Origin of the sequence: Hydrogenophaga sp., assembly GCF_026125785.1 — a bacterium.
Lineage (GTDB): Bacteria > Pseudomonadota > Gammaproteobacteria > Burkholderiales > Burkholderiaceae_C > Hydrogenophaga.
In genome coordinates this window covers 57672-112698 of record NZ_JAHCKL010000001.1, presented here as the reverse complement: position 1 = coordinate 112698, position 55027 = coordinate 57672, and the positions used below count along the sequence as shown (strand labels likewise).

The 55027-nt window shown below is 67.6% G+C and carries 56 protein-coding genes and 1 pseudogene (2 of these 57 only partly in view); 16 read left to right on the top strand and 41 right to left on the bottom strand.

Annotation, left to right across the window (positions count from 1 at the left end):
* From KIT53_RS00530 to KIT53_RS00520, 3 genes are all read left to right on the top strand, one after another.
* Nucleotides 1-772 carry the 3' end of an AAA family ATPase gene (locus tag KIT53_RS00530; protein WP_297745953.1) on the top strand. The gene continues 947 nt to the left of window position 1, outside the view, so the window shows 772 of its 1719 coding nt (coding positions 948-1719); the start codon falls outside the window, past its left edge; its stop codon occupies nucleotides 770-772.
* Between the two features lie 17 nt (nucleotides 773-789).
* A complete protein-coding gene (locus KIT53_RS00525; protein WP_297745950.1) occupies nucleotides 790-1560 on the top strand; it encodes a general secretion pathway protein GspB in 771 nt (256 codons plus the stop codon).
* A 174-nt stretch (nucleotides 1561-1734) separates the two neighbouring features.
* Nucleotides 1735-2364 (top strand): ATP-binding cassette domain-containing protein, encoded by a 630-nt coding sequence (locus tag KIT53_RS00520; RefSeq protein ID WP_297745947.1) that lies wholly within the window; start codon nucleotides 1735-1737, stop codon nucleotides 2362-2364.
* A gap of 33 nt (nucleotides 2365-2397) precedes the next feature.
* Here KIT53_RS00520 and KIT53_RS00515 read toward each other — a convergent pair whose 3' ends face one another.
* The gene (locus KIT53_RS00515) at nucleotides 2398-3561 is read right to left on the bottom strand and encodes an acyl-CoA dehydrogenase family protein (protein WP_297745944.1); all 1164 of its coding nucleotides are present in this window, start codon (nucleotides 3559-3561) and stop codon (nucleotides 2398-2400) included.
* 102 nt (nucleotides 3562-3663) lie between these two features.
* On the opposite strand from KIT53_RS00515, the gene KIT53_RS00510 reads away from it, so the two are divergent.
* From KIT53_RS00510 to KIT53_RS00485, 6 genes are all read left to right on the top strand, one after another.
* On the top strand, nucleotides 3664-4869 hold the full coding sequence (locus KIT53_RS00510) for an acetyl-CoA C-acetyltransferase (protein WP_297745941.1): 1206 nt from the start codon (nucleotides 3664-3666) through the stop codon (nucleotides 4867-4869).
* 112 nt (nucleotides 4870-4981) lie between these two features.
* Nucleotides 4982-7135, top strand: a complete 2154-nt coding sequence (locus tag KIT53_RS00505) for a 3-hydroxyacyl-CoA dehydrogenase NAD-binding domain-containing protein (RefSeq protein WP_297745938.1) — start codon at nucleotides 4982-4984, stop codon at nucleotides 7133-7135.
* A 100-nt stretch (nucleotides 7136-7235) separates the two neighbouring features.
* Complete coding sequence (gene fabG, locus KIT53_RS00500; RefSeq protein ID WP_297745934.1) at nucleotides 7236-7979, top strand: 3-oxoacyl-ACP reductase FabG; 744 nt, start codon at nucleotides 7236-7238, stop codon at nucleotides 7977-7979.
* A gap of 70 nt (nucleotides 7980-8049) precedes the next feature.
* The gene (locus KIT53_RS00495) at nucleotides 8050-8994 is read left to right on the top strand and encodes a bifunctional helix-turn-helix transcriptional regulator/GNAT family N-acetyltransferase (RefSeq protein ID WP_297745931.1); all 945 of its coding nucleotides are present in this window, start codon (nucleotides 8050-8052) and stop codon (nucleotides 8992-8994) included.
* A gap of 22 nt (nucleotides 8995-9016) precedes the next feature.
* Nucleotides 9017-9619, top strand: a complete 603-nt coding sequence (locus KIT53_RS00490) for a chromate transporter (RefSeq protein WP_297745926.1) — start codon at nucleotides 9017-9019, stop codon at nucleotides 9617-9619.
* Between the two features lie 6 nt (nucleotides 9620-9625).
* Nucleotides 9626-10216: a chromate transporter gene (locus tag KIT53_RS00485; protein ID WP_297746905.1), complete on the top strand. Its 591-nt coding sequence runs from the start codon at nucleotides 9626-9628 to the stop codon at nucleotides 10214-10216.
* Between the two features lie 67 nt (nucleotides 10217-10283).
* On the opposite strand, the gene KIT53_RS00480 is transcribed toward KIT53_RS00485, so the two are convergent.
* The 7 genes and pseudogenes from KIT53_RS00480 to KIT53_RS00450 form a co-directional block, all read right to left on the bottom strand.
* Complete coding sequence (locus tag KIT53_RS00480) at nucleotides 10284-11006, bottom strand: NAD-dependent deacylase (protein WP_297745923.1); 723 nt, start codon at nucleotides 11004-11006, stop codon at nucleotides 10284-10286.
* 5 nt (nucleotides 11007-11011) lie between these two features.
* A complete protein-coding gene (rlmB, locus tag KIT53_RS00475; RefSeq protein ID WP_297745920.1) occupies nucleotides 11012-11758 on the bottom strand; it encodes a 23S rRNA (guanosine(2251)-2'-O)-methyltransferase RlmB in 747 nt (248 codons plus the stop codon).
* Between the two features lie 221 nt (nucleotides 11759-11979).
* Nucleotides 11980-12271, bottom strand: a pseudogene (locus KIT53_RS00470) (transposase); the annotation flags it as partial.
* Nucleotides 12272-12290: 19 nt separating this feature from the next.
* Entirely contained in the window at nucleotides 12291-12449 is a 159-nt protein-coding gene (locus tag KIT53_RS00465; RefSeq protein WP_297745917.1) for a hypothetical protein, read from the bottom strand.
* Between the two features lie 27 nt (nucleotides 12450-12476).
* Complete coding sequence (locus KIT53_RS00460) at nucleotides 12477-12926, bottom strand: carboxymuconolactone decarboxylase family protein (protein WP_297745914.1); 450 nt, start codon at nucleotides 12924-12926, stop codon at nucleotides 12477-12479.
* 103 nt (nucleotides 12927-13029) lie between these two features.
* Nucleotides 13030-13929, bottom strand: a complete 900-nt coding sequence (gene sigJ / locus KIT53_RS00455; protein WP_297745910.1) for an RNA polymerase sigma factor SigJ — start codon at nucleotides 13927-13929, stop codon at nucleotides 13030-13032.
* Nucleotides 13930-14095: 166 nt separating this feature from the next.
* A complete protein-coding gene (locus KIT53_RS00450; RefSeq protein WP_297745907.1) occupies nucleotides 14096-15520 on the bottom strand; it encodes a PLP-dependent aminotransferase family protein in 1425 nt (474 codons plus the stop codon).
* A gap of 83 nt (nucleotides 15521-15603) precedes the next feature.
* On the opposite strand from KIT53_RS00450, the gene KIT53_RS00445 reads away from it, so the two are divergent.
* Genes KIT53_RS00445 through KIT53_RS00435 form a run of 3 tightly spaced genes read left to right on the top strand, consistent with a single transcriptional unit; the run spans nucleotide 15604 to nucleotide 17958 of the window.
* A complete protein-coding gene (locus KIT53_RS00445) occupies nucleotides 15604-16338 on the top strand; it encodes a c-type cytochrome (protein ID WP_297745902.1) in 735 nt (244 codons plus the stop codon).
* The gene (locus tag KIT53_RS00440) at nucleotides 16335-17630 is read left to right on the top strand and encodes a cytochrome c (RefSeq protein WP_297745899.1); all 1296 of its coding nucleotides are present in this window, start codon (nucleotides 16335-16337) and stop codon (nucleotides 17628-17630) included. The genes KIT53_RS00445 and KIT53_RS00440 overlap by 4 nt, the downstream gene beginning before the upstream one ends.
* The gene (locus KIT53_RS00435; protein WP_297745896.1) at nucleotides 17617-17958 is read left to right on the top strand and encodes a thioredoxin family protein; all 342 of its coding nucleotides are present in this window, start codon (nucleotides 17617-17619) and stop codon (nucleotides 17956-17958) included. The genes KIT53_RS00440 and KIT53_RS00435 overlap by 14 nt, the downstream gene beginning before the upstream one ends.
* On the opposite strand, the gene KIT53_RS00430 is transcribed toward KIT53_RS00435, so the two are convergent.
* Nucleotides 17955-18623 (bottom strand): ATP-binding cassette domain-containing protein, encoded by a 669-nt coding sequence (locus tag KIT53_RS00430; RefSeq protein ID WP_297745893.1) that lies wholly within the window; start codon nucleotides 18621-18623, stop codon nucleotides 17955-17957. The two genes, KIT53_RS00435 and KIT53_RS00430, sit on opposite strands and share 4 nt — an antisense overlap.
* Here KIT53_RS00430 and KIT53_RS00425 point away from each other — a divergent pair.
* Together KIT53_RS00425 and mnmH are read left to right on the top strand one after the other, a co-directional pair.
* On the top strand, nucleotides 18622-19281 hold the full coding sequence (locus tag KIT53_RS00425) for an arylesterase (RefSeq protein ID WP_297745891.1): 660 nt from the start codon (nucleotides 18622-18624) through the stop codon (nucleotides 19279-19281). The two genes, KIT53_RS00430 and KIT53_RS00425, sit on opposite strands and share 2 nt — an antisense overlap.
* A 2-nt stretch (nucleotides 19282-19283) precedes the next feature.
* Entirely contained in the window at nucleotides 19284-20342 is a 1059-nt protein-coding gene (gene mnmH / locus KIT53_RS00420) for a tRNA 2-selenouridine(34) synthase MnmH (protein WP_297745888.1), read from the top strand.
* 21 nt (nucleotides 20343-20363) lie between these two features.
* Here the strand turns inward: mnmH and KIT53_RS00415 are convergent, their stop codons facing one another.
* The 9 genes from KIT53_RS00415 to KIT53_RS00375 are packed head-to-tail and all read right to left on the bottom strand — an operon-like array spanning nucleotide 20364 to nucleotide 30703.
* Nucleotides 20364-21344: a tripartite tricarboxylate transporter substrate binding protein gene (locus KIT53_RS00415; protein WP_297745885.1), complete on the bottom strand. Its 981-nt coding sequence runs from the start codon at nucleotides 21342-21344 to the stop codon at nucleotides 20364-20366.
* 60 nt (nucleotides 21345-21404) lie between these two features.
* The gene (locus KIT53_RS00410) at nucleotides 21405-22877 is read right to left on the bottom strand and encodes an NAD-dependent succinate-semialdehyde dehydrogenase (protein WP_297745882.1); all 1473 of its coding nucleotides are present in this window, start codon (nucleotides 22875-22877) and stop codon (nucleotides 21405-21407) included.
* A gap of 9 nt (nucleotides 22878-22886) precedes the next feature.
* The gene (locus KIT53_RS00405) at nucleotides 22887-24140 is read right to left on the bottom strand and encodes a cytochrome P450 (RefSeq protein ID WP_297745879.1); all 1254 of its coding nucleotides are present in this window, start codon (nucleotides 24138-24140) and stop codon (nucleotides 22887-22889) included.
* Nucleotides 24141-24166: 26 nt separating this feature from the next.
* Entirely contained in the window at nucleotides 24167-25129 is a 963-nt protein-coding gene (locus KIT53_RS00400) for a PDR/VanB family oxidoreductase (protein ID WP_297745876.1), read from the bottom strand.
* Nucleotides 25126-26247: an NAD(P)-dependent alcohol dehydrogenase gene (locus tag KIT53_RS00395; protein ID WP_297745873.1), complete on the bottom strand. Its 1122-nt coding sequence runs from the start codon at nucleotides 26245-26247 to the stop codon at nucleotides 25126-25128. The genes KIT53_RS00400 and KIT53_RS00395 overlap by 4 nt, the downstream gene beginning before the upstream one ends.
* A 10-nt stretch (nucleotides 26248-26257) precedes the next feature.
* Nucleotides 26258-27397, bottom strand: coding sequence for an acyl-CoA dehydrogenase family protein (locus tag KIT53_RS00390; protein ID WP_297745869.1), 1140 nt, complete (start codon nucleotides 27395-27397; stop codon nucleotides 26258-26260).
* Between the two features lie 14 nt (nucleotides 27398-27411).
* Nucleotides 27412-28596: an acyl-CoA dehydrogenase family protein gene (locus KIT53_RS00385; RefSeq protein ID WP_297745866.1), complete on the bottom strand. Its 1185-nt coding sequence runs from the start codon at nucleotides 28594-28596 to the stop codon at nucleotides 27412-27414.
* The gene (locus tag KIT53_RS00380) at nucleotides 28593-29801 is read right to left on the bottom strand and encodes a CoA transferase (protein WP_297745863.1); all 1209 of its coding nucleotides are present in this window, start codon (nucleotides 29799-29801) and stop codon (nucleotides 28593-28595) included. The genes KIT53_RS00385 and KIT53_RS00380 overlap by 4 nt, the downstream gene beginning before the upstream one ends.
* Before the next feature lie 20 nt (nucleotides 29802-29821).
* Nucleotides 29822-30703 (bottom strand): crotonase/enoyl-CoA hydratase family protein, encoded by an 882-nt coding sequence (locus KIT53_RS00375; protein WP_297745860.1) that lies wholly within the window; start codon nucleotides 30701-30703, stop codon nucleotides 29822-29824.
* A 121-nt stretch (nucleotides 30704-30824) separates the two neighbouring features.
* On the opposite strand from KIT53_RS00375, the gene KIT53_RS00370 reads away from it, so the two are divergent.
* Nucleotides 30825-31739, top strand: a complete 915-nt coding sequence (locus KIT53_RS00370) for a LysR family transcriptional regulator (protein WP_297745857.1) — start codon at nucleotides 30825-30827, stop codon at nucleotides 31737-31739.
* A 6-nt stretch (nucleotides 31740-31745) separates the two neighbouring features.
* Here the strand turns inward: KIT53_RS00370 and KIT53_RS00365 are convergent, their stop codons facing one another.
* The 22 genes from KIT53_RS00365 to KIT53_RS00260 all read right to left on the bottom strand — a co-directional run bounded on the left by KIT53_RS00365 (nucleotide 31746) and on the right by KIT53_RS00260 (nucleotide 53016).
* On the bottom strand, nucleotides 31746-31937 hold the full coding sequence (locus tag KIT53_RS00365) for a hypothetical protein (RefSeq protein WP_297745854.1): 192 nt from the start codon (nucleotides 31935-31937) through the stop codon (nucleotides 31746-31748).
* A gap of 31 nt (nucleotides 31938-31968) precedes the next feature.
* Nucleotides 31969-33165, bottom strand: a complete 1197-nt coding sequence (locus tag KIT53_RS00360; RefSeq protein ID WP_297745852.1) for a PLP-dependent transferase — start codon at nucleotides 33163-33165, stop codon at nucleotides 31969-31971.
* A gap of 6 nt (nucleotides 33166-33171) precedes the next feature.
* Nucleotides 33172-33696 (bottom strand): phosphoribosyltransferase, encoded by a 525-nt coding sequence (locus KIT53_RS00355; RefSeq protein ID WP_297745849.1) that lies wholly within the window; start codon nucleotides 33694-33696, stop codon nucleotides 33172-33174.
* 63 nt (nucleotides 33697-33759) lie between these two features.
* A complete protein-coding gene (locus KIT53_RS00350) occupies nucleotides 33760-35148 on the bottom strand; it encodes an adenylosuccinate synthase (protein WP_297745846.1) in 1389 nt (462 codons plus the stop codon).
* A complete protein-coding gene (locus KIT53_RS00345; RefSeq protein ID WP_297745843.1) occupies nucleotides 35145-36341 on the bottom strand; it encodes an ATP phosphoribosyltransferase regulatory subunit in 1197 nt (398 codons plus the stop codon). Before KIT53_RS00345 ends, KIT53_RS00350 begins: the two co-directional genes overlap by 4 nt.
* A gap of 59 nt (nucleotides 36342-36400) precedes the next feature.
* On the bottom strand, nucleotides 36401-36586 hold the full coding sequence (locus tag KIT53_RS00340; RefSeq protein ID WP_297745840.1) for a DUF2065 family protein: 186 nt from the start codon (nucleotides 36584-36586) through the stop codon (nucleotides 36401-36403).
* Between the two features lie 45 nt (nucleotides 36587-36631).
* On the bottom strand, nucleotides 36632-37528 hold the full coding sequence (gene hflC / locus KIT53_RS00335; protein ID WP_297745837.1) for a protease modulator HflC: 897 nt from the start codon (nucleotides 37526-37528) through the stop codon (nucleotides 36632-36634).
* A 30-nt stretch (nucleotides 37529-37558) separates the two neighbouring features.
* Nucleotides 37559-38971 carry an FtsH protease activity modulator HflK gene (hflK, locus tag KIT53_RS00330; protein WP_297745834.1) on the bottom strand — a complete coding sequence of 471 codons (1413 nt, stop codon included), beginning with the start codon at nucleotides 38969-38971 and terminating at the stop codon, nucleotides 37559-37561.
* Nucleotides 38972-39017: 46 nt separating this feature from the next.
* On the bottom strand, nucleotides 39018-40202 hold the full coding sequence (gene hflX / locus KIT53_RS00325; protein WP_297745831.1) for a GTPase HflX: 1185 nt from the start codon (nucleotides 40200-40202) through the stop codon (nucleotides 39018-39020).
* A gap of 78 nt (nucleotides 40203-40280) precedes the next feature.
* The gene (hfq, locus tag KIT53_RS00320) at nucleotides 40281-40547 is read right to left on the bottom strand and encodes an RNA chaperone Hfq (protein WP_297745828.1); all 267 of its coding nucleotides are present in this window, start codon (nucleotides 40545-40547) and stop codon (nucleotides 40281-40283) included.
* Nucleotides 40548-40612: 65 nt separating this feature from the next.
* Nucleotides 40613-41947, bottom strand: a complete 1335-nt coding sequence (gene der / locus KIT53_RS00315) for a ribosome biogenesis GTPase Der (protein ID WP_297745825.1) — start codon at nucleotides 41945-41947, stop codon at nucleotides 40613-40615.
* A complete protein-coding gene (bamB, locus tag KIT53_RS00310) occupies nucleotides 41944-43104 on the bottom strand; it encodes an outer membrane protein assembly factor BamB (protein ID WP_297745822.1) in 1161 nt (386 codons plus the stop codon). Before bamB ends, der begins: the two co-directional genes overlap by 4 nt.
* A gap of 5 nt (nucleotides 43105-43109) precedes the next feature.
* On the bottom strand, nucleotides 43110-43775 hold the full coding sequence (locus KIT53_RS00305; protein ID WP_297745819.1) for a tetratricopeptide repeat protein: 666 nt from the start codon (nucleotides 43773-43775) through the stop codon (nucleotides 43110-43112).
* An 82-nt stretch (nucleotides 43776-43857) separates the two neighbouring features.
* Complete coding sequence (gene hisS / locus KIT53_RS00300) at nucleotides 43858-45150, bottom strand: histidine--tRNA ligase (protein WP_297745816.1); 1293 nt, start codon at nucleotides 45148-45150, stop codon at nucleotides 43858-43860.
* 57 nt (nucleotides 45151-45207) lie between these two features.
* A complete protein-coding gene (ispG, locus tag KIT53_RS00295) occupies nucleotides 45208-46482 on the bottom strand; it encodes a flavodoxin-dependent (E)-4-hydroxy-3-methylbut-2-enyl-diphosphate synthase (protein WP_297745813.1) in 1275 nt (424 codons plus the stop codon).
* 15 nt (nucleotides 46483-46497) lie between these two features.
* The gene (locus KIT53_RS00290) at nucleotides 46498-47424 is read right to left on the bottom strand and encodes a helix-turn-helix domain-containing protein (protein WP_297745810.1); all 927 of its coding nucleotides are present in this window, start codon (nucleotides 47422-47424) and stop codon (nucleotides 46498-46500) included.
* A complete protein-coding gene (pilW, locus tag KIT53_RS00285) occupies nucleotides 47417-48274 on the bottom strand; it encodes a type IV pilus biogenesis/stability protein PilW (RefSeq protein WP_297745808.1) in 858 nt (285 codons plus the stop codon). Before pilW ends, KIT53_RS00290 begins: the two co-directional genes overlap by 8 nt.
* Nucleotides 48271-49419: a 23S rRNA (adenine(2503)-C(2))-methyltransferase RlmN gene (gene rlmN / locus KIT53_RS00280; RefSeq protein ID WP_297745805.1), complete on the bottom strand. Its 1149-nt coding sequence runs from the start codon at nucleotides 49417-49419 to the stop codon at nucleotides 48271-48273. The genes pilW and rlmN overlap by 4 nt, the downstream gene beginning before the upstream one ends.
* 20 nt (nucleotides 49420-49439) lie before the next feature.
* On the bottom strand, nucleotides 49440-49865 hold the full coding sequence (gene ndk / locus KIT53_RS00275; RefSeq protein ID WP_297745802.1) for a nucleoside-diphosphate kinase: 426 nt from the start codon (nucleotides 49863-49865) through the stop codon (nucleotides 49440-49442).
* A gap of 103 nt (nucleotides 49866-49968) precedes the next feature.
* A complete protein-coding gene (gene rluB, locus KIT53_RS00270) occupies nucleotides 49969-51261 on the bottom strand; it encodes a 23S rRNA pseudouridine(2605) synthase RluB (RefSeq protein WP_297745799.1) in 1293 nt (430 codons plus the stop codon).
* Complete coding sequence (scpB, locus tag KIT53_RS00265) at nucleotides 51224-51928, bottom strand: SMC-Scp complex subunit ScpB (RefSeq protein WP_297745796.1); 705 nt, start codon at nucleotides 51926-51928, stop codon at nucleotides 51224-51226. Before scpB ends, rluB begins: the two co-directional genes overlap by 38 nt.
* 143 nt (nucleotides 51929-52071) lie before the next feature.
* Nucleotides 52072-53016, bottom strand: coding sequence for an RluA family pseudouridine synthase (locus KIT53_RS00260; RefSeq protein WP_297746902.1), 945 nt, complete (start codon nucleotides 53014-53016; stop codon nucleotides 52072-52074).
* A gap of 125 nt (nucleotides 53017-53141) precedes the next feature.
* On the opposite strand from KIT53_RS00260, the gene KIT53_RS00255 reads away from it, so the two are divergent.
* On the top strand, nucleotides 53142-53945 hold the full coding sequence (locus tag KIT53_RS00255; RefSeq protein WP_297745794.1) for an outer membrane protein assembly factor BamD: 804 nt from the start codon (nucleotides 53142-53144) through the stop codon (nucleotides 53943-53945).
* On the opposite strand, the gene KIT53_RS00250 is transcribed toward KIT53_RS00255, so the two are convergent.
* Nucleotides 53908-55027, bottom strand: the 3' portion of a protein-coding gene (locus KIT53_RS00250) for an ATP-dependent DNA helicase (RefSeq protein WP_297745792.1). 815 nt of this gene lie beyond the right edge of the window; the window shows 1120 of its 1935 coding nt (coding positions 816-1935); its start codon lies off the right edge, out of view; it ends in the stop codon at nucleotides 53908-53910. The two genes, KIT53_RS00255 and KIT53_RS00250, sit on opposite strands and share 38 nt — an antisense overlap.

Genomic DNA, 55027 nt, shown 5'->3' with positions numbered 1-55027 from the left:
CTGGCAGCGCAACACGCCACGCCCGGTCGCCGCGCAACCCGCGGCCGAACGCCCGACCGCGGCTGTGCCTGCGGCCGTGACGCCTGCCGCGCCCGCCAGTGCCCCCGTGGCCACGGCCTCGTCGACCGAGGCACCGCCTCCCGTCGATGGCGCGGCCGCAAGTCCTCCGCCACCCGGCCCGCCACCGTTGGGCGCACTGCACGCAAACGAAAACGCCGCCTGGCGCGAGCTGGGCCCGCTGTGGGGACAGGCACTGGAAGGTGAATCGCCCTGCGCCAGCGCGCAGCGCGAGGGCCTGCAGTGCTACCGCACCGACCGCATGACCTTGCACGGCATGCGCCAGCTTGATCGCCCCGGCATCCTCACGCTGCGCCTGCCCGGCCAGGGCAGCGGCCTGGTGCTGGTGACCGCGCTCAACGGCGAGACAGCCACCCTGCAGTCGCGTGGCGAGCGCTGGCTGATGCCGCTCAGCGCACTGGCCGACATCTGGCGCGGCGACTTCGCCACCCTCTGGCGCACGCCGCCCGGCCAGACCGGCCGGCTGGTGGATGGCCGCAGCGGCGCGGCCGGCGATTGGCTGGGCAGCCGCATCGCCGGCCTGCAGGCCATCGGCAAGGTGCCCGCCACCGCCAACAACCTCACCGCCCGCATCCAGGCCTTCCAGCGCGCCAACGGCATCGATGCCGCCGGGCTGGCCGGCCCCATCACCTTCATGCAGGTGAACCTGGCCAGCGGGGTGGACGAGCCTCGCCTGTCCCATCCCGGCTCTTGAGTTACCGACCCGCGACCATGTCCTACATCCTCGACGCCCTGCAGCGAGCCGACGCCGAACGTGAACGCGGCCACGTACCGGGTCTGCACAGCCAGGTCGCACCTCCACCGGTCGACGAAGCCCCCGCGCCCCGGCGTGCGCGAAGCCATCCCAAGGTACCTGCCCGGCTCGCAGCCGGCCTTCTGCTCTTGTTGCTGCTGGCGCTCGTGCTGGTGCTGCTGACCTCGGGATGGTGGCAGCAGCCACCGCCGCCCGCCTCGCCCCAGGCCGCGCCACCTGTCGCCACAGCGCCCGCCCCCAAGCCAGCCCCAGCCGCGCCCATCGCGACGGCCCCGGCCACCACACCCTCGGAGCCGGTGCAACCCATCCTTGCACCACCCGCATCCCCGCCCGCGGCAGCGCCCCCACCCAAAGCCGCGGCGAAAACGCCCGCACCTGCCAGCACCTCGACCACGGCAACGGCAGCAGCGACTGCGGCCGCGCCAGCGCCAGCGGCCTCGGCACCGATGTCGACGGCAGCCAAACAGCCACCGTCCGCCACCGCACCAGGTGACGCCGCGCCGGTACCCGGCTTCGGACAACTCTCTGCCGAAGCGCGCGCCCAGTTGCCCGCGGTCAACGTCAGCGGCGTCACCTACTCCAAGGACGCGGCCATCCGCATGCTCATCGTCAACGGCAAAGTCGTACAGGAAGGCCAGGAGATCGCACCCGGCCTCAGCCTGGAGACCATCGGCCCGCGCAGCGCGGTGTTGAACCACCGGGGCATGCGGTATTCCATCGGGTACTGAAGGTGGCTCCCCCCGCGCGCCTTCGGCGCTCCCCCCTCTCTGGCGCGCCTTCGGCGCTGGGAGGGGGGCGGCGGCTCGGGCCGGCGGAGCCGGACCCTTGTCGCCTCTGGGGCGTGAGCTTCGGTCGGGGCTTGGCCTTTGCCTCGCCCGTTCCCTTTCGTTTTGGAGGACCCAGTGAACGTTGATCCGGTGGATCCTGTCCTGCATGTGCGTGGCCTGCGGTTCGGTTGGCCGGGGCGGGCTTTGTTCGAGGGGCTGTCTTTCGATGTGCCGCCCGGGGTCAGCCTGGTGCAGGGTGACGAGGGCAGTGGCAAAAGCACTTTGCTGGCGTTGATCGCGGGTGCGCTTCAGCCGTCTGCGGGCGTGCTGGAGGTGGAGGGGATTCGCCAGGATGGGCGGCATGCCGACTACCGGCAACGCGTGTTCTGGATCGACCCACAGACCGAGGCGCACGATGCGCTCGCGGCGCGGGCGTATCTGGACAGCCTGGGCCATCACTACCCCGCGTTCAACGCCGATACCTTGCACGAACTGGTCGAGGGCTTTGGCCTGCAGCCTCATCTGGCCAAGCCCATGTACATGTTGTCCACGGGCAGCCGGCGCAAGGTCTGGTTGACGGCGGCCTTTGCGGCGGGTACGCCGCTGACGCTGATCGACCAGCCTTTCGCGGCATTGGACGCGCCCTCCATCCGCTTCCTGCGCGAGTTGCTGCAGGACGCCGCCAGCGACCCCGCGCGGGCCTGGCTGCTGGCGGACTACGAGGCGCCCGAAGGGGTGCCGCTGGCTTTGCGCCTGGCGCTCTGACTCACGCGGCAGCGGCAGGCGTTGCCTGGCTGCTCAACGCCCGCCCAGGCCCATGCCGCGTGAGATCACCTCTTTCATGATCTCGTTGGTGCCGCCGTAGATGCGCTGCACGCGCGCGTCGGCGTAAGCACGCGTGATCGGGTATTCCCACATGTAGCCGTAGCCGCCGTGCAGTTGCAGGCATTCGTCCATCACCTTGCACTGCAGGTCCGAGCACCAGTACTTGGCCATGCTGGCGGTGGCGGTATCGAGCCGGTCTTCGGCAATGAGCTCACAGCACTTGTCCACGAACACCCGCGCGATCTGCACCTCGGTCTGCAGCTCGGCCAACGTGTAGCGCGTGTTCTGAAAGGCCGCCACAGCCTGTCCGAACACCTGGCGCTCCCGGGTGTATTGCACCGTCCAGTCGATCGCCGCCTGCGCGGAGGCCACCGCGCCTACCGCGATCTGCAGGCGCTCCCAGGGCAGTTGCTCCATGAGGCAGATGAAGCCTCGGCCTTCCATGGCAGCGCCCCCCAGCAGGTTCTCCGCTGGCACCATCACGTTGTTGAAAAACAGCTCCGAGGTGTCCTGCGCCTTCATGCCCAGCTTCTTGAGGCGCTTGCCCTTGTCGAAGCCGGGCATGCCGCGCTCCACCAGCAGCAGGCTGGTGCCCTTGGCCCCGGCCGCGGGGTCGGTCTTGGCCACCACGATCACGAGGTCGGCGTGCCAGCCGTTGGTGATGAAGGTCTTGCTGCCGTTGAGCAGGTAGCTGCCGTCGGCCTGGCGGATGGCCGTGCTCTTCACGCCTTGCAGATCGCTGCCCGCACCGGGCTCGCTCATCGCGATCGCGCCCACCATCTCGCCGCTGGCCATCATCGGCAGGTACTTCCGCTTCTGGGCCTCGGTGCCGTAGTGCAGGATGTAGGGCGCCACGATCTCGCTGTGCAAGCCAAAGCCAATGCCGCTGACGCCCGCCCGCGCGATCTCTTCCATCTGCGCCACCGAATAGCGCTTGTCCGCTCCGGCGCCGCCCAGGTCCTCGGGCATGGTCATGCACAGGAAACCATTGCGCCCGGCCTTGCGCCAGACTTCACGGTCCACATAGCCCTGCTCTTCCCATGCCTCATGGTGAGGCGCGATCTCTTTGTCGACGAACCGCCGGAAGCTGTCCCGGAAAGTCTCGTGGTCCTGATTGAAAAGCGTGCGTTCGATCATGGAGGTGTCACCTTTCAGACTGGCTCAGCGGAATTTGACAAAGCATCTGCTTGGCAAAAGTCTATACTGGCCCGCGCCAAACGCATTCTCCCTGGAGACACCATGAGCGAAGCCTTCATCTACGACGCCGTGCGCACGCCACGCGGCAAGGGCAAGAAAGACGGCAGCCTGCACGAGGTCAAGCCGGTCGACCTGCTCGCCGGGGTGCTCACCCATCTGCAGCAGCGCAATGGTTTCGACACCGCAGCGGTGGACGATGTGGTCATGGGCGTGGTCTCTCCGGTCGGCGAGCAGGGTTCGGTGATCGCCAAGGTGGCGGCGCTCAAGGCAGGCTGGGATTGGCGCTGCGCGGGCGTGCAGCTCAACCGCTTCTGCGCCTCCGGCCTGGAAGCGGTGAACATGGCGGCCATGAAGGTGCGCAGCGGCTGGGAGGACCTCGTGGTGGCCGGCGGCGTGGAGAGCATGAGCCGCGTGCCCATCGGCTCGGACGGCGGCGCCTGGGCGCAGGACCCGCAGACCAACAGCCAGACGCTGTTCGTGCCGCAGGGCATTGGCGCAGACCTGATAGCCACCCTCGAAGGCTTTGGCCGCGAGGACGTCGACCGCTATGCGCTGGAGTCCCAGAAGCGCGCGGCCGCGGCGCGGGCGGCGGGGTACTTCAAAGGCTCGGTGGTCCCCGTCACCGACTGGCTGGGCCAGACCATCCTGGAGGAAGACGAGTTCATCAAGCCGCAGACCACGCTGGAAGGCCTGGGTTCGCTCAAACCCGCCTTCGAGCAGCTCGGCGGCATGGGCTTTGACGCCGTCGCGATGCAGCGCTACCCGCAGGTCGAGACCATCCACCATGTGCACCACGCGGGCAATTCCTCGGGCATCGTGGACGGTGCCGCCGCGATGCTGATCGGCAGCGAGGCCGCGGGCCACGCGCACGGCCTCACGCCGCGTGCGCGCATCGTCTCGGCTGCCCTCAGCGGCGCCGACCCCACCATCATGCTCACCGGCCCGATGCCGGCCACGCGCAAGGCCCTGGAGAAGGCCGGTCTCGCCATCCACCAGATCGATCTGTTCGAGGTCAACGAAGCCTTCGCCGCCGTGCCCATGAAGTTCATGCGCGAGATGGGCGTGCCGCACGAGAAGGTCAACGTCAATGGCGGTGCCATTGCCATGGGCCATCCGCTGGGCGCCACCGGCGCAATGATCCTCGGCACGCTGGTGGACGAACTGCACCGCAGGCAGTTGCGCTATGGCCTGGCCACGCTCTGCGTGGGTGGCGGCATGGGCATCGCGACGATCGTTGAACGCGTCTGAGCCGGTCGAAGCCCACGCGCGATGCACTGCCCTACCCTTCGATCCTTCGGCAGGCCCAGGGCGGGCCGCGCTCGGGGCACACGGTGACCTCCAGGACAGGAATCCAAGCCACATGAAAACCATCCGCTACGAACTCGCCGACGGCATCGCCACCCTCACCTTCGACGAGCCCGACTCCCCCGTCAACACCATGTGCGCGGACTGGCAGTCCGACCTCACCGAAGCCACCGCCCAGGTGATGCGGGACTGCGCCGACATCAAAGGCATCGTTCTGGCATCGGCCAAGTCCACCTTCTTCGCGGGCGCGGACCTCAAGGGCACCATGCGCCTGAAGGCCACCGACGTGCACCGCGTGTTCGCCGAGATCGAACAGACCAAGAAGAACTTCCGCACCCTGGAGACCCTGGGCGTGCCGGTGGTGAGCTGCATCAACGGCGCGGCCCTGGGGGGCGGCTGGGAGGTGGCGCTGGTGGGCCACTACCGCGTCTCGGTGGACAACCCCAAGATCCAGCTTGGCTTGCCGGAAATCACGCTCGGGCTCATTCCGGGCGCCACCGGCATCACCAAGATGACGCGCCTGCTCGGCATCATGGGCGCGCAGCCCTACCTGCTGGAAGGCAAGCTGTTCCATCCGCGCGAGGCCCTGGAGCTGGGCCTGGTGCATGAGCTGGTGTCGGCGGAGGGCGACGTGCAAGGCGCGCTGCGCGCCGCCGCGCTGGCCTGGATCGCGGCCAACCCCAGACCACGCCACCCCTGGGACCAGAAAGACTACCGCATGCCCGGCGGCACGCCGTCCAGCCCCAAGATCGCCGGCATGCTGGCCGTCGCACCCGCGATGCTCAAGCAGAAGACACGCGGTCTCTATCCTGCGCCGGAGGCGGCCCTGGCGGCCATGGTCGAAGGCGCGCTGGTGGACTACGACACCGCGCTGCGCATCGAAAGCCGGTACCTGGCGGGTCTCATCGTCAGTCCCGTGGCGAAGAACATGATCAACACGTTCTTCTTCAACATGAACGCCATCCGCAGCGGCCACTCCCGACCCAAGGGCATACAGCGCTATGTGCCCAAGCGCGTGGGCGTGCTGGGCGCCGGCATGATGGGCGCGGGCATCGCCTATGTGCAAGCCAGCCGCGGCATCAGCACCGTGCTGGAGGACGTGAGCCTGGAGAACGCGCAGCGCGGCAAGGCGTACAGCCTGAAGATCACCGACCCGCGCGTCGAAAAGGGCCAGATGACTCCGGTCGAGCAGAAGGTCCTGCTCGACCGCATCACCGCCACCGAGTTTGCCGCCGACCTCAAGGGCTGCGACCTGATCATCGAGGCCGTGTTCGAGAACCGCGAACTCAAGGCCACCGTCACCCGGGAAGCGGAACCCATGCTGGCGCCCGGCGGCTTCTTCGCCAGCAACACCTCCACCCTGCCCATCTCGGGCCTCGCCCAAGCCAGCGCCCGTCCGCAGCGCTTCGTCGGCATCCATTTCTTCAGCCCTGTGGAGAAGATGAAGCTGGTGGAGATCATCCGCGGCAAGCAGACCGACGACGAGACCATCGCCCGCGCCTACGACTACGTGATGGCACTGGGCAAGCTGCCGATCGTGGTGAACGACTCGCGCGGCTTCTACACCAGCCGCACCTTCGGCACCTACGTCATGGAGGGCGCGGCCATGCTGTGGGAGGGCATCCCCGCGCCGGTGATCGAAAACGCCGCGCTGCAGATCGGCATGCCCGTGGGGCCTCTGGCGGTGCTCGACGAGACCGCGCTCTCGCTCTCGGTGCACGTGCTGGAGCAGACCCGCGCGGACTTCCTGCGCGAGGGCAAGACCTACGAAGCCTCGCCCGGAGAAATCCTGGTCGAACGCATGGTCAAGGAGTTCCGCCGTCCCGGACGCGCTGGGGGTGGCGGCTTCTACGACTACCCCGCCGGCGGCCGCAAACGCCTGTGGCCCGAACTCAAGGCGCGCTTCGAGAAACCCAGGCTGGCCTGGGACCTTCAGGACGTCAAGGACCGACTGCTCTACCGCCAGTCGGTGGAGACGGCGCGCTGCTTCGCCGAGGGCGTGCTCACGAGCGTGCACGACGCCAACGTGGGCTCCATCTTCGGCATCGGCTTCCCGGCCTGGACAGGGGGGGCCATGCAGTTCATCTATGGCACCGGCATCGACGCCTTCGAGCAGCGCTGCGCCAGCCTTGCGGCCACCTATGGCAAGGGTTTCGTGCTGAGCCAGGCCGACAAGGACGCCATCCGCATGCACCAGCCGGTGTGGTGAGGCCGGCCCCCGCGCTGCCGCGCGGTTCTCCCCTCTGGCGTGCCCGTAGCGCTGGGATAGGAGCGCCATTCTCTTTTTGCAATCACATCTTCAACTCACCATGAAACGACTCGACGGAAAGGTCTCTCTCATCACCGGCGCCGCGCAGGGCATCGGGCTGGCCACGGCACTGAAGTTCGCGCAGGAAGGGGCCACCGTGGTGGTCTGCGACGTGAAGCAGGCCGGGGTGGATGCGGCGGTGGCGCAGTGCCAGGCGCTGGGTGCGCAGGCGCTGGGCTTCGTGATGGACGTGACGCAGCGGCCCATGGTGGACGCGGTGGTGGCACAGGTGCTGGAACGTCTGGGGCGCATCGACGTGCTGGTGAACAACGCCGGCATCACGCAGGACGCGCGGCTGCAGAAGATGACGCTGGAGCAGTTCGACCGCGTGATCGACGTCAACCTGCGCGGCGTCTTCCATTGCGCGCAAGCCGTGGCCGACCACATGACGTCGCGCGGCAGCGGCGTGATTCTCAACGCTTCTTCGGTGGTCGGCATCTACGGCAACTTCGGCCAGACCAACTACGCCGCCAGCAAGTTCGGCGTGATCGGTTTCACCAAGACCTGGAGCCGCGAGCTCGGGCCCAAAGGCGTGCGGGTCAATGCGGTGGCGCCGGGCTTCATCACCACCCCCATCCTCTCCACCATCCCGGACAAGGTGATCGCCGAAATGGAACACCGCGTGCCCTTGCGCCGCCTGGGCCGGCCCGAGGAGATCGCCAACGTCTATGCCTTTCTGGCGAGCGACGAGGCCAGCTACGTCAACGGTGCGGTCATCGAGGTGTCGGGTGGGATGAGCGTCTGAAGCCCGCATCCATATGACTTGGTCCTGATTTTTAGTTGCCAAAGTCAAATATATAGGCACAATCCGGGGCATGACGCCCCCCACCCCGCTGCCCGAAGTGAACCCTCTGCAGGTGCGCGCCCTGCGTGCCTTCAACCGCTTCTACACCCAGCGCACCGGCCTGCTGGACCCGTACCTGGGCAGCGACTTCTCACTGACCGACGTGCGGGTGTTGTACGAACTGGCCCACCACGCGCCCTGCACGGCCAGCGAACTCACGCGCCGCCTCTCTCTGGACGCCGGCTACCTCAGCCGCATCCTGCGCCGCTTCGGCACGGCCGGCTGGGTGTCGCGCGAGCGTTCGCAGGCCGATGCGCGCCAGATCGCCCTGGCGCTCACGCCGGCCGGGCGGGCGGTGTTCGAACCGCTGCAGCAGCGCTCGCGGGAGGAAGCCGCCCGCCTGCTGCAGCCGCTGGCAGAGCACGAGCGGCATGCCCTCGTGGCGGCGCTGGAACGCGCACAGGCGCTGCTGGACCCCGGCGCGCGCGGCATCTCCCGCACAGCCGTGCTGCGCGACCCGCGCCCGGGCGACATGGGTTGGGTGGTGCAGCAGCACGGCGAGATCTATGCCCGCGAATACGGCTGGAACAGCGAGTTCGAGGCCCTGGTGGCAGAAATCGTGGCCGGCATGATCCGGGCGCACGACCCGGCCTGGGAGCGCGGCTGGATCGCCGAACTCGACGGCGAGCGCGTGGGCTCGGTCTTCGTGGTGCGCAAGAGCGAGACCGAGGCGCAACTGCGCCTGCTCATACTGAGCCCCGCCGCGCGTGGCCTGGGCCTGGGCGCGCGCCTGACGGACGAATGCCTGGCCTTCGCCCGCGCCAAGGGCTACCGCAAGATGGTGCTCTGGACCAACGCCAACCTGCTGGCCGCGCGCGCCATCTACGCCCGGCGCGGCTTCCAGCTCGTGCACAGCGAGGCCTACCACGGCTACGGCCACGACCTCGTCGGCGAGAACTGGGAGCTGACCCTGTGAACGGCGGCGGATAATCGCGGCCATGCCCGCCACCGAACCCGAAGAACCACTCCAGCACCCCCGGTCCAAGACCGACCTCTTTCTCTCTTTCACCTGGCTGGCCCTGCAAGGCTTTGGTGGCGTGCTCGCGGTGGTGCAGCGCGAACTGGTGGAGAAAAAACGCTGGATGACGCGCGAACAGTTCGTGGAAGACTGGGCCGTCGCGCAGATCATGCCCGGCCCCAACGTGGTCAACCTCTCCATGATGATCGGCGGCCGCTACTTCGGCCTGCCCGGCGCGCTGGCCGCTCTGGGCGGCATGCTCGCCGCGCCGATGGCGGTGGTCTTGCTGATGGCGGTGCTCTACGGCAGCGTGGCCGACAGCGCGGTGGCGCAGAACGCGCTGCGCGGCATGGGTGCCGTGGCCGCGGGGCTGATCACCGCCACCGGCATCAAGCTCATCGCCGCACTGGACCGCAACGCCATGGGCCTGCCGGTGTGCGTAGGCCTGGCCGTACTCACCTTCATCGCCATCGCCCTGCTGCGCTGGCCGCTGCTTTGGGTGCTGCTGGGCATAGGTGGCGGCGCCTGCCTCTGGGCCTACCGCGTACTGGGCCAGTTGGACGCGCGGCGCGCAAGCGAGTGACCCATGATGGCACCCACTGCTGCAAACTGGCTCGAACTCTTCACCCACTTCGCCTCGCTTTCCCTGCTGGCGGTGGGCGGCGCCATCACCACCGCGCCGGACATGCACCGCTACCTCGTCTACCAGAACGGCTGGCTCAGCGAATCGCAGTTCACCTCATCGATCGCGCTTTCGCAGGCCGCCCCAGGGCCCAACGTCCTGTTCGTGGCCCTGCTGGGCTGGAACGTGGGCCTCAACGCGGGCGGAGGGCCTGCGGCCGGCTGGAGTGCCTGGGCACTGGCCCTGTTCGGCGTGCTGGTCACCATGGTGGCCATCCTGCTGCCCTCTTCGGTGCTGACCTACACCGCCACACGCTGGGCGCACCGCAACCGCGAGCTGCGCGCGGTGCGCGCCTTCAAGACGGGCATGGCACCCATCGTGATCGCCCTGTTGATCGCCACCGGCTGGCTGCTCACCGGTTCGCACGAACACCCTGCGCGCGACTGGCCCTTGTGGATGGTCACGGTCTGCGCCACGCTGCTGGTGTGGCGCACGCGCATCCACCTGCTGTGGATGATCGGCGCGGGCGCGCTGCTGGGGGCGCTGGGCTGGGTCTGAGGTCGCCTGAGCACAGGTTCACCACCACCACCCCCTGCGCCACACCGGTGGGCAGGGTACGCAGCGCTCAGGCCAGCAGCCACGGCAGGCACACTGCAGCGGGTTCCCGCAGGCAGGCCTGGGCCACCGCGTCCAGGGGTGTCGCGGCGGGGTTGACGATGACCACGCGCGCGCCTTGCTGATGCGCCGTGAACGCCAGCCCTGCGGCCGGATAGACCTCGCCCGAGGTGCCCACCACCAGCATCAGGTCGCAGCGTCGCGCCGCCTGTTCGGCCGCATCGAGCTCGGCCTGAGGCAGGTGCTCACCGAACCACACCACCGCCGGCCGGCGCAGGTTGCCACAGGTGCCGCAGTGTGGTGGATGCCCCGCGACAGCGGTTTCGGGACGGCAGCAGGCCCGCGGCGCATCGAGCCAGCGGTCCTCTGTGAGGCTGCCATGCAAGGCCAGCGTCCCGCTGAGGCCGGCACGCTGGTGCAGGCCGTCAACGTTCTGGGTGATGAGCGTCAGGCGCCCGGGATGGCGCGCTGCGAAGCCGGCCAGCGCATGGTGGCCGGCGTTTGGCTCCACTGCGGCGACCATCTCGCGCCGGTGCTGGTACCAGTCCCACACCCGCTGCGGGTGGGCACGGAAGGCGGCCTCCGTGGCCAGTTGCTGCGGATCGAAACGCGCCCACAGGCCGGTCTGCGCGTCCCGGAAGGTGGGCACACCCGACTCGGCGCTCATGCCCGCGCCGGTGAGCACCGCAATATGGCGCGCCTCAAGAACCCACTGGCGCACCAACTCGCGCATGGGTTTCAGGCGCGCTGGCGCAACGCCTCGTACAGGCAGACGCCGCTGGCCACCGAGACGTTGAGGCTCTCCACCGCACCCCGCATGGGAATGCTCACGAGCTCGTCGCAGGTCTTGCGGGTGAGCTGGCGCATACCCGCGCCCTCAGCGCCCAGCACCAGCGCCACCGGGCCCTTGAGGTCGACCTGGTACAGCGTCCTGGGCGCGTCGTCGCTGGTGCCGATGACCCAGATATGGCGCTCCTTGAGCTCGCCCAGCGTGCGCGCGAGGTTGGTCACCATGAAATACGGCATGGTCTCGGCCGCGCCGCTGGCCACCTTGGCCACCGTGGCGTTGATGCCGGCGGCATGGTCCTTGGGCGCGATCACGGCGTGTGCGCCCGCGCCATCGGCCACGCGCAGGCAGGCGCCCAGGTTGTGCGGGTCGGTGATGCCGTCCAGCACCAGCAACAAGGGCGCCTGGCCTGCCGCCTCCAGTTGCTCCAGCAGGTCGTCAAGCGAGCGCGCCTGTTCGATGGCCTGCACGCGCGCGGCCACGCCCTGGTGCCCATGGCTGCCCGCCAGCTTGGTGATGCGCAGGCTGTCGGCCTCGATCAGCCTGGCGTTGGCCTCGCGCGCGCGGTCCAGGAACTGCCGCATGCGCGCATCGCGCCGCGAAGGGTCGTGGTAGATCTCGATGATGGATTGCGGCGCGGTCTTCAGACGCACGCCCACGGCATGGAAGCCGAACAGCACTTTGGGGGAAGACGACATGTGGCGATTATCGGCCTAGCAGGCTGTTGAAAACCGGCCCTGGAGGCCGCCTGCGATGTGCAGATTAGGCGGCAGGGGGTCTGGATTTGGTGACGGCCGCGCTGAGAACCTGATGCAATGTGGCTTGGTAGAGCGCGGCGCTGCGCTTGAGTGGCCTTTGCGGCCCTCATCGCGACCCTTCCTGCAGCGCCAAGCCCGGCATTCGGGCCATTCGAACGAGATTGCTGGCGACAACCTTGCACGAAGTCGCGCGTGTCATACGCCTTGTCGGCGGCCACTGTCTTGGGATGCTTCCCAGGCACCGTCTCCACCATCGCCAACGCCGCCGCGCGCTCGCCCATGCCATTGGCATGCGTGACCACGGCCACCACCACCAGGCCCGAGCGGTTCTCCATCAGCACGTGCCCTTGAAACGCCAGCATGGCTGGCCGTGTTGTGACTCTTCCTGAACAAACGTGCATCAGGGTCCGGCGTGCTGGCATGGGTGTCATTGCTGCGCGGCTGGCCCGTCCAATGGCGTCCGTAAGGGCCATCAGATGGCCCGGCGTTTTGGAGCCCTCGGGGCCAGCATGATCATCGGTGCCAGGCCCGAGGGAAACACGTCGGTCGACGGATCGTCCTGACCACGTTCGACCCCGAAGAAGGTCAGAAGGCGATCCGCAGCAGTTACCGCGCGGTAGTTGGAGCACATCCTCCCATGCTACGGCAGCAGTCCGTCTCAGGCTCGGGCCTTTGGCTTCAACCGGAAGCTGACACCGAGGCGGTTAATGGCGTTCATTGCCGCGATGGTGAGCGTCAGATCGACCAAGTCCTTCTCGTTGAAAGCGGCCGCTGCCGCTGCGTAGGCGGCGTCCGAAGCGTGTGTCTCACTTACCAGGGTGACTTCCTCCGACCAAGCCAACGCCGCTCGCTCCTGGTCTGAGAACAAATACTCCGCCTCGTGCCAGACGGGTACCAGAACCGCCTTATCGACCGAAACGCCTTCTTTGATGAGGTCTCGGGTGTGAATGTCGATGCAATGGGCGCAGCCGTTGATCTGCGAGACGCGGAGGAAGACAAGGTGAATCAGGGTGCTCGGCAGGTTGGTGTTGTTAAGCACGTAGTGATGCAGACCTCCGACGGCTTTAGCCCCATCCGGGGACACTGCAAACCAGTTTGCGCGGTTCATGACGGTTTCCTTTCGAGTTGAAGATGCGACGACCGGCGGCAACCGGCACATCACCTTCAAGACGATTCAGGCACCCGCGTTGTGACAAGCTGCTACGACAGCCTTAAATTCGCTCGGGTAGTTGCGTCAGCTTGTGCGGGTTGCGCTGAACATGAACCCGATGGATGCGTCCGTCCTCAACCTCGAATGACTGAGCCGACTCAAGGCGTCCATCGATGTATCTCAGCAGCGCCCATTGGTGGTTGAGCCGCGCAAGCTCCACCCTCATCGCGCTCCCATACTTGCGATGCCAAGCGAAGTAGAAGGCCGCCAGCCGATGGGCACCCAAGATCACTTGACCGAAGCTGGGAACTATCCCGCCGCCATCGCTCAGCAACTCGGCTTTCTCATGGAAGAGCGCCTGCAACGCCGTGAAGTCGCCACGGGACAGTGCTTCCGCGAAACTGCGCAGCACCTGTTGTTGCTCCTCGTGCCGCGCGGTATGCCCGTAGGTAGCGCTCGATGTTTCTCGGCCCTTTTCAAGTTCACGTCGAGCACGATGCACCACTTGACGGGCTGCGGCTTCAGACTTGCCGAGCACCTCCGCCACCTGCTCGAAGTCCGCATCGAATACCTCGCGCAGCAAGAACGCAGCACGGGCATCCGGGGAGAGGCGGTCAAGCAGTACAAGAAAGGCTACTGACACGTCGTCAGCAAGTTCACTGACCTCTTGGGGCGTTGCGGGGCTGTTCTCGGGTAACGGTTCCGGCAACCAGAAGCCGGGGTAAGACTCGCGTCGTACGCGGGCAGCGCGAAGGCGATCAATAGCCATTCGGGTCGTCATGGTGACCAACCATGCTTCGATGTTGCGCACATTCGACTGCGATTGCCCACCGTGCTCGTACCACCGCAGCCACGCGTCCTGAACTAAGTCCTCTGCCTCCTGCACCGAAGAGAGCATGCGGTAGCCAATGGCAAACAAGCGCGGTCGGAGGCGCTCGAACTCATCCACAGTGTTGTGCATGGCCTTGAAGTCTAAAGGGCTGACTTCAAACCCGCGCTACCGGCACATCCTCCAGCCGCGTTGTGTACTCACCGCTCTCAAAGAAGCGTGTTTACGAGGAGAATTTCAACAGCCTGTTAGGGCCTGTTCACCCTATTTCTCCAAGAGCGAATGGGGTGGACAGTCCCTAGCCCGCGTGCGCCAGCTCACCCAGGCGGCGCAGCGCCGCATCGAAGCGGCGGTCGCCGGGGTGGCCGACGTTGAGGCGCAGGTGGTGGGTGAAACGGCGGTCGGCGGAAAACAGCGCCCCGGGCGCGGTGCTGATGCCTTCGGCCATCGCACGCTGATGCAGGGCGAGTGCGTCCACGCCCTTCGGCAACTCCAGCCAGAGGAAGTAACCGCCCTGTGGCCGCGTGACGCGCGTACCGGGGGGAAAGCAGCGCTCCACCAGCCGCAGGGCGCGCTGGCGCTGCGCCGCGAGCGCCTCGCGCAGGCGGCGCAGATGGCGGTCGTAGCCCCCGTGGTCCAGGTAGTCCGCCAACGCCAGTTGGGGCGGCAGCGCGGTGGCCAACGAACTCATCATCTTCAGCCGCGTCACCGCGGGAGCGTACCGTCCCGCCGCCGCCCAGCCCACGCGGTAACCGGGCGCCAGGCATTTGGAGAACGACGAACAGTGCAGAACGCCGCCTTCCCGGTCGAAGGCCTTGGCCGGTGGCGGGCGGCGCGCGCCATCGTGCAGCTCGCCGTAGACGTCGTCCTCGATCAGCGGTACACGGTGCCGCGCCAGCAGCTCCACCAGCGCTTGCTTGCGCAGCGGCGGCATCAGGGCACCCAGCGGGTTCTGGAAACTGGGCATGAACCAGCACGCCGCCACGCGTTGGCGGCTGAGCAGCCCGGCCAGCGCATCAAGGTCCACGCCATCGCGGGGATCCGTGGCCACCTCCACCGCCCGCAGGTGCAGGCGCTCCAACGCATGCAGCGCGGCGTAGAAGGTGGGCGACTCCACCACCACGAGATCGCCCGGCTGGGTGACCGCCTGCAGGCACAGGTTCAGCGCCTCCATCGCGCCGTGGGTGACGATCAGTTCGTTCTCGGCCAGCGCAATGCCTTGCAGCGCGTAACGCCGGCGCAGGCCATGGCGCAGCCCTTCGTCCCCGGCCGTCAGCGCGCCGGTGATGCGGGCGGGCGCCAACCGGCGCATCGCGCGCGCACCGCAGCGCGCCAGGGTGTCGAACGGAAACAGGTGGGCGGCGGGAAAAGCCGATCCCAGCGGCACCACGTCCCCATCGCGCGTGGACTCCAGCAAATCGAACACCAGTTCGCTCACCGCCACCGGCGTGGCCTCGTCGCGAGGCGGTGCGGCCTGGGGCTCCGCCCTGGGCGCGCGCCGGGTCGCACGCACGTAGTAGCCGGAGCGTGGGCGCGCCTCCACCAGCCCCTGGGACTCCAGCCGTGCGTAGGCCTGGAACACCGTGGACGGGCTCACCCCACGCTGCGCACAGGTCTGGCGCACCGAGGGCAGGCGCTCTCCCGGACGCAGCGCGCCGGCCCGGATGCCGTCGGCGATGTCCTCGGCCAGTTGCTGGTAGCGGTTCAGTGTGGTCTCGCTCATGGTTTTCCATCATCTGATACGGTTGTTTTTCAATATATCTGAACATTGCGCATCAGATGCATCCTTGCGATCATCGGGACACCATGAACACCCACGTCCGTTCCCCGGGCTGGCGCGCGCTCTTCCTCGCCCTGGCCTGTACCCTTGCGGCGGGTGCCGGCAGCGCCGCCCCGCCCTTTGAAGACTCCATGGCGCAGCGCATGCTCGCCTGCACCGCCTGCCATGGTCCGCAGGGGCGCGCCGCACCCGATGGCTACTACCCCCGCATCGCGGGCAAACCCGCCGGGTACCTCTACAACCAGTTGCTCAACTTCCGCGACGGCCAGCGCAGCTACCGCCTGATGACGCAGATGGTCGACCCCTTGAGCGATACCTATCTGCTGGAGATTGCCGAACACTTCGCCGCACTGAACGTGCCCTACCCGCCGCCGGCCCCGGTCAAGCTGACGGCTGCCGAGCGCCAGCGTGGCGAACAGCTGGTTCTGCGCGGCGACCCCGGGCGGCAGGTGCCGGCCTGCGCAAGCTGCCACGGTGCGGCGCTCACCGGCGTGCTGCCGGCCACGCCCGGCCTGCTGGGGCTTCCGCGCGACTACCTCAACGCCCAGCTCGGCGCCTGGCGCACCGGGCTGCGCAAGGCCCACGCGCCCGATTGCATGGCCGACGTGGCGCAGCGCCTGGCACCAGAAGACGTGGCCGCCGTGAGCGGCTGGCTCGCCAGCCAGCCCCTGCCGGCACAGGTCAAGGCCGTGCCCGCCGCGGGACGGGACCCGCTGCCCATGCGTTGCGGCAGCGCGCTGCCACCGGGAGGCCGGCCATGAGCCGGGCCTTGCGTTGGGGGCTGGGCGCGCTCGGCCTTCTGATCATGGCTCTGGCGCTCGCACTGGTGGTGCTGGCCAGGCCCGCGGCACCCATTGCGATCGTCTCCACCGCCACCCAGGCGCCGCCCGATGCCCACACGCTGCAACGCGGACGCTACCTGGCGCTGCAAGGCAATTGCCAGGGCTGTCATACGGCCCGCGGCGGCACACCCTACGCGGGTGGCCGCGCCATCACCACGCCCTATGGCCTCGTCTACGGGAGCAACCTCACTCCCGGTGCCGGCGGCCTGGCCGGCTGGAAGGCCGACGACTTCTGGCGCGCGCTCCACCACGGGCAGTCGCGCGACGGTCGCTGGCTCAACCCGGTGTTCCCGATCAACAACACCACGCAGATCGCTCGCGAGGACAGCGACGCCCTCTTTGCCTACTTGCAAAGCCTGCCGCCAGTGGACGCCGCGGCACCGCCGCACGCACTGCGCTGGCCCTACGGCACGCAACTGGCGCTGCGCGCCTGGCGGCTGTTGTACTTCCAGCCCGCAGACGAGCAGGCCAGTGCCCGGGATGCCAGGGCGGACGACGAGATCCGGCGCGGTGCCTACCTGGTCAACGGCCTGGGGCATTGCAGCGCCTGCCATGTGCCACGCAACGCCCTGAGCGGCCACCGCGACATGCTCAGCCTGGCCGGTGGACCGATTCCGGCCCAGAACTGGTACGCCCCTTCGCTGCTCGACCCGGCGCAGGCCGGCGTACAGACCTGGTCTGCCGAAGACGTCGTGGCGCTGTTCCGGACCGGCCGCACCGGCCAGGCCATCGCCACCGGCCCGATGGCCGAAGTGGTACAACACAGCACGCAACACTGGTCCGAGCAGGACCTGCGCGCCATGGCCTCCTACCTGCGGCAACTGCCCATCACCCCAGCCCCGCCGCGCCCGGCCTCCGAGGCGCCCCAGGAGCGCTCACTGCGCGCGGGCGGCCAGCGCTACGAGCAGTACTGCGCACAGTGCCATGGCCAACAGGGCGAAGGCGTGGCGGTGTATCCGCCCCTGGCGGGCAACCGTGCGGTGCTGCAGGACTCGCCCACGAACGCCCTGCAGACCGTGCTCAACGGCGGCTTCGGTCCGGCCACGGCCGGCCACCCGCGGCCCTTCGGCATGCCGCCCTTCGTGCTGGAACTCAACGACCAGGACCTGGCCGACGTGCTGACCTTCGTGCGCACGCAATGGGGCAACCAGGCGGCGCCGGTGAGCGCGCTTGACGTGCAGCAACTGCGGGGCTCGCTTGGGCGACGCTGAGCTCACCATCGTCTGCCTGTGCGCACAGTGGTGCGGTACCTGCCGCGACTGGCGTCCGGTGATGGACACCCTGGCCGCCGCCAACCCGGCCTGGCGCTGGCGCTGGCTCGACATCGAGGACGAGGCCGCACTGCTGGGCGAACTGGATGTGGAGACCTTGCCCTCGCTGCTGGTGGCGCGCGGTGCGCAGGTGCTGTTCTTCGGCCCGGTCCTGCCGCGCGCCGAACTGCTGGGCCGGCTGCTGGACACGCTGTCGCGCCAGCCGCAGGCCAGCAGCGGCCTGCCCGAGGGGGTGGATGAACTCTGGGAGCGCCTGCGCCGACCTTAGGCCACCTGGCCTGCGACGATGGTGATGCGCCGCTCACAACGCTCGGCGATGCCGAGGTCGTGCGTGACCAGCACCAGGGTGGTTCCTTGCTCGCGATTGAGCTCGAACATCAGCTCCATGATCTTGGCGCCGGTGGCAAAGTCCAGGCTGCCGGTGGGTTCGTCGGCCAGCAGCACCGCCGGCTGCACCACGAAGGCCCGCGCCAGCGCCACGCGCTGCTGCTCGCCGCCGGAGAGCACCTTGGGATAGCTGGATAGGCGCTCGCCCAGGCCCACGCGCTGCAGCATGTGCGTGGCGGCGGCGCGCGCATCGCGCCGGCCGGCCAGCTCCAGCGGCAGCATCACGTTCTCCAGCGCCGTCAGATTGCCCAGCAACTGGAAGCTCTGGAACACGAAGCCCACCTTTTTTGCCCGCAAGGCCGCGCGCTGGTCCTCGTCCATCGCGAACAGGTCCACCCCGTCGATGTGAACCGTTCCGCTGCTGGGCGTGTCCAAACCCGCGACGATGGACAGCAGCGTGCTCTTGCCCGAACCCGAAGCCCCCACGATGGCGGCGGTTTCCCCTTTGGCCAGGGTGAAATCGATATCGCGCAAAATGGTCAACGAACCGGTGGAGTCGGTCACCGTCTTGAACACATGCTGGACCGCAATCATCACATCGGACATGGAAGGACTTCTCGAGTTGAAACGACGTCACTTTAACGTGCTGGGCCTGGGCGCCCTGCTGGCCGGCACGGCATTCGCCCAGGCACCCGCCAAGGCGGCTCCGCTGGTGCTGGTGGTCGGCGACTCGCTGAGCGCGGAGTACGGCCTCAAACGCGGCACCGGCTGGGTGGCCCTGCTGGAAGAGCGCCTGAAGAAGGAAAAAGTTCAGGCCCGTGTGGTCAACGCCAGCATCAGCGGCGACACCACCTCGGGCGGCCGCTCCCGCCTGCCCGCGCTGCTGCAACAGCACAAGCCGGCGGTGGTGGTGCTCGAACTCGGCGGCAACGACGCGCTGCGCGGACTGCCGCTGTCGATGACGCGCGAGAACCTGGCCGCCATGGCCAAGGCCTCGCGCGAGGCCGGTGCCAAGGTGCTGCTGCTGGGCATGGAGATGCCGCCCAACTACGGCGCGCGCTACGCGCGCGAGTTCCGCGAGGTGTTTGCCTCGGTGGCCAAGTCCGAGCAGACCGCGCTGGTGCCGTTCTTCCTGCATGGCGTGGCCGACACCAAGGATGCCCAGGCCCTGTTCCAGGCCGACCGCATCCACCCCAACGAAGACGCCCAACCCACCATGCGCGACAACGTCTGGCCCGAACTGCGCAAGCTGCTGCCGCGCTGACCATGCCGGTCCACACCCTGAGCGCCACACTCGCGCCAGACCGGCTGGCCAGCTTCGACACCGTCATCGACGCCCGGTCCGAGGACGAGTTCGCCGAGGACCACCTGCCCGGCGCGGTCAACTGGCCGACGCTGGACAACGCCGAGCGCATCGCGGTGGGCACCCTGTACCGCCAGGTCAGTCCTTTCGAAGCCCGCAAGCGCGGCGCGGCACTGGCCGCGCGCAACATCGCCCGGCATGTGGAGCGCGAGGTGCTGGACAAGCCGCGCGAATGGCGGCCGCTGGTGTACTGCTGGCGCGGTGGCCAGCGCAGCGGCGCATTGGCCACCATCCTGGGCGCCATCGGTTTTCACGTCACCCTCATCGAAGGCGGCTACAAGGCCTGGCGCGCCATGGTCGTCGAGTCCCTGCCGGCGCTGGTGCAAGGGCTGCGGTTTCGCGTCGTCTGCGGCCCCACCGGCAGCGGCAAGACGCGCCTGCTGCAGGCACTGGCCGCGCAGGGCGCGCAGGTGCTGGACCTGGAGGCCCTGGCACGCCACCGCAGTTCGGTGCTGGGCGAGATTCCGGGCCAGCGCCAGCCCAGCCAGAAAGGCTTCGACTCGCAAGTGTGGCAGGCGCTGCGCGGCATGGACCCGCGACGCACGGTCTACGTGGAAAGCGAGAGCAAGAAGGTCGGCAAGGTGCGCGTGCCGGACGCGCTGGTCGATGCCATGCACGCCAGTCCCTGCATCGCCCTTCACCTGGACGATGAGGAGCGCGTGGCGCTGCTGCTGGAAGACTACGACTTCTTCGTCAGAGACCCCGCGGCGTTCTGCGAGCGGCTGCAGGCGCTGACCATGCTGCGCGGCAAGGACATGGTGGCGGCCTGGCAGACGCAGGTGCAAGCAGGCCAGACGCCAGCCGTGGTCCGAGACCTGCTGCGGTTGCACTACGACCCGATGTACGCGCAATCGACCGCGCGCCACTTCAGCCAGTCCGCCAGCGCCCTGCCCTGCGAACTGCGCGACCGCTCGCCACAGGCCCTGGCCGATGCGGCCAGGGCGCTCATCGCCAGCGAATGAGGTCCGCTGGCATTGGCGGCGTCACTCCACGCGGATGTTGCGCGCCTTGATCAGTTGCTCGTTCTGCTGCGACTCGATCCGGATCAGGTTGTCCATCTGCTCCGGCGTGGAGAGGCCGAGGTAGGTGTCCGCCTGGCCTTTCAGGCGCGCCTGGAAGGCCGGGCTGTTCGCGGCGGTCCGCACGATGGCGTTGAGCTTGTCCACCACGGCACGGGGCGTGCCCGCCGGCACCGACAGGCCGTGCCAGAACGTGACCACGCCCGAGGGGAACCCCTGTTCCTTGAAGGTGGGCACATCGGGCAGGTCGGCGGTGCGCTGCTCCGAGGAAATGGCCAGCACCTTCACGGACCCCGTCTTGTAGTGCTCGGCCACGCTGGCCATCACCCCCACGAAGGCCGGCACCTGGCCCGCCACCAGTTCCAGCACCGCGGGCGCCTCGCCCCGATAGGCCACGGGCTGCAAGGAGAAGCCGGACGCGGCGCTGACCCCTTCCATCAGCAGGTGCGGCCCGCCGCCCACGGCGGAGACCGCCAGCAGGCCCGGCGACTTCTGTTTCTTCATCGCTTCGACGTATTCACGCAGGTTGTTGTACGGCGAGCTCTTGGGCACGGCCAGCACGAAGTGGGACGTGACCAGGGTGCCCACCGGCTGGAAATCGGACGGCTTGTAGGTCAGGCCTTTGTAGAGGTGGGGCAGCGTGGTCATGGCGCTGGCGAAGATCCAGCCGATGGTGTGGCCGTCCGGCTTGGCCGACGCCACGGCCTGCAGCCCGATGCCGAAGTTGCCGCCCGGCTTGTTGTCCACGATCACCGGCACGGTGAGCTGCTTCTTCATCTCGTCGGCCAGTGTGCGGGCCATCGCGTCGGTCACGCCGCCGGCCGCGATGGGCACGACGATGCGGATCACGCTGGAGGGGAAGGCCTCCTGAGCGAATGCGCCCGAGGGCAGCAGGGTGATGGCGCCGGCGGCGCCCAGGGATGCGATCAACTGTCTGCGCTTCATGAAAAGTCTCCTTGGTGTGGTGCTGGTGGTGAACGGAAAAAAATGAATGGGCGCGCGACCTCAAGGCGCCGCAACCCGGATGACGGCCTTGGTCTCGAAATGGTCCAGGAGCCCCTCGGACCCCATCTCGCGCCCCAGGCCGCTGTGCTTGATGCCGCCGAAAGGCAGTTCCGGCGGCGTGATGGCGAAGGTGTTGATGCTCAGACAGCCGGCGCGTACGTGCTCCTGCAGGAACTGCGCCTGTGCGAGCGAGGGCGTGAAGGCGAACGCCCCCAGGCCATAGTCCAGCGCGTTCGCCTGCTCCACGGCGTCGGCGAGATCGGCATAGGGCACCATCAGCGCCAGGGGACCGAAGGGCTCCTCGCGCAGTGCGCGTGTCGCGGCCGGCGGCCGCGCGATGACGGTAGGGCGCCAGAAGTTGCCGCCCTCCCCTTGCACCACCGGTTCGCCGCCGGTGAGGATGGCGGCCCCCACCTTTCGCGCGTCCTCACAGAGAGCGGCCATGGCGGCCATGCGACGCGGGTTGGCCAGCGGCCCCATTTGCACGCCTTGCGCAAGGCCATTGCCCACGCGAAGGCTGGCGGCGCGTTCAGCGAAGGCATCCGCGAAACGGTCGAACACCCGCTCGTGCACGAAGAAGCGCGTGGGCGAATGACAGATCTGACCGGCGTTGCGGAACTTGGAAGCCACCGCCAGTTCCGCGACGCGCTCGATGGGCGCGTCCTCGCAGACAAAGGTGGGGGAATGCCCACCCAGCTCCATCGTCGTCTTCTTGAGCAGCGCGGCGGCCTGCTGCGCCAGTTGCATGCCCACCGGCACCGAGCCGGTGAACGAGATCTTGCGTACCTCGGGCGCGGCGATCAGTCGGGAGGACACCTCCGCCGGATGGCCGTAGAGCAGGTTCAGCGTACCCGGCGGCAGGCCAGCCTCGAAGCAAAGGTGCGCCAGGGCGACCCAGATGCCCGGCGTCTCCTCGGCCGGCTTGAGCACCACGGTGCAACCGGCCGCCAGCGCGGTGGCCACCTTGCGCGCACCCAGCGCCGCCGGGTAGTTCCACGGCGAGAGCGCGGCCACCACGCCCACCGGTTCGAGCATGACGATCTGCTCGGCGCCCGGAATGCGCGAAGGCACGGTGCGGCCGTAGGCGCGCTTGCCTTCCTCGGCCATCCATTCGAAGGTATCGGCGGTGGCGGTGATCTCACCCACCGACTCGGTCAGGGTCTTGCCCTGCTCCAGGGTCAGAATGCGCGCGAGCTCGTCGGTGTGCGCGCGAACCGCGTCCGCCACCTTGCCCAGCAGGCGTGCCCGCGTGATCGCGGTCTCGCGGCGCCAGGAAAGGAACGCGCGCTGCGCGGCGCGCACGGCGCGGTCGATGTCCGCCGGACTGGCCAGCGGCACACGGCCAATAGCCTGCCCGGTGGCGGGGTTGACCACCGGCGCGGTCTCGCGCCCCTGCGCACCGACCCACTCGCCGTCGATCAGCAATTCCAGCGTGGGGTAACGCACCCCGCTCGCGTCCGTCTTGGTCTGCATGGACATCCTTCAGAAGAAGCGGTAGCGCACCGGCATGCGCTTCGGACCCGAGGCGCGGTTGCTGGCCACGTACGCGAACGGCCCGGTGAGTTCGATGTGCTCGACGCGGCGCACGAACTCGCGGAAAAAGGTGCGCACCTCCATGCGCGCCAGGTGCTGCCCCAGGCAGGAGTGCACGCCTGAGCCGAAGGCCAGGTGGCGGTTGGGCGTGCGGTCGATGCGAAACGCACCCGGGTCCTCGAACACATCCTCATCGCGGTTGGCAGAGGGGTAGCACAGCATCAGGCGGTCGCCAGCCCGTATCTGCTTGTCGCGCAGCGTGACGTCGGCATTGGCGGTGCGCACGAAATGCTTGATGGGGCTGACCCAGCGGAACATCTCCTCGGCGGCACTGGCCGCCAGCGCGGGGTCCGCGCGCAGACGCTCGAACTGCTCGGGGTGGCGCGTGAGCTCCAGCAGGCCTCCGGCCAGAGTGGCGTAGGTGGTGTCGTGGCCGGCGGTGGCCAGGGTGACGAAATACGAGATGGTCTCCAGCTCCGGCGCGGGCTGGTCGCCAATGCGCATGTTGGCGATCACCGAGGACAGGTCGTCGGTGGGGCGGGCGCGGCGGTCCGCCACCACCTCGCGGAAGAAGGTCTGGTAGTCGGCGACCACCTGGGCCATCACCGACACGCCTGTCGCGGCGTTTTCGCGCTTCTGGTCCGGATCCTGCGGGGCCAGCAGATGCTGGGTGAGCTTGAGCAGGTAGGCGTGATCTTCCTGCGGTATGCCCAGCAGCCCCATGATGACCTGCAACGGCAGCCAGGGCGCGATGTCGTCCGCGAAGTCGCACTCGCCGTCCATGGCCTGCATGCGGTCCAGCAGGTTGGAGACGACTTGCTGGATGGTCGCCTCCAGGCGCTTGAGATTGGCCGGCATGAACCAGCTCTGGGTGACGCTGCGGTACAGCTTGTGGTCGGGCTCGTCCATGTGCGTGAGGGCGCGCAGATAGGCCTTGCCGCCGGTTTCCGCCTGCCGGCGCGCCAGCTCCTCGTTGGACAGCAGAAAGGACATCGGCGCGTTGAGGAACATGTCGTTGCGCCGGCCGATTTCCATGATGTCTTTCTGGGTGGTCACGGCCCAGAACGGCGGATGGCTGTCGGTCACGGTGTAGTGCAGCGGGTCCGAGCGGCGCAGGGGCTCGAACACCTGTTGCGCCGCCGGATCCTGCGTGAAGATCGCGTGGCTCGCCACCAGGTTGTCGTCGAAGTTGTCAAGGCTCATGGCAGGTTTCCTGGTTGTTGGGTCGTCTAGAGGTCCAGCACCAGCCGAGCACTGCGCGCGCGCGAGCAGCAGGGCAGGATGGTGTCGCCGCGTTCGCGATCGGCATCGGTGAGGTAGCTGTCGCGGTGATCGGCCTCGCCAGCCAGCAGCGTGGTCACGCAGGTGCCGCAGACCCCCTGCTCGCAGGACATGGCCAGCGGCACGCCGTGCGCCAGAAGGACCGAGGCGATGCTGCGGTCGGCCGGCACCTGCAGCACTTTCCCGCTGACCGCGAGTTCGACCTCGAAGGCCCCGTCCGCGGCGACAACGGCGGGCTCCGCAGGCGCGAAGAACTCCCGGTGCACCTGGCCATCCGGCCAGTGCAGTTGCCGCGCCGTGTCAAGCGCCCACTGGATGAAGCCGCTCGGGCCGCATACATAGAGATGGTCCCCGTCGCAGGGGTCCGCAAGCACGCCCGCGAGATCCAGCGCCGGACCCTCATCGTCAAAATGCAGGCGCACACGCTCCGCGAAAGATGCAGCGAGCAGTTCTTCGACGAACGCGCCCGCTGGGCGGCTGCGGCAGGCGTGGTGCAGCACGAAGTCGATCCCGGCCTGGTGCAAGGCATGGGCCATGGCCAGCAGGGGCGTGATGCCTATGCCGCCGGCCAGAAGAATGGCACGCCGCGTACCCGGCGCGAGCGGAAAGAGGTTGCGCGGCGCACCCACCTCCAGCAGGTCGCCCTCTCGCACGTCGCGGCACATGGCCCGCGAGCCGCCGCGGGACTCGGCCTCCTCCTGCACCGCGATGCGATACACCTGCGTAGCGGTGTCCGGTGCGTTGCACAACGAATACTGGCGCGTGTGGCCCGAAGGCGTGAGGACGTCGATGTGCGCCCCTGCCTCGAAAGGCGGCAGGGCGTTGCCGTCGGCACTCGCCAAGGTCAGGGCCACGATGCGTCCGGCCAGCGGCTCTCGTCGCACCACTCTGAGGGACAGGCGGTCACTCATGCCGCACCTCCAGGCATGCGCAGCACCGGCTTGATGACTTCGCCGCGGTTCATCGCGTCGATGGCTTCGTTGATCTGCGAAAAGTCGTAGAAGCGCAGCAGTTTCTCGAACGGGAAGCGCCCGGCGCGGTGCAGGCGGAGCAGCTCGGGAATGAAGACACGCGGCACCGCGTCACCTTCCACCACCGACTTGATCGTCAGGCCGCGCATCAGCGTGATCGAATCCAGCGCCACCGTCTCGCCCGCGCGCGGGGCGCCGAGCAGCGCGACGCTGCCGCGCGAACGCACCGCGGCCAGGCAGCCATTGACGTGCTTGGGGTTGCCTATCGCCTCGACCACATGGTCGGCCCCCAGGCCGCCGGTCAGCGCCCGGATCTGCTCCGTGACATCCCCGCTGCGCGCATCGAGCACGTGCGTCGCGCCCAGCTCGAGGGCCAGCGCCAGGCGCGCCGGCTGGACGTCCACGGCGATCAGCGGGTCGCAGCCCTGGAGCTTCGCGGCCATCAGGGCGGACATGCCAACCGCGCCCAGTCCGAACACCGCCAGCGAACTGCCCCAGACGGGTTTCATCCACTGCAGCACCGCGCCCGCGCCGGTCTGGATGCCGCAACCCAAAGGCCCCAGGCTCTCCAGCGGCAGGTCCGCCGGTACCGGCACCAGGTAGCGCTCATCCACCAGGGCGTGCGTGGCGAAGGAGGATTGACCGAAGAAGTGACCGAAGATGCGTTGGCCCGCCTGCGAATGGCAGCACGAACCGTCGGGCCGATGCCCGTTGAAGTTGAGCGCGAAGAAACGGGTGCAGTCCGAGGGCCTGCCGAGCAGGCAGGCGCGGCACTGTCCGCAGTGCGCGAAGGACATGATGACCGGATCACCTGCCTTGAATGCGCTGTCGCCTCCAGCGGCCACGACGACGCCCGCGCCTTCGTGTCCGAGAATGCCCGGCGCGGGCATGGGCATTTCGCCATCGCGCACCGCCACATCGGTATGGCAGATGCCGGTGGCCACCACACGGACCAGCACCTCACCGACGCGCGGGGGCTCCAGCGTCACGGTCTCGATGGCCAGCGGCCCGCCAGTGTCCCGGCGCAGCGCGGCCTGAATCTGCAGGGGGCTTGTCACTCTGGCCTCCTCAGTAACCGTGGTGCAGCGCCACCTGGTGCGCATGGAAACGGTGGTCGCCCAGGGTTTCGTCCAGCACGCGGGCGCGTTTCATGAAGAGGCCGATATCGAGTTCCTCCGTCACGCCCATGCCGCCGTGCATCTGCACCGCCTCCTGCACCGCCAGCGTGGCGGCGCAGCCGGCCTTGGCCTTGGCCACCGACACCCACAGCGACCGATGCGCGTCCTGCTGATCCAGCGCCCAGGCCGCTTTCATGGCGGCTGCGCGCGCCAGTTCGAGTTGCGCGTACACGCGGGCCGCGCGGTGCTGCAACGCCTGGAATTCACCGATGCGCCGGCCGAACTGCACCCGCTCGCGCAGATAGCCCAGCGTGCGGTTGAACACCTCGTCGCCCAGGCCCACGAGTTCGGCCGCCACCGCCGCGCGGCCGGCCAGCAGCACCGGTTCCAGCACGCGCCAGCCCTGGTCGACTTCGCCCAGCACCGCTTCTTCGGCGACGCTGACCTGCTCGAAGTGCACACGCGCCGCGTTGTGGCTGTCCACCATCCAGCTGCGTTCGATGCGCACGCCAGGGGCCTTGGGATCGACCAGGAACAGGGTCAGCCCGTCGGTACCGCTGGTGGCCGCTCCGGTGCGCGCCACCACGATCAGCACGTCGGCAATGTGCCCATTGACCACGAAGGTTTTGGTGCCGTCGAGCAGGAAGTGGTGCCCCTGGCGGCGCGCCTGCAGGCTCACCCCGGCAGGGTCGTGCTTGGCGCGCTCTTCCAGCGCCAGCGCGGCCACCGTCTCGCCCGTGCCCATGCCGGGCAGGTGCACATGCTGCTGTGCCTCACGGTTGCCCGCCCGCAGGGCGGTGACCCCGAGCACCGCCGTCGACCAGAACGGTGACGGCGTCAGGTGACGGCCCAGTTCTTCCATGATGATGGCCGCATCGGCATGCCCCAGGGCGAGGCCGCCCTGCGACTCGGGCAGCAGCGTGCCCGCATAGCCCATGTAGCCGAACTGCCGCCACAGCGGCAGCGAAAGGCCGTCCGCGTGGCGCTGGTCACGGAGTTGGCGCAGGTGCGATACCGGCGCCTCCTGCGCGAGGAAGTCGCGCACGCTTTCCCGCAGCATGGTCTGCTGCTCGTCCAGCATGAGTGGCATCTGTCTGTTCTCCCTCAGGCGCCTGGCAGGTCCAGGACGCGCTTGGCAATGATGTTGAGCTGGATCTCGGTGGACCCGCCTTCGATGGTGTTGGCCTTGCTGCGCAGCCAGGCGCGGCACTCCTCGCCATCCCGGGTGCGCTCGCCCTCCCACTCCAGCAGTTCGGTGCCGCCGGCCGCCATGAGCAGCTCCAGGCGCTTCTGGTTCAACTCCGCATAGCTCAGCTTGAGGATGGACGGCCAGCCGGGGCCGGCCTGGCCGGCTGCACCCAGGTCACCGGCGCGTTCGGCGGCGGCCGTGAAGGCCAGCATGTCGACCTCGTAGCGCGCGATGTCCTCGCGCAGGCCCGCGTCGGACAGTCGGCCGCCCTCGCCGGCACCCACCCAGTCCATGGCGCTCAGGCCCAGGGAACGTTCGGCGGCGAGGCTGCGCGTGGCGGCGATCGAGCCGCGCTCGTTGGCCAGCAGCAGGCGGGAAACTTCCCAGCCCTGGTTGAGTTCGCCCAGCAGGTTCTCCTTGGGCACCATGACGTCGTCGAAGAAGGTCTCGCAAAAAGCCGACTTGCCCGAGATCAACTGGATGGGCCGCGTCTGGATGCCCGGCGTGGCCATGTCCACCAGCAGGAAGCTGATGCCCCGGTGCTTGGGCGCATGCGCATCGGTGCGCACCAGCATGAAGATCCAGTCGGACTTGTCGGCGTGGCTGGTCCAGATCTTCTGGCCGTTGACCACGAAATGGTCGCCCGCATCGACGGCGCGGGTCTGGATGGACGCCAGGTCGGAGCCGGCATTGGGCTCCGAATAGCCCTGGCACCAGCGGATCTCGCCGCGCGCGATGCCGGGCAGGTGCTCGGCCTTCTGGCCGGGCGTGCCCAGCCTCAGGATGGTCGGTCCCAGCAGGCCCAGGCCCTGGCTGACACGCTCGATCGGCGGGCGACAGTGCAGCGCGTCCATTTCCTCGCGCAGCACTTTGGCCTCTTCATGGCTGAGCCCGCCACCCCCGTATTCGCGCGGCCAGGTCGGCGCGACCCAGCCGCGTTCGGCCATGCGCTGCAGCCACACACGCTGCGCCTCGGAATGGAACACCCACTTGCGGCCACCCCAGCAACGCTCATCGTCCACCACCGGCTGGCGCATCTCGGGTGGGCAATGGGCCTCGAGCCAGGCGCGCGTCTCCAGCCTGAAGTCGTCCAGGTTCATGCGAGCACCCCCTGCGCGACGGGCGTCTCGCCCGGCTGGGTGTCCAGCCATGCGCGCAACACCTCTTCGGTGTGCTGCCCCACTTCCGGCATGGGGCTGCGAATGGTCAGCGGCGTTTCAGACAGCCGGATCGTCACGCCCTGCATGGTGATCTCGCCGCACACGGGGTCGTCGATGCGCACGATCTGGCCACGGTGGTGCAGTTGCGGGTTGTTGGCGACTTCGGGAATGGTCGCCACCTTGCCGCACGGCACATCGTGCTCGCGCAGCAGGCCGACCACGTTTTCGGCATCGAGCGTGGCGGCCCATTCGCGCACCAGGGCCTCGCTGTCGTCCCAGTGATCCCGGCGCGACTGGATGGTGGCGAAGCGCGGGTCCTGCTGCAGTTCGGGGCGCCCCATGGCGCGCAGCAGGCGGGGGAAGTAGTCGGCGCCACCGCAGACGATGTAGATCCAGGCACCGTCGCGGGCGCGGTAGACGTTGGTCGGTGCCGAGTAGCGGTCGCGGTTGCCGCGCCGGGTCATCTCGTGGCCAAGCCGGTGGTATTCCGGCAGCGCAGACATCAGGAAGGACGAGGCGGCGTCCAGCAGCGCCACATCCACCACCTGGCCCCGACCGGTCGCATCGCGCGCGCGCAACGCGGCCAGCGTGCCCATGGTGGCGTACATGCCCGATGCGTAGTCGCACAGGTAGGTGCCGCACACGGTGGGTGGCCCGTCCGCGGGTCCGTTGAGTTCCATCAGGCCGCCCATGGCCTGCGCAATGCCGTCGAAAGCCGGCAGATGCGCCCAAGGGCCATCCTGACCAAATCCGGAGATGCGCACCATGACCAGGCGCGGGTTGAGGTGGTGCACGGCGTCCCAGCCCAGACCCATCTCCTCCATGGTGCCGGGGCGGAAGTTCTCCACCAGCACGTCGGCCTTCTCGATCAGGGCGCGCAAGGTCGCCAGGCCCTGTTCGCTGCGCAGGTCCAGCGCCACCCCCTTCTTGTTGCGGTTGAACATCAGCGAATAGGCGCTGCGTCCACCGATCTGCGGCTGGTAGCCGCGCGCGGGGTCGCCGCTACCGGGTTTCTCGATCTTGAGCACTTCGGCGCCCATGTCGCCGAGCACCATGGCGCAGTAAGGCCCCGCGATGAAACGGGAGAGGTCGAGCACGCGGATGCCGTCCAGCGCGCCGGGCGCGGCGGAATGTCTGTCGTTCATGGTTCTGTTTTTCGAAAGGATCACCAACTCGGCCGGACGACGCCGGTGCCGAAGGGCTTGTCGCGCTTCTGGAATGCGCCCTTGAGGCCCAGCGCTTTCACATCCGCATCGAAGTCGCGCTTGGCGCGGGTCAGATGGGCGCGGGCGTCCATCTCTGCGGCGAGCCGCTGCAGCACGGTGGCGCCGCCGATCTCCAGCGCCAGATTCACGATGCGCTTGTTGCAGGCCAGCAGTTCAGGGTCCAGCGAAGCCATGCCGCTGGCCAGGCGGGCCACCTCGGCATCCAGCTCCTCGGCCGGCGCGCTGGAGAGCACCAGGCCCAGCTTGGCAGCGTCCTTGCCCAGCACGACGTCGCCGGTCAGCAGGAAACGCTTGGCCCATTGCGGGCCCACGTTGTAGATCCACATGTGGTTGGGTGGCGAACCCATGGCGCGCGTGGCGGGAAAGCCGATGCGTGCATCGTCGGCGGCGATCAGCATGTCGCAGTAGAGCGCCAGATCGGTACCGCCGGCCACGCAGTTGCCGTGGATCTTGGCGATCACCGGCTTGTGAATATCGAACGGCGTGCGCAGCATTTCACCGTAGCGCTCGAGCTTCCAGGCGTCGTCGTCGTAGGACGCGATGCCGCTGCGGTAGGGGTTTTCGCCGCCGGCGGACTCGCCGTCGTAGCGCGCATACGAGGCCTTCATGTCGTAGCCAGCGCAGAAGTCCTTGCCAGCGCCTTCCACCACCACCACGCTCACGGACTTGAGGTCGTCCGCTTCCAGCAAGGCGTTGCGGTACTCCTTGAGCAACTCGAAGGACAGCGCGTTGCGCCGCTCGGGCCTGTTCAGCCGCACCGTGGCGACCCCCGCATCCACCGAGAACGACACATGGTCGTTCGATTGCATCCACTTGGCCATGTCTGTTGTCTCCTTGACGTGGCCGCGACTGTAGGTTCACAGGACTATTCGATCCAGATGGCTATACCAATACCATCCATCAGAATTCTTAATAAAATGGTCACCCGCCCAGGAAATCGCCATGTCACCCACCGAACTCAACATGCGCCTGCTGCAGGTATTCCACGAGGTCTACCGCACCCGCAGCGTCTCGCGCGCGGCCGATGAGCTGGGCATCAGCCAACCCAGCATCAGCCTGGGACTGGCCAAGCTGCGCGCGCATTTTGGCGACCCGCTGTTCGTGCGCACCTCGGCGGGCATGGAGCCCACGCCTTACGGTCAGCAGTTGGTGACGCCCATCCGCGGCGTGTTGCAGTTGCTCGACCAGACACTGGGAACGCGGCCAGCCTTCGAGCCGGCCGCATCGGACCGCAACTTCCGCGTCTGCATGACCGACATCACGCAGACGGTGGTGCTCCCCCATCTGCTGGAACGGCTCAAACGGGATGCACCCAACGTGTCGCTGGCCATCCTGCGCATCACCGATGTCGCGCTCAAGGGCCTGGAGTCGGGTGATGTCGATCTGGTCGTGGGCTATGTGCCCGAACCGCCGGCGGGCGTCTACCAGCAGCGGCTGATGATGCGCGACTTCGTCTGCATCGCCAGCAGCCGCCACCCCCGGGTGCGCAAGACGCTCTCACTGGCCGCGTACGATGCCGAGCGCCATGTGGTGGTGACCGCCAGCGGCACCGGCCTGCGGCGGGCAGAGGAAGTGCTGGCCGCCCGCAAGGTGAAACGGCAGGTCGCGCTGGAAGTGCCCGATCTGCTGGGCATCGACGCGATCGTGGCCAACTCCGAGTTCCTGGCCACCGTCAACCGCCCCGTGGGCCAGTTGCTGGCCCGCGCGGGCCACATCAGGGTCTTCGAGCATCCGGTGAAGCTGCCCAGCTACCTGGTCAAGCTGCACTGGCACGAACGCTACCACCTGGACCCCGGCAACCAGTGGCTGCGCCGCGTGATCGCGGAGATCATGGGGCCGAGTGCGCGGCTGATCTGAACCGCATCAGTCCGCGTCGCCGCCGCCGTCACCGGCCGGAGCTCCGGCATCATCGGCAGGGCCCTGCTCGTCGCCACCGGGTTGTTCGTTCCCCTCGGTGTGGCGGCGCTCGGCCTTGGCCTTGAGCTTCTCTTCCTTCTTTTTCTTCTTGGCAAGCTCGCGCTGGCGCTTTTCGTATCCGTAGTTGGGAGTGGCCAATTCGATCTTTCGGTCGTTGAAGAAAACGGGGTCAGGCCCGCAGCGCGTCCAAAGCCTGCGCCAGATCGGCGCGCAGATCCTGCACAGCTTCCAGGCCCACGGCAAAGCGTACCAGACCGCCCACGCCAGGCCAGGGTTGGCCCCGCAGGGAGCGCGGGTCGTAGGGCGCGCACAGGCTGATCGGTCCGGCCCAGCTCCAGCCCAGGCGGAACACGCGCAGGCGGTCACAGAACGCGTCGATGCGTTCGCGGGGAATGGCGGCGTCGAACACCGCCGTGAACAGGCAAGCCGCGCCACGGGCATCGCGCCGCCAGGCATCGTGGCCCGGTGAACCGGGCAAGGCCGGGTGCAGCACACGCAGCACGTCCGGCTGCGCCTGCATCCAGGCCGCGAGTTCCCGGGTGCTGGCGTCCTGGGCGTGGTAGCGCAGGCTCATGCTGGAAAGGCCGCGCAGCACCAGCTCCGCGTCGTTGGAGCCCACGCCCAGCCCCAGGCGCATGCGGGTGAGCAGGATTTTCCGGTGCAGCGCGAGATCGCGGGTGACCACCGAGCCCATGAGCACGTCGGCACCGCCGCTGGGGTACTTGGTCAAGGCATGGACCGAAATGTCCGCACCCAGGTCGAAGGCATTGAAGGCAATGCCTGCACCCCAGGTGTTGTCCATGGCGGTGACGATGGCGTGCTCACCGCGACGTTGAGCATTGGCCTCGCGCACGCGCGCCACGAGGGCTGGAACGTCCGGGAATTCGAGCGTGACGGACCCGGCCGCCTCCAGCCAGACCAGCCGCGTGGCCGGGCCGATCTTGGCCGCCAGGTCCTGCGGATCCATGGGGTCGTAGAAACGGGGTGTGATGCCCCAGGCCACCAGCTCGACCTCCGCGAAGGTCTTGCTCGGGCCATAGACGTTGTCGGGCAGCAGGACCTCGTCGCCGCTGCGCAGCAAGGCCATGTCGACCAGCGAGATCACCGCCAGGCCACTGGGCGCCAGCAGGCAGTGCTCACCACCCTCCAGGGTGGCAATACGCTGTTCGAGCGTGAAGGTCGTCGGCGTGCCGTGCAGGCCGTAGGTGTAGCCGCTCTTGTCTTTCCAGTCGTACGTGCGCAGCGCGTGAACGTCAGGAAAGATGACGGTGGACGCCTTGTACACGCCCGGCGCCACCGCCTCGAAACCACCCGGAGGGCGGTAGGCATGGTGGATCAGCCGGGTGGACAGGTCGTCGTCGGTCATGCGGCTTCAGAGCTTCCACTTCTCCAGCAATTGCGCGGGACGCATGCTGTCATAGCCCTCGAAGGGCTGGTGGATCCAGGGATTGGTCGGCAGGAACTCCACCGAATAGTCCGGCGTGAAGGTGGAAAGCTGCTTGGTCCAGATCACCGCGCTGCGCAGCTCGGTGATGGGGGGGTAGTTGTTCTTCAACAGGTCGATCACGGCCTTGAGCGTGTGGCCGGAGTCGGCCAGATCGTCCACCAGCAGGACGCGACCGGCGATCTCGCCCTTGGGGGTGGTGATGTAGCGCGCGATGTCCAGGTTGCCCTGCTCGGTACCCGCATTGGCGCGGTAGGAACTGGTGGACATGATGGCCAGCGGCTTGTCGAAGATGCGGGAGAGGATGTCACCAGGCCGCATGCCGCCGCGCGCCAGGCAGAGGATGGTGTCGAACTCCCACTTCGACTGGTAGACCTTGAGCGCGAGCTTCTCGATCAGGTTGTGGTACTCGTCGTACGAGACGTAGAGATGTTTGCCGTCTTCGGTCAGCATGCAGACTCCGGGTGGGGGGCGTGAAGCGGATTTTGCACGAAGCAGGCGTGGTCCGAATCCGGTTCAACCATGGTACGGGTTGACCAGGAGGATGGTGTGATCGCGGTCCGGGCTGGTGGAGATCACGTGGATCGGCACGCCCGTTGTTTCCTCGATGCGCTTGAGGTAGCGCTGCGCGTTGGGCGGCAGGTTTTCATGGCGCGTCACACCGACGGAGGACTCGCTCCAGCCGGGCAGGGTCTCGTAGATGGGCTTGCAGCGGGCGATGTCTTCCGCGCTCATGGGCAGGATGTCGATGACCTGGCCGTCGAGTTCGTAGCCGGTACAGAGTTGCAACTCCTTCAGGCCGTCGAGCACGTCGAGCTTGGTGATGCACAACCCGGAGAGGCCATTGACCTGCGCCGAGCGCTTGAGCAGCGCGGCGTCGAACCAGCCGCAGCGGCGGCTGCGGCCGGTGGTTACGCCCTTCTCCGCGCCCACGGTCGCCATGTGCCAGCCGGGCGTACCTTCCTTTTCCCACTCCAGCTCGGTCGGGAACGGCCCGCCGCCCACGCGCGTGCAGTAGGCCTTGGTGATACCCAGCACGTAGTGCAGCAGCCCCGGGCCCACGCCAGAGCCAGCCGCGGCATTGCCTGCCACGCAGTTGCTGGAGGTCACGAAGGGGTAGGTGCCGTGGTCGATGTCGAGCAGCGTGCCTTGAGCGCCCTCGAACAGCAGGTTGGCCCCGGCCTGGTGCGCTTCGTTGAGTTCGCGCGAGACGTCGGCGATCATGGGCTTGAGCAGCTCGGCCTGCTCCATCGCCTCCTGGTAGACGGGCTCGAACTGGATCGCGCCGTCCTTCATGTAGGCCGCGATCTTCTCGTCCCAGGCCATCTCGGCCGAGTGCAGGTAGCTGGTGAGCAGGTGGTTGTGCAATTCGAGCAGTTCGCGCAGCTTGGCGGCAAACCGGTCGGGGTGCTTGAGGTCCTGCACGCGCAATGCGCGGCGCGCGATCTTGTCCTCGTAGGCGGGGCCGATGCCGCGCCCGGTGGTGCCGATCTTCTCGGCACCGGCCTTGACCTTGGCGGCCTCGCGCGCGATGTCGATGGCGGCATGGAACGGCAGGATGAGAGGACAGCCCTCGCTCACACGCAGGCGCGAACGCACCTCCACGCCCGCCTTTTCCAGCCCGGCGATTTCCTCGAAAAGCTTGCCCACGGAGAGCACCACGCCGTTGCCGATGTAGCACTTGACGCCAGCGCGCATGATGCCGCTGGGAATGAGGTGCAGCGCGGTCTTGACGCCGTTGATGACCAGGGTGTGGCCAGCGTTGTGGCCGCCCTGGAAGCGCACCACGCCGGTGGCGGATTCGGTCAGCCAGTCCACCAGCTTGCCCTTGCCTTCGTCACCCCACTGGGTGCCCACCACCACCACGTTGCGCCCGGGGGTCACGGCGCTGCTGCTGTTCGTCATTTGCTGGTTTCCGTTTGAATGATCTGCACCGTCCACTGCCCAGGGCCGCGCGGGTCGGCGACCAGTTCGCGGTCGCAGTGGAATTCATCGACTTCGTGTTCGTGCCCAGGCAGCGCACACACCACGGTGTGGCCCTGGATGCGCAACTGCGCGATGGCCTGGCGCAGGCCAGCATCCATGCCCCAGGGCGCACGAATGGCGGCCTTGAGCGGGCGCGGCGCGACCACCGCCACCAGCTCCTTCAGGTCCAGGCTGAAGCCCACGGCCGGCCGGTTGCGGCCAAACACCGCGCCCACCTCGTCGTAGCGGCCACCGCGCGCCAATTCGAGCGTGCGCCCTGCTCCACCGGCAGCCGGCTCACGGGCAAACAGAGCAAAGCGCATGCCGGTGTAGTACGCATAGCCGCGCAGGTCGGCCAGGTCTATGGACACGGTCAGGCCGCTGGCATGCGACGCCAGCCAGCGCAGCCCCTGCAGCGCGGCATGCAGCGCGTCGGAGGGCTGCAGCAGGCGTTGCGCCTCATCCAGCACATCCACACCGCCGAACAGGCGGGGCAGCGCACACAAGTCGTGCCGCACCCGTTCAGGCAAGCCGCGCGCGAGCATCTCCAGGCCGGCCACGTCCTTGGCGTTGAGCGCGGCGTGGACGCGCGCTTCATCGGCGGCCGACAGCGTCACCGGGGCAAGCACGGCATCGATCACGCGCACATCGGCCACGTCCAGTTGCAGGTCGCGCAAACCGGCACTGTGCAGGCAGGCCTGCGCCAGCTCGATCACTTCCAGATCGGCCTCCTGTCCGGCGTGCCCATAGATCTCGGCGCCAAACTGCAGCGGCTCACGGCTGGCGAACGGCCGGTCGGCTCGGGTATGCACCACCGGGCCGCAGTAACACAGGCGCGCCACGCCCTGGCGGTTGAGCAGGTGGGCATCGATGCGGGCAACCTGGGGCGTGCTGTCCGCACGCAGGCCCAGGGTGCGGCCGGAGAGCTGGTCGACCAGCTTGAAGGTCTGCAAGTCCAGGGCTTCACCGGTGCCCGTGAGCAAGGACTCCAGGTGCTCCAGCAGCGGCGGCATCACGAGCTCATAGCCGTAGCCGCGCGCGGTGTCGAGCAAACTCCTGCGAAGTTCTTCGATGTGGCGCGCCTCGGAGGGCAGCACATCGGCGATGTGATCCGGAAGGACCCAGGCTGACATGGGATTTTTCAGGAGCTGTTAAAAACGCGATTTTACCGGCCCCAGTACAGGGGCCCGTTTCAGACCAGCAGCCACCAGAGCAGCACGCCGCCGATCACGCTCATCAGACCGAAGAAGCGCAACTGGCCGTCTCGCAGACTCAGCATCTCGGTGAACATGCGCCGCCACAGGCGCGGCGCCAGCAAGGGCAACAGGCCTTCCACGACCAAGACCAGGGCCAGCGCCGGCCAGAGCGTTTCAAGCATGGGAGGAAGCTCCAGCGCCGGGCCGGCCGTCGCCGTCCGGGCGCGTCAGCGGTTGCCGGACGAGACGTTGCTGCTGCGCAGCGCTTTGAAGAAGTCGGACGAGGGATCGACCACCAGCACGTCACCCTTGCCCGCGAAGCTGGCCTTGTAGGCCTCCAGGCTGCGGTAGAACTGGGCAAAGGCGGGATCGCGCCCGAACGCATCGGCAAAGGAAGCTGCCGCCTTGGCATCGCCCTCACCCTTGATGCGCTGCGCCTCGCGGTAGGCCTCGGAGACAATCACCTCGCGCTGGCGCTCGGCGTCGGCGCGGATGGCCTCACCTTCGGCAAAGCCGGTGGAGCGCAACTCATTGGCCACGCGCTTGCGCTCGGCCTCCATGCGCTGGTAAACCGACGACACGATGGACTCGGCGTAGTCGACGCGGTTGATCCGCACATCCACCACCTCCATGCCCCAGGGCTGGTTGGCATTCTGGATGGCACCGGTGACCTCGCGCTGCACGTCGCGCATCAGCTCGTCGCGCCGCGCGGACAGCAATTCACGCAGCGTGCGCTTGTTGACTTCCTGCTGGAACGCGTTGCGCACCACGCGGTTGAGCTGCAGCGCGCCCGCACGCTCGTTGGTGCCGACGTTGCGGATGTAGGCCTGCGGGTCGCTGATGCGCCAGCGCACGTACCAGTCGATCACGACACGCTGCTTTTCCGCCGTCAGAGTGGGGTCGGTGTCCTGGCTTTCCAGTGTGAGCAGGCGCTTGTCGATGTACGACACGTTCTGGAAAGGCGGCGGCAACTTGAAGTTGAGACCCGGCTCGGTGACGACCTGCTTGATCTGGCCAAGTTGGTAGACCACGCCGAACTGGCGCTGGTCGACGACGAAGAGCATGGAACTGGCCACGGCCAGTGCCACGATCAAGGAGGTGATGATGAAACCCAGTTTGTTCATGTGCAAATTCCTCGGATCAGTGCCACCGGGTCATCGGACGTCGCGTTCACGCGAACGCGCGCCGCTGTCGGTGCTGCGGCTGGGAACCGTGGGCACGGTGCTGGTGCTGGGCGTCGGTGCGCTGGGCGCGGTGGTCGACGCGGACGGGCCGGCCTGGGCACTCATCTGCATCAGCTTGTCCAGCGGCAGGTACAGCAGGTTGGACCCCGACTTGGAGTCCACCAGCACCTTGGTCACATTGCTGTAGATCTCCTGCATGGCGTCCACGTACATGCGCTCGCGCGTGACCTGGGGCGCCTTCTGGTACTCGGTCAGCACAGAGCGGAAGCGCTGCGCATCACCCTCGGCCTGCGCCGAGATGCGGGCCCGGTAACCTTCGGCCTCCTCGACCAGACGCGACGCCGTGCCTCGCGCGCGCGGCACCACGTCGTTGCGGTAGGCCTCGGCCTCGTTCTTGGCCCGCTCGCGCTCCTGGCCTGCGCGCAGCACGTCGTCGAAGGCCACCTGCACCTGTTCAGGGGGACGCACGCCACCCTGCTGGAGGTTGACCGCCACCACCTCGATGCCGACCTTGTAGCGGTCCAGGATCGTCTGCATCAGCGCACGCACGCGCGGCGCGATCTGGTCGCGCTCCTCGGCCAGCACCGCATCCATCTTCATCTTGCCGGCCACCTCACGCACGGCGGTCTCGGCGGCCTTGAGCACCGCGAGATCCGGGTCGCGGCTCTCGAACAGGAAGGCGCGCGCATCGCTCAGGCGGTACTGGACCACGAACTTGATGTCGACGATGTTCTCATCCTCGGTCAGCATCGACGACTCGCGCAACCCGGTGGCGGGCACGATGTTGTCACGGCCCACGTCGACCGAACGGAGTTGGGTCACGAACACCGTCTCGTGCCGCTGCACGGGGTACGGCAGGCGCCAGTTGAAGCCCGCACCCACGGTGCTGTGGTACTTGCCGAACTGCGTGATCACGGCCTGCTGGCCTTCCTGCACGATGAAGAACCCGGTGCCCAGCCAGATCAGCAAGGCCACGCCACCAATCAGACCGACACCGATACCTGTTGTCTTGGGCGTGGGATTGAAGCCGCCGCCACCGCCGGAGCCATTGCCGCCACCCAGCCCGCCGCCACGGTTGCCGCCTCCCTTGTTGCCCATGAGGCCGCCGAGCTTGCGGTTGAGGTCGCGCCAGAGTTCGTCCAGGTCCGGGGGACCCTGGTTCGGGCCTTGCCCACGAGAAGGGCGCTGGCCGTTGCGGGCGTCGTCGTCTCGTCCGGGTTCCTGCGTATCGCGCGGCCCATCGTCGCGGGGGGTCTCGTCACCGCGCCCCCAGCGCGGGTCGTTGAGATTGAACGCGCCCAGCCAGCCGCGCCAGCCTTTGCGGCGGTTGCGCTGAGGCACCGCCTGGGCGCCAGATGAGGGAGGGTGCAGATTCACATCCATGGGTAGGCAACTCTTTTTCGATACAAAACACGCACATTGTGCCCAATCAGGGCACGGCACTCCTGATTTCGGTCAAGCCGGCCGCCGCCGGTTCCCCAGCCGCGTGGCTCGCCGCCGGCACATGGCTGGCCAGCAGCGCGCGCAGAGCAGGAATACCCTCACCGGTCCTGGCACTGACGTGGATTCGAGGTACCGGATGCCCGTCCAGTTCCATGGTGTCGGACACGACCCGCGGCGCGTTGGCCGGATCCACCGCATCGAGCTTGTTGAACACCAGAATCTGCGGCACCTGCCCCGCACCGATATCCCCAAGCACCGCCTGCACCGAGGCGATCTGTTCTGGATGGTCGGGATTGGACGCATCGACCACGTGCAGCAGGAGGTCGGCGTCAGCGGCTTCCTGCAGGGTGGCAGCGAAGGCCTCCACCAGCCCGTGCGGCAGGTCGCGGATGAAGCCCACGGTGTCGGACAGCGACACGGAGCGCCCGGCCTCCCCCAGATACAGCTGGCGCGTGGTGGTGTCCAGCGTGGCAAAGAGCTGGTCGGCCGCATAGGCACGCGCTTTCACCAGGCTGTTGAAGAGGGAAGACTTGCCGGCGTTGGTGTACCCCACCAGCGAAATCGAGAACGTGTCGCGGCGCTCGCGCTGCCGGCGCTGGGTCGCACGCTGCTTCTTGACCTTCTCCAGGCGCTCCTTCGTGCGCTTGATGGCCTCGGCGATCATGCGGCGATCCAGTTCGATCTGCGTCTCACCCGGGCCACCGCGCATGCCGATGCCGCCACTCTGGCGCTCCAGGTGCGACCAGCGCCGCACCAGCCGTGTGGAGAGGTACTGCAAACGCGCGAGCTCGACCTGAAGCTTGCCCTCATGGCTGCGCGCCCGCTGAGCGAAGATCTCCAGAATCAGCAGGGTGCGGTCGTTCACCGGCAGGCCCAGGTGGCGTTCGAGGTTGCGCTGCTGCGCAGGGCTGAGGGCCTGGTCGAACAGCACCTCCGTGGCACCGGTGGACTGCGCGAGCATCTTGATCTCGTCGGCTTTGCCGGAGCCGACGAACAGCGCGGGATCCGGCGCACGGCGCTTGCAGGTCATGCGTTCGGCCACGCGGTAACCCGCCGTTTGCGCCAGCAGACCCAACTCTTCGAGCCCAGAGTCGAAATGGGGTACGCCGAAGTCCACCCCGACCAGAATGACCGATGGGGTGGCGTTGGACGATGGGGTGGGTGGATTCAAATCGGTGCGTTGGCAGTGCCCGGGACACTGCGGGCCCGGCAGACGGGCTGCCCGGGCCGGGGGTGGTTCAGGCCCTGGTCAGGAACCTGCATCGTCCTGGTTCACGGCAGAGAACTGCACGGGACGGCCAGGGACGATGGTGGAAATGGCGTGCTTGTAGACCATCTGCGTAACCGTGTTGCGCAGCAGCACGACGTACTGGTCGAAGGACTCGATCTGACCCTGCAACTTGATGCCGTTGACCAGATAGATCGACACGGGCACATGTTCCCGGCGGAGCTGGTTCAGGAAAGGGTCTTGCAAGAGCTGGCCTTTGTTATTGCTCACGATATGCTCCGTGTTCAACGAAAGTTAATGAGGAATGGACCATACCACAGCACAGGCACCGCACAACCTGTAACCTGAAATTCCTATTCCTTGAAGGGATTGGCGGAGGTCCGGAACTCGATGCGCAGCGGAGTTCCCACCAGATCAAAGGCCTTGCGGAAGCGCCCCTCCAGGAAACGGCGGTAGGCATCGGGCACATGCTCCAGGGAGTTGCCGTGGATGACGATCACCGGTGGGTTCATGCCGCCCTGGTGGGCATAGCGCATCTTGGGACGGAACATGCCGCCACGCGAAGGAGCCTGGAAGGCGGTGGCTTCCTGAAGCAGTCGCGTGAGCACCGGCGTGGGCATCTTGCGCATGGCCGCCGCATGGGCCTGGGCTATGGACTTCCATACGGGCCCCAGGCCCTGCCGCTTCTTGGCCGAGATGAGGTGCAAGGGCGCGAACTTGAGAAAGGCTAGGCGGTTCTCAATTTGCCGCTCGATCTGCTCGCGCTGGTAGGCATCGACCGCGTCCCACTTGTTGATGGCCAGCACCACGGCCCGGCCGCTCTCCAGGATGTACCCGGCGATGTGGGCATCCTGATCGGTCACGCCCTGGGTGGCATCGAGCAACAGCAACACCACGTGGGCGCTCTCGATCGCCTGCAGGGTCTTGACCACCGAGAACTTCTCGATGGCCTCGAACACTTTCCCCTTGCGCCGCAGGCCGGCGGTGTCGATGAGTTCGAACTTCTGGCCCGCGCGCTCGAACGGGACGGAAATGGCATCGCGGGTGGTGCCCGGCAGATCAAAGGCCACCAGCCGCTCTTCCCCCAGCCAGACGTTGATCAGGGTCGATTTGCCGACGTTGGGGCGGCCAGCCACGGCGAGCCGAATCACCCCGGTTTCGGCATCGGGCTCATCCTCGTCTTCTGGAGGCAGCCCGGGGATGCGCTCCAGTGCGGTCTCCAGCATGGTGCGCACGCCCTGGCCGTGCGCACCAGAGACTGGCAGCACCTCCCCCAGACCGAGTTCGAAGAACTCCACCAGTTGCAGGCCCTGGGTCATGCCCTCGGCCTTGTTGGCCACCAGAACGGTGGGCTTGCCCAGCCGACGCAGGTACTGCGCGATGTCGTGGTCCTGGGCGCTCAGGCCGGCGCGGGCATCCACCACGAACACCACCACGTCGGCTTCGGCCACGGCCTGGCGTGTCTGCTTCGCCATCTCGCGGTAGATGCCCTCGGAGGCATCCGGTTCGAAGCCGCCGGTGTCGATGACGATGAACTCGCGCCGCCCCAGACGACCATTGCCGTAGTGGCGGTCTCGCGTGAGGCCGGCGAAGTCGGCCACGATGGCATCGCGCGAACCGGTCAGGCGGTTGAACAAGGTGGACTTGCCCACATTGGGCCGGCCCACGAGGGCAATGACAGGTTTCACTGTGGCCGCCAGGCGAAGACGCCACCGTTGCGGGTCTGCACGACCAGGGCGTCGGTCGCCAGAACCGGCGCCGCAAGAATGGCCGAGCCGTCGGTGCTCAGACGTGTCATCTCGCTGCCATCTTCGCGGGAAATCAGATGCACCAGCCCGGTCGCGTCACCGACGGCCACCACGCGGCCCAGCGCCAGCGGCGCACTCGGTTCACGGTGCAACAGCCGGTCGGTGTTCCAGGCCGGTTCACCGCTGGAGCGCTGCCAAGCCTGGAAACGCCCGTTGGATTCCACCCCGAACACCAGTCTGTCGTCGCCATGGACGCCCACCACGCCCTGGGCGGCGCGGGTCCAGCTCAGCGTGCCGCGGCTGGTGTCCACGCAGCCCACGGCGGCAACGTAGGCCCGCACGCAGACACTTGCACCGATCCGGCTGGCGGGACCGACAATGTCCACGAGGCGCTCGACCTCGTTGGTGCCGCGCGAGGTGGCAATGGGGGCTTCCCAGCGCACCACGCCGTTGAGCGGATTCATGCCGACCAGACGCCCTGAGAGACCCGCCACCAGCATGTCACCCACGGCCATCAACACCCCGCCCTGGCTCAGCACCAGGGGCTCGGTGGTCCGGGTCTGCGTCCACAGACGGGCACCGTTGGAGCCGTCGAAAGCGGTCACCGTCCGGTCTGCGGTGAGGACGAAAACCCGCTTGCCCGCCACCAGCGGCGCCGTAAAGGTGCGCGCCGGCAGCCGCACCCGCCACAACTCGCGGCCACCGGCCATGGCCACGAGTTCGTTGGCCTGGGTGACCACGGCCACGGTGTCCCCATCCGTACCCACGCCGGCGGCGATGCGGGTCTTGAGGTCCACGCGCCAGATGTCCTGGCCCGTGCCCGCATCAAGGACCGCCACCGTGCCCGCGGATCCGGCCGCGAACACGCGTCCGGCCACCGCGGCGGGCACCAGCTCCGCGTGGCTTGCACCAACCTGCGCAGTCCAGATCAGGCGCGTGCCCATGAGCGCGGCCACGGGCTGGAGTTCTGCCGGCTTGGGCTTGTCGGGCCCGGAGGAACAGGCCGTGGTAAGCAGCGTCGCGCAAACCAGGCCCAGCGCGACCAGCGCACGGTGCCCGGCAAGGAGAGAACGGAAGGACGTCGGGCGGATCGGCATGGCTGTCAAGGTTTGGCTGGCGCCAGGCTGGCGGTGTTGACGCCCAGCGCGGCAAGTTTCACTTCCACCAGGCGGCGGTATTCGGCGCGGTCGCTCAGCGTGCGCCAGGCCGTCTGGTACTGGGTGCGGGCCTCGTCGGCCTTGCCTTGGGCCAGGTACACGTCGCCGCGCCGATCGGCCACCAGCGGTTCGAACGACTTCGGCACCGGGGCCTCCAGCGTCTTGAGCGCCTGGTCAAAGGCCTGGGCCTCGATATCCAGGCCTGCCAGGCGCAGCCGCGCCACGGCTTGGTACGAGGGGTCGGAGGATTTCTCCACCGCCCAGCTCAGCGCGGCACGGGCTTTGTCGGCCTGGCCCGCCTCGAACAGCGACTTGCCAGCCAGCAACGCGGCTTGACTGGCATAGAGCGTGCTGCCAAAGCCGGACTGCATGTCCGCCAGCGCGCGCTCGATGCGTGGCTGGTCCTTGGCGATCACCGCGCGCTCGATTTCGTCGTACAGCGCTGCCGCCTTCACGGCCTGGTTGCGCTGCCACCAGTTCCAGCCGTTCCAGGCGGCAAAGCCGCCCAGCACCACGATCAGCACCCAACTGATCAGGTTGCCGTAACGGTTCCAGAAGTGTTTGATCTGATCGAGCTGTTCCTGCTCTTCAAGGTCGAGGTGTTTGGCCATGATGGGTGTTCAGCTCCGGTTCGTGCGCCAAGGCGCAACGGGGGATTGTAGGCGGGCATCCCGGCGAGACCGGGTGCGGGTATCAGCGCAGGCGCGAGCCCCAGTCGGCAACCGAGTCGATCCTGAGCAAGCTCTGCCCGCCATCGGACTCGCCACGTGGCCCACGCAGCGGCTTGAGAGCCACGGTCCCTTCGCGCATCTCCTGTTCGCCGAAGATGAGCGCGTAGCGAGCGCCGCTGGCGTCTGCCTTCTTGAACTGGGACTTCATGCTGCCCATGCCCTCGGGGCCGGCCGCGTGCATCTGCACGCTCACCCCTTGCAGGCGAAGCTGCCGGAGCACCGGCATGACCTCGGCCACGCGGGCTTCATCGGGAACCACCGCGTAGGCATCTGGAACCGGGACCTCAGGCAAGCGCCCCTGCTCCTTGAGCAGCTCCAGGATACGCTCCATACCCAGCGCCCAGCCCACGGCAGGTGCGGGCTTGCCGCCCATCTGCTCGAACAGGCCATCGTAGCGACCGCCCGCGCACACCGTGCCCTGCGAGCCGAGTTGCGTGGTGACGAATTCGAACACCGACAGGTTGTAGTAGTCCATGCCACGCACCAGCCGCGGATTGATGCGATAGGCGATCCCGTGGGCGTCGAGCAGACTCCGTAGGCGCTCGAAGTGCGCCAACGACTCGGCGCCCAGGTGGTCCATGAGACGCGGCGCGGCATTCACCAGATCCTGCATGGCAGGGTTCTTGGTATCCAGGATGCGCAGCGGGTTGCTGTGCAGCCGGCGGCGGGCATCCTCGTCCAGCAGGTCTGCGTGGCCCTCCAGGTAGGTGATGAGCGCCTGGCGGTGCGCCAGCCGCTCAGCGGGCTGACCCAGGCTGTTGATTTCGAGTTCGATGCCGGTGAGGCCCAGCTCGGCCCAGAGGTCGCAGGCCAGCACGATCAACTCGGCATCCACGTCCGGCCCGGCAAAGCCCAGGGCTTCTGCGCCGAACTGGTGGAACTGCCGGTAGCGGCCACGTTGAGGACGCTCATGGCGAAACATCGGTCCCATGTAATAGAGCCGCTTGCCACCGTCGTACAGCAGCGAGTGCTCGAGCGCGGCGCGCACCACGCCGGCGGTGTTCTCAGGACGCAGCGTCAGCTGCTCGCCGTTGAGGCGGTCCTCGAAGGAGTACATCTCCTTCTCCACGATGTCGGTCACCTCGCCGAGCCCGCGCACAAACAGCGCCGTGGGTTCCACGATGGGTGTTCGCAGGTTGCGGTAGCCGTAGCGGCGCATCAGGCCGCGCAGCGTGTCCTCAAGCCACTCCCAGTGCGCAGACACGGGAGGCGTGATGTCGTTCATGCCTTTGACGGCACTCAGTCGTTCTGTCATTTCTGGGATTCGGGGTTGAGCGTTGTGAGGTGAGCGAGGAAGTCGTGCGTTGAACGCTCAACGCCCGGTGCCAAACCTCTGCTCGATGTAGTTCTCGACGATGCCCTGGAAGTCGCGCGCGATGTCTGCGCCACGCAGCGTCATGGCTTTCTGGCCATCGATGAAGACAGGTGCGGCCGGCGCCTCGCCCGTGCCTGGCAGGCTGATGCCGATGTCGGCATGTTTGCTTTCGCCGGGACCGTTGACGATACAGCCCATCACCGCGACCTTCAGGCCCTCTACGCCGGGGTAGCGCGAGCGCCAGACCGGCATGGAGGCACGCAGGTAGTCGTCAATCTGCTTGGCCAACTCCTGGAAGGTGGTGCTGGTGGTGCGACCGCACCCGGGACAGGCCGTGACCGAGGGCACAAAAGCGCGCAGGCCCAGTGCCTGAAGGATCTCCAGCGCCACCACCACTTCCTGCGTACGCGCTTCTCCGGGCTGCGGTGTGAGCGATACGCGAATGGTGTCGCCAATGCCCTGCTGCAGCAGCACAGACAACGCGGCCGTGGAGGCGACCGCACCCTTGGTGCCCATACCGGCTTCCGTCAGCCCCAGGTGCAACGCGTAGTCACAGCGACTGGCCAGCGCCTGGTAGAGCGCGATCAGGTCCTGTACCGCGCTGACCTTGCACGACAGCACAATGTTCTCTCCACGCAGCCCCAGGCTCTCGGCGCGACGGGCAGACTCGACCGCCGAGGTGATCAGCGCCTCGTACATGACCTGGCGTGCATCCCATGGTGCGCCGCGCGCGGCGTTCTCGTCCATCAACCGCGCCAGCAGGTCCTGGTCCAGACTGCCCCAGTTCACACCGATGCGCACGGCTTTGTCGTGGCGTGCCGCGATGTCGACCATCTGTGCGAATTGGCGATCTCCCTTGTCGCCGCGGCCCACGTTGCCAGGGTTGATGCGGTACTTGGACAAGGTCTCGGCGCAGGCCGGGTGGTCGGTCAGCAGGCGGTGGCCGTTGTAGTGGAAGTCGCCGATGAGCGGCACATCGATCCCCATGCGATCGAGTTGCTCGCGGATATAGGGCACGGCCTTGGCAGCCTCGTCGTTGTTGACGGTGATGCGCACGAGTTCGGAACCCGCCAAAGCCAGCTCCTTGACCTGGATCGCGGTGGCCACCGCATCGGCGGTATCGGTGTTGGTCATGGACTGCACACGCACCGGTGCATCACCGCCCACCGTGACACGCCGGCTGCCCCAGGCCACCACCCCCTGTCGGGACCGGCGCTGCGGCACCACAGGCAGCGGGATGGGATGGGCGGCGGAACGTACAAGACTGTCCATGGTCACTCCGCTCACTTACCGCACCTCGAAACGCGCCACGTTGTTGCGCGCGATCGCATTCACGTCGAATGGGCGGCCGCGCACGGTCACGCGTGCGGCTTCGGCGCGCCCCAGCACCACCGTGTACGGCGGCGCGGTGGAGAAATCAACGGCTTCGCCCGGCTTGAGCAGGCGCTGCACCACCACACTGCCCGAACCGTTGGTGACCTCCACCCACGATTCACCGGTTGCCGCAGCGATGCTGAGCAAGCTGCCGCCGGCTGCCAGAGCGCCACCGACAGGCTCCGCCAGAGCCGATGCGGTGGCGGCCGCCTGCCCGGCAGGTGCTGGCGGCGTGGCTGCCGCGGACGCCTGGACAGGCTCGGACACCGCCTCAGGCGCGGTCGATACCGGGGCCGAAGCCGCGTCGGACGAAGGTTCCAGCGGCACCGCAAGCGGCGTCCGCTCTTCAGCCTCGCTCTCCTGTCCTCCTGATGGCTCCACTGGCGCGGTCACGGTATCGGTCACGGATGCCGCACCATCCTGGATGTGCGGCAGAAAGACGATCACCAGCGCCCCCAGCAACAGCGCGATGGCCGCCAGCAGGGCCGGACGGGACAGCCAGGTCATGGCGCCGGCCTGGGCGGGTTCGCTCGCCGCCTTGAATGGTGCGTTGATGGCGCGGGGCGAATCACCCAGCTCGGGCATCACGCTCTGCGGAATCTGCTCCAGCACCGGAGCTGGGTCGATCTTGAGGTGGCGGCAGGCACTGGAGGCCAGAGCACGCGCGAAGGTCAGATCGGGCAACTCGTCGTAACGCCCTGCCTCCAGCGCCTCCAGCTTGCGCACGGGCACCTTCAGCGCCGCAGCCAGCGCTGCGATGTGCAGACCCGCGGCCTCGCGCGCTGCGCGCAACAACACCGGTCGGCCGGCGGCTTCCACCATGGCTTGCCCCTCACTCATCAAATGCACCTCGCTGGTAGGCAGACCATTCCCTCGAGTCCGGGTAGCGGCGGCCGAGTTGTTGGGCCAGCTGCTGCATGGCCTCGGTGTTCCCCAACCGGCGTTCCACCCGGATGCCCAGCCACAGCGTTTCCGCATTCGCCAGTTCGGAATTGTTCACCCGGCGGATCACGAAACGCGCCTTGTCGTTCTCGCCTCTGCGGTGCTGCAGCGAAGCCAGGTTGTAGGCTGTGATGGGATTGCCGGCATCGAGTTCGTAGGCTCGCGCCAGACTGCCCTCCGCCTCGGCGAGCTGCCCCGCACGCACCTCGCACACGCCCTTGGCCATCAAGGTCTTGGCCTGCCCGCCATAGACGGGACTCAACAGAGCCTGCTGGAACATCTCGATGGCCTGCGCATAGCGCCCCTGCTGGCAGGCGAACAAGCCGTAATGGTGCAGTACGTCGGGATCGCGCGGGTTGAGTTGCTGCGCACGGCGAAAGCTCTCTTCGGCCAGGCCCATCTCGTTCATGCGCGAATACACCAGACCACGCAGCATGTAGGCGGAGGCATAGGTGGGATCGGCCGCCAGCGCGAGCTTGATCTCGTCCAGAGCCACCGTGGTCTGTCCCTGCTCAAAGTACCCTGCGGCCAGTTCGAGGCGGATGCGGGCGCGCTTGCGCGACTCAGGCTCGTCCGACTCCGTCACGGGTTCGACCGAGCGGTTCGGGTTGGCAGCGGGCAATCCGCTGGACGTCGTCTGAGCGCAACCGGCGACCAGCAGCAGCTTGGCCAGCGCGACCAGAAGAAGCGTGCGCCAGACCAGAGCCGGCCGGGCACCAAGGGCGTGTGAGCGAAGTGTCTGCGTCATGCCTGCCTTTCCTTGCGGACGATGCGAACGGGTTGGGTCGGAGCCTGATGCCGGCGCTGCGCCATGCGGCTGGCGGCGTTGGTGCGGTCCAGCACGTCTCCGGCCAGTTGCCCACAGGCGGCGTCGATGTCGTCGCCCCGTGTCTTGCGCACGGTGGTCACGATGCCGCCTTCGTTCAGGATCTGGCCAAACCGCTGCACCACGGCGCGCGGCGAACAGGTCAGGCCGGAATCGGGAAACGGATTGAACGGAATCAGGTTGATCTTGCAAGGCACCCCGCGCCCCGCATGGCCCTGAAGCAGGGTCAGCAGTTGACGGGCGTGCTCGGGCTGATCGTTCACGCCGTCGAGCATGCAGTACTCGAAGGTGATGAAGTCACGTGGCGCGGCCGGCAGGTAGCCGAGGCAGGCATCCAGCAGTTCGGCAATGGGGTACTTGCGGTTGAGCGGCACCAGATCGTCGCGCAGCGCATCGCTGGGTGCGTGCAGGGACACCGCCAAAGCCACCGGGCAATCGGCGGCCAGGCGTTCGATCATCGGCACCACACCCGAGGTGGAGACCGTCACGCGGCGCCGCGACAGGCCATAGCCGTGGTCATCAAGCATCACGCGCAAGGCGGGCACCAGGGCGCCGCAATTCTGCAAAGGTTCACCCATGCCCATCATGACCACATTGGTGATCACGCGTTCCCCGGTCTTGAGGTGGCGCCGCAGGAAATGCTCGGCATGCCAAAGCTGCGCGAGGATCTCGCCCGTACTCAGGTTGCGGGAAAAGCCCTGGTGACCGGTGGAGCAGAAGCGGCAACCCACCGCACAGCCCGCCTGCGAGGAAATGCACAGCGTGCCGCGATCGTCCTCGGGAATGAATACGGTCTCGACAGCATTGCCGTCGCCGACGTCGAACAGCCACTTGATGGTGCCGTCGGCCGAGTCCTGCCTCGACAGCACGGGCAGGTCCGTGATGGTGCAAACGGCGGGCAGTTTCTCGCGCAGGCTGCGCGCGAGATCCGTCATGGCGGCGAAATCGGCCGCGCCTTTCTGGTGGATCCAGCGGAACAACTGGACGGCGCGAAACCGCTTTTCGCCCAGTTGCTCGCAAAAGGCGGCCAAACCCTCGAGGTCGAAATCGAGCAGATTGGCCGTCATGACATGGCTGGCGCGCTGGCTCAGCGCGGGTACACGTTCAGACCGGCAAAGAAGAAGGCCACTTCGGCGGCTGCGGTTTCGGGAGCGTCGGAGCCATGAACGGCATTGGCGTCGATGCTGTCGGCGAAGTCGGCGCGGATGGTGCCGGGAGCGGCCTTCTTGGGATCGGTAGCGCCCATCAGGTCGCGGTTCTTGGCGATGGCGCCTTCACCTTCGAGCACCTGGATCATCACCGGCCCGGACACCATGAAGTCCACCAAGTCCTTGAAGAAGGGGCGTGCCTTGTGGACGGCATAGAAGGCTTCTGCTTCGCCGCGCGAGAGGTGCGCCATGCGGGCTGCCACGACCTTCAGGCCGGCGGCTTCGAAGCGGGCGTAAATCTGGCCGATCACGTTCTTGGCGACGGCGTCGGGCTTGATGATCGAGAGGGTGCGTTCGATGGCCATGGATATCCTGAAGTTGTTGGGTCAATCAAGCGAGGTGAGTGGCACCTCACAAAGCCTTTGATTCTACAACGGTCATAGGGTGCGGATAGCTCATGAAAGCCGTTCAGCGTCCGCCCTGGCGCCCGCCACCCGAACGCCGGCGCCCCCCGGAGGCGTTCCCCCGGCCCGGCCCCTGCTCCCGGCTGCGCTGCAGCGCATCCTGCCCGATGTAGCCAAACGAGGTTTTCATCGGGTCCGGCTGCTGGCCACCGCCCGACCCTTTGGGCCCTGTACCTTTGCCGCCCCGGCCTTGAAACTTGCCGCCACCCTTTCCTCGACGGTCTTGCGGCACGCCGCCAGCGGGCGCACCCGGGCCGCGCTCGGCCTGGGCTCGGCGCAAGGGCTGCTGGCTGGGATGGCGGCCACCGCCCCGGGCTCGCCGCGCCTGCGGCTCCCCGCTGGCCGGGGACACCCCGGCAGCCGCGGTCAACCGGCCGATGTCCCGCTCATCGAGCTCCACCCAGGCCCCCCGCCGCAGGCCCCGCGGCAGCATCATGGCGCCATACCGGATGCGGATAAGCCGGCTCACCGCATGCCCGACCGCCTCGAACATGCGGCGCACCTCGCGGTTGCGGCCTTCGGCAATGGTCACGCGGTACCAGCAGTTGGCGCCCTCGCCACCGCCGTCTTCTATGGCGGAGAACTGGGCCTGACCATCCTCGAGCTGCACGCCATCGAGAAGGCGCTGCTTTTCTTCGTTCGACAAGGCGCCGAGCACGCGAACGGCGTACTCTCGCTGCAGCCCGAAACGGGGGTGCATGAGCCGGTTGGCCAGTTCGCCCGAGCTGGTGAACAGCAAGAGGCCCTCGGTGTTCAGGTCGAGCCGCCCGACCGACTGCCACTTGCCCTGCATCAGGCGGGGCAGTCGCCGAAACACAGTGGGCCGGTTCTGCGGATCGTCGTGCGTGACGACCTCGCCCGCGGGCTTGTGGTAGGCCAGCACGCGCGGCGGCGGTGGCGTCATGCGCACGCGCACCGGTTTGCCGTTGACCTTGATGGTGTCTCCGAACTGGATGCGCTGCCCTATGTGGGCAGGCTCGCCATTGACGGAGATGCGGCCTTCCAGAATGAGCTGCTCCATCTCCAGGCGTGAACCCATGCCGGCTTGCGCCAGCACCTTGTGCAACTTCGGGGATTCGGGTTGTGCGCTGAGCACACGTTTGACCGGTTGCTCAGGCTCATCCTGGGCCTGCTCGGCGTCAAAAGCGCCGCTGACCACGTCGTCAAAACGCAAGGCCTGCGCCAGCTGGGCCGGTGGCGCTGCCGGTGGCGCCACAGAGGCCTGTTCCGCGTCGTCCCCGCCCGGCGTCGGTTCGGTGTCAGGCTGCGTTGGAGGGAGGTGGTTCGCCGGATTCATGGTCTTCCTGTGGAGCGTTGTCCTGCGCCTGGAGCTCGGCGGCGGGTTCGAGGGTGTCTGCGGCAGCATCCATGGGTTCGGGTGCATCGGCATCCGGCTGCAACTGGGCCGACAGTGCCTCGAAATCGAGGCGGTCCAGGGCAGACTCCTGCACGTCGCTGCCCTCCAGCGGAGGCAGCTGGTCGAGTGAGGACAGCCCCAGATCGTCCAGGAACTGCCGCGTGGTGGCAAACAATGCCGGCCGGCCTACGGTCTCGCGGTGACCGATGACTTCGATCCAGCCACGGTCCTCGAGTTGCTTGATGATCAGCGAATTGATGGTGACGCCGCGGATGTCTTCCATGTCGCCACGCGTGACGGGCTGGCGATACGCAATGATGGCCAAAGTCTCCATCGTGGCTCGGCTGTAGCGCGGCGGCTTTTCCGGGTGCAGACGGTCCAGGAAAGGCCTGAGCTCAGGGCGGCTCTGGAAACGCCAGCCAGAAGCCACCTGCACCAGTTCGACGCCGCGCCCGGTCCATTCCTGCTGCAGGTCGGCCAACAACCCCTTGAGGGTGTCTGCGGACACTTCGTCGTCGAACAGCGTGCCGAGTTCGCGCACCGACAGCGGCTGTGGCGCACAAATCAAGGCCGTCTCGAGGACGCGCTTGGCATCCGTGGTGTTCATGGTGTCAGTCTGTCTGGGGCCGGCTTGCCGCCGGACGTCAAAGCACGGGGCGGAGGGAAAGAAACCGGCTGCCGGTCTGGCAGTACAAGGAATTTGCGGGAGGCTGCGCCGATCCGGGCCGCAGGGCCCGCGAAGTCTGGCGGTCAGTCCTGGAAGCCGCTGGACACAAGCGCCTCATTGTAGCGGAGCCCACTGTCTGCCAAGGCCTGGAGCATGTCGTGCGGCGGTGTGCTGCGGAACTGCAACAGTCCCCCATGGACCGGATGGCGCAGTTGCAGACGCGCCGCATGAAGCGCCTGCCGCTGCATGCCCCACAGCGGACGTCCACCATAGAGCGCATCTCCCACCAGCGGATGCCCCAGCCATGCCATGTGGACGCGAATCTGGTGCGTGCGTCCGGTGTGCAGCTTGCACGCCACCAGACAGGCCTGCGCCTGGGTTTCGAGCAGCCGCACCGTGGTCTGCGCCGGCTTGCCCACGCCCCCATCGGGCCGGACCACCGACATTCGAAGGCGGTTGTGCACGTCGCGGCCGATGGCCTGGTCCACCTCCTGCTGCCTCGGCCCTTCCCAGCCACCCTGCGCCAGCGCCAGGTAGCGCCGATCCACCTCTCGCGCCGCGATCGCGCGCACCAGGGCATCCATGGCCTGCCGGCTTTTGGCCACCAGCATCAGGCCGGAGGTGTCCTTGTCCAGGCGGTGCACGATGCCCGCGCGCGGCAGGGCGGCGGCGCCCGCGTGGTAAGCCAGCAGCCCGTTGAGCAGGGTCCCCGTCCAGTTGCCGGCGGCGGGATGGACCACCAGCCCGGCCGACTTGTCGATCACCAGCAGGTGCTCATCCTCGAACACCGGGTTCAGCGGAATGGCCTGCGGCACGAAAGCCTGCGCCTGCGGCGTGGGACGCAACTCCACCTGCAGCGCATCGCCGGCCGAGACGCGCGCGGCCGGCTTGCGCACCAACACACCTCGCAACAGCACCGCGCCATCGACGAGGAGCTGCTGCAGATAGGAGCGAGAGAACTCGGGGATCAGAGACGCCAGTGCCCGGTCGACACGCTCACCGTGCAGCTCAGCGGGCACCATGCACATGCGGGTTTCCGCATCGGTCGTGAACTCGTCCAGCAGAGGCTGCACGGAACCTTCCGGCCCATCCCCCGTCGATATAATTTCCGCTGCCAAGCCCCAAATCCCGTTGTTGTAAAGGTGCATCGTCGATGCGTGGATTCAGATTATCGGTTGCCTCCCCCTGCGTGCTGGCGATCGCCGCGGTATTGAGCGCCTGCAGCACCAAACCTGTGGACGAAACCGCCGGTTGGAGCCCCAACCGCATCTACAGCGAGGCCAGCGACGAGCGTGCCGCCGGCAACTACGACAAAGCCGTCACGCTGCTGGAAAAGCTCGAGGGGCGCGCTGCCGGCACGCCTCTGGCGCAGCAGGCCCAGATCGACAAGGCCTACACCCACTACAAGGCTGGCGAACAGGCTCAGGCGCTGGCAACGCTGGATCGCTTCCAGAAGCTGCATCCCACCAGCCCGGCGATGGACTACGCGCTCTACCTCAAGGGACTGGTGAGCTTCAACGACAACCTCGGCCTCTTTGGTTCGCTGGCGCGCCAGGACCTTTCCGAGCGCGACCAGAAGGCCGCCAAGGAGTCGTTCGAATCGTTCCGCGAGCTCGTCACCCGTTTTCCGGACTCCCGCTACAGCCCCGACGCACGGCTGCGCATGACCTACATCGTGAACTCGCTGGCCCAGTACGAGGTGCATGTGGCCCGCTACTACCACAGCCGTGGCGCCTATGTGGCCGCCATCAACCGGGCGCAATCGGCACTGACCGACTACACCGACGCGCCGGCCCTGGAAGAAGCGCTTTTCATCATGATCCAGTCCTACGATGCCCTGGGCATGACGCAGTTGCGCGACGATGCGCGTCGGGTGATGCAGGCCAGCTACCCGCAAAGCGAGTATCTGAGCAAGGGCTTCAAGTCGGGCGGTTCGCCGTGGTGGAAAGTCTGGTAGCCGCCAGCGCGTCCAGCATCCCGGTCATTTCAGCTTCATCCAGAAGCCGCCGCATCGGCGGCAGCGCCGACAGCAGGCGCACCCCATAGGAGCGGCTCAGCAGCCGCCTGTCGCCGATCACCAGTACGCCCCGGTCCGTCTCCGAACGGATCAGGCGACCCGCCCCCTGCTTGAGCGCCATGGCCGCCTCGGGCAAAAAACCATCGTTGAACGCGTTCAACCCCCGGGCCTCCAACTGGCGCGACCGGGCCTCCATCAGCGGGTCGTCTGGTGGTGGAAAAGGCAGCTTGTCGATCACCAGCAATTGCAGTGTGTCGCCTGGCAGGTCCACGCCCTCCCAGAACGACGATGAAGCCACCAGAACGCAGGGCGACCCGCCCTCCCGAAAGCGCTCCAGCAGTGCGCGCCTGGAGCCGCGGCCCTGGGCCAGCACTTGCAGCGGGCCGCAACGGCCATCACCGACAAGTGACATCAGGTGGCTGGCGAAGCGGTCCGCCGCGCGCAAGGTGGTGGTCAGCACCAGCGTGCGTCCACCAAGGCGCGAAGCCCAGCGCGCCACCGCCTCGGCCAATGCGGGCGTGTGCGCCTCGTCGGCCGGGTCGGGCAGCGTGTCCGGTACGTGCAGCGCGGACTGGTTGGCATGGTCGAACGGGCTGGGCACTTGCAGCGTGCGCAGCGACGGCACCGCATCCAGGCCAAGGCCGCGAGTGAACCAGCTCAGCGCCTCATCCTGCCCCAGCGTTGCCGAGGAGAATACCCAACTGCGCGGGCGTTCGGCGCCGGGCGCCAGCAGGGTCCGGAAAAGCGCGGAACTGTCCGCAGGAGAGCGCAGCAGCCGCCAGCCGTGGCCAGCAGGCGACCACTCCACCCAGCGAACGCCCCCCGACTCGCCCCCCTCGGGTGCCACCAGGCCACGCCATGTCTCCATCAAGACCTGGGCGCGCGCGTCCAGGCGCTCCATGTCCGCGCTGGCCTGCGCGGTGGCGCGCAGGGCTTCCTGCACACCGGTCAGGGCACGCTCGAGTTCGCGCGTGGCCATCTGCCAGCGCGCCGCGTCCAGGCGCTCGGGCGTGGCCTCGGAC

Excerpts from the sequence above, each read along its gene's own strand:
- KIT53_RS00525 (WP_297745950.1), top strand. The coding sequence starts at position 790 with ATGTCCTACATCCTCGACGCCCTGCAGCGAGCCGACGCCGAACGTGAA.
- KIT53_RS00515 (WP_297745944.1), bottom strand. The coding sequence starts at position 3,561 with ATGATCGAACGCACGCTTTTCAATCAGGACCACGAGACTTTCCGGGAC.
- KIT53_RS00510 (WP_297745941.1), top strand. The coding sequence starts at position 3,664 with ATGAGCGAAGCCTTCATCTACGACGCCGTGCGCACGCCACGCGGCAAG.
- KIT53_RS00505 (WP_297745938.1), top strand. The coding sequence starts at position 4,982 with ATGAAAACCATCCGCTACGAACTCGCCGACGGCATCGCCACCCTCACC.
- fabG (WP_297745934.1), top strand. The coding sequence starts at position 7,236 with ATGAAACGACTCGACGGAAAGGTCTCTCTCATCACCGGCGCCGCGCAG.
- KIT53_RS00495 (WP_297745931.1), top strand. The coding sequence starts at position 8,050 with ATGACGCCCCCCACCCCGCTGCCCGAAGTGAACCCTCTGCAGGTGCGC.
- KIT53_RS00490 (WP_297745926.1), top strand. The coding sequence starts at position 9,017 with ATGCCCGCCACCGAACCCGAAGAACCACTCCAGCACCCCCGGTCCAAG.
- KIT53_RS00485 (WP_297746905.1), top strand. The coding sequence starts at position 9,626 with ATGGCACCCACTGCTGCAAACTGGCTCGAACTCTTCACCCACTTCGCC.
- KIT53_RS00480 (WP_297745923.1), bottom strand. The coding sequence starts at position 11,006 with ATGCGCGAGTTGGTGCGCCAGTGGGTTCTTGAGGCGCGCCATATTGCG.
- rlmB (WP_297745920.1), bottom strand. The coding sequence starts at position 11,758 with ATGTCGTCTTCCCCCAAAGTGCTGTTCGGCTTCCATGCCGTGGGCGTG.
- KIT53_RS00465 (WP_297745917.1), bottom strand. The coding sequence starts at position 12,449 with ATGTGCTCCAACTACCGCGCGGTAACTGCTGCGGATCGCCTTCTGACC.
- KIT53_RS00460 (WP_297745914.1), bottom strand. The coding sequence starts at position 12,926 with ATGAACCGCGCAAACTGGTTTGCAGTGTCCCCGGATGGGGCTAAAGCC.
- sigJ (WP_297745910.1), bottom strand. The coding sequence starts at position 13,929 with ATGCACAACACTGTGGATGAGTTCGAGCGCCTCCGACCGCGCTTGTTT.
- KIT53_RS00450 (WP_297745907.1), bottom strand. The coding sequence starts at position 15,520 with ATGAGCGAGACCACACTGAACCGCTACCAGCAACTGGCCGAGGACATC.
- KIT53_RS00445 (WP_297745902.1), top strand. The coding sequence starts at position 15,604 with ATGAACACCCACGTCCGTTCCCCGGGCTGGCGCGCGCTCTTCCTCGCC.
- KIT53_RS00440 (WP_297745899.1), top strand. The coding sequence starts at position 16,335 with ATGAGCCGGGCCTTGCGTTGGGGGCTGGGCGCGCTCGGCCTTCTGATC.
- KIT53_RS00425 (WP_297745891.1), top strand. The coding sequence starts at position 18,622 with ATGGAAGGACTTCTCGAGTTGAAACGACGTCACTTTAACGTGCTGGGC.
- KIT53_RS00430 (WP_297745893.1), bottom strand. The coding sequence starts at position 18,623 with ATGTCCGATGTGATGATTGCGGTCCAGCATGTGTTCAAGACGGTGACC.
- mnmH (WP_297745888.1), top strand. The coding sequence starts at position 19,284 with ATGCCGGTCCACACCCTGAGCGCCACACTCGCGCCAGACCGGCTGGCC.
- KIT53_RS00415 (WP_297745885.1), bottom strand. The coding sequence starts at position 21,344 with ATGAAGCGCAGACAGTTGATCGCATCCCTGGGCGCCGCCGGCGCCATC.
- KIT53_RS00410 (WP_297745882.1), bottom strand. The coding sequence starts at position 22,877 with ATGCAGACCAAGACGGACGCGAGCGGGGTGCGTTACCCCACGCTGGAA.
- KIT53_RS00405 (WP_297745879.1), bottom strand. The coding sequence starts at position 24,140 with ATGAGCCTTGACAACTTCGACGACAACCTGGTGGCGAGCCACGCGATC.
- KIT53_RS00400 (WP_297745876.1), bottom strand. The coding sequence starts at position 25,129 with ATGAGTGACCGCCTGTCCCTCAGAGTGGTGCGACGAGAGCCGCTGGCC.
- KIT53_RS00390 (WP_297745869.1), bottom strand. The coding sequence starts at position 27,397 with ATGCCACTCATGCTGGACGAGCAGCAGACCATGCTGCGGGAAAGCGTG.
- KIT53_RS00385 (WP_297745866.1), bottom strand. The coding sequence starts at position 28,596 with ATGAACCTGGACGACTTCAGGCTGGAGACGCGCGCCTGGCTCGAGGCC.
- KIT53_RS00380 (WP_297745863.1), bottom strand. The coding sequence starts at position 29,801 with ATGAACGACAGACATTCCGCCGCGCCCGGCGCGCTGGACGGCATCCGC.
- KIT53_RS00375 (WP_297745860.1), bottom strand. The coding sequence starts at position 30,703 with ATGGCCAAGTGGATGCAATCGAACGACCATGTGTCGTTCTCGGTGGAT.
- KIT53_RS00370 (WP_297745857.1), top strand. The coding sequence starts at position 30,825 with ATGTCACCCACCGAACTCAACATGCGCCTGCTGCAGGTATTCCACGAG.
- KIT53_RS00360 (WP_297745852.1), bottom strand. The coding sequence starts at position 33,165 with ATGACCGACGACGACCTGTCCACCCGGCTGATCCACCATGCCTACCGC.
- KIT53_RS00355 (WP_297745849.1), bottom strand. The coding sequence starts at position 33,696 with ATGCTGACCGAAGACGGCAAACATCTCTACGTCTCGTACGACGAGTAC.
- KIT53_RS00350 (WP_297745846.1), bottom strand. The coding sequence starts at position 35,148 with ATGACGAACAGCAGCAGCGCCGTGACCCCCGGGCGCAACGTGGTGGTG.
- KIT53_RS00345 (WP_297745843.1), bottom strand. The coding sequence starts at position 36,341 with ATGTCAGCCTGGGTCCTTCCGGATCACATCGCCGATGTGCTGCCCTCC.
- KIT53_RS00340 (WP_297745840.1), bottom strand. The coding sequence starts at position 36,586 with ATGCTTGAAACGCTCTGGCCGGCGCTGGCCCTGGTCTTGGTCGTGGAA.
- hflC (WP_297745837.1), bottom strand. The coding sequence starts at position 37,528 with ATGAACAAACTGGGTTTCATCATCACCTCCTTGATCGTGGCACTGGCC.
- hflK (WP_297745834.1), bottom strand. The coding sequence starts at position 38,971 with ATGGATGTGAATCTGCACCCTCCCTCATCTGGCGCCCAGGCGGTGCCT.
- bamB (WP_297745822.1), bottom strand. The coding sequence starts at position 43,104 with ATGCCGATCCGCCCGACGTCCTTCCGTTCTCTCCTTGCCGGGCACCGT.
- KIT53_RS00305 (WP_297745819.1), bottom strand. The coding sequence starts at position 43,775 with ATGGCCAAACACCTCGACCTTGAAGAGCAGGAACAGCTCGATCAGATC.
- hisS (WP_297745816.1), bottom strand. The coding sequence starts at position 45,150 with ATGACAGAACGACTGAGTGCCGTCAAAGGCATGAACGACATCACGCCT.
- ispG (WP_297745813.1), bottom strand. The coding sequence starts at position 46,482 with ATGGACAGTCTTGTACGTTCCGCCGCCCATCCCATCCCGCTGCCTGTG.
- KIT53_RS00290 (WP_297745810.1), bottom strand. The coding sequence starts at position 47,424 with ATGAGTGAGGGGCAAGCCATGGTGGAAGCCGCCGGCCGACCGGTGTTG.
- pilW (WP_297745808.1), bottom strand. The coding sequence starts at position 48,274 with ATGACGCAGACACTTCGCTCACACGCCCTTGGTGCCCGGCCGGCTCTG.
- rlmN (WP_297745805.1), bottom strand. The coding sequence starts at position 49,419 with ATGACGGCCAATCTGCTCGATTTCGACCTCGAGGGTTTGGCCGCCTTT.
- ndk (WP_297745802.1), bottom strand. The coding sequence starts at position 49,865 with ATGGCCATCGAACGCACCCTCTCGATCATCAAGCCCGACGCCGTCGCC.
- rluB (WP_297745799.1), bottom strand. The coding sequence starts at position 51,261 with ATGAATCCGGCGAACCACCTCCCTCCAACGCAGCCTGACACCGAACCG.
- scpB (WP_297745796.1), bottom strand. The coding sequence starts at position 51,928 with ATGAACACCACGGATGCCAAGCGCGTCCTCGAGACGGCCTTGATTTGT.
- KIT53_RS00260 (WP_297746902.1), bottom strand. The coding sequence starts at position 53,016 with ATGTGCATGGTGCCCGCTGAGCTGCACGGTGAGCGTGTCGACCGGGCA.
- KIT53_RS00255 (WP_297745794.1), top strand. The coding sequence starts at position 53,142 with ATGCGTGGATTCAGATTATCGGTTGCCTCCCCCTGCGTGCTGGCGATC.